Origin of the sequence: Oryzifoliimicrobium ureilyticum, assembly GCF_037199735.1 — a bacterium.
GTDB classification, from domain to species: Bacteria; Pseudomonadota; Alphaproteobacteria; order Rhizobiales; family Rhizobiaceae; genus Rhizobium; species Rhizobium ureilyticus.
Genome location: NZ_JBBBVQ010000027.1, coordinates 1 through 56560, shown reverse-complemented (window position 1 = coordinate 56560; position 56560 = coordinate 1). Strand labels below are relative to the sequence as shown.

At 55.6% G+C, this 56560-nt stretch carries 54 protein-coding genes and 1 pseudogene (1 of these 55 cut by a window edge); 37 read left to right on the top strand and 18 right to left on the bottom strand.

Features of this window, described 5'->3' with window-relative positions; all coding sequences use genetic code 11:
* The 3 genes from VQ830_RS25600 to VQ830_RS25590 all read right to left on the bottom strand — a co-directional run.
* Positions 1 to 41 carry the start of a hypothetical protein gene (locus VQ830_RS25600; protein ID WP_337270988.1) on the bottom strand. Its footprint begins 328 nt before the window's first position, so the window shows 41 of its 369 coding nt (coding positions 1-41); it begins with the start codon at positions 39 to 41; its stop codon lies off the left edge, out of view.
* A 137-nt stretch (positions 42 to 178) separates the two neighbouring features.
* Positions 179 to 661, bottom strand: coding sequence for a BON domain-containing protein (locus VQ830_RS25595; RefSeq protein ID WP_438618702.1), 483 nt, complete (start codon positions 659 to 661; stop codon positions 179 to 181).
* 58 nt (positions 662 to 719) lie between these two features.
* Positions 720 to 1214 (bottom strand): peptide deformylase, encoded by a 495-nt coding sequence (locus VQ830_RS25590; protein WP_337270987.1) that lies wholly within the window; start codon positions 1212 to 1214, stop codon positions 720 to 722.
* A gap of 200 nt (positions 1215 to 1414) precedes the next feature.
* Between VQ830_RS25590 and mgtE the strand changes: the two genes are divergently transcribed.
* Both mgtE and VQ830_RS25580 read left to right on the top strand, forming a co-directional pair.
* Positions 1415 to 2827, top strand: a complete 1413-nt coding sequence (gene mgtE / locus VQ830_RS25585; RefSeq protein WP_438618700.1) for a magnesium transporter — start codon at positions 1415 to 1417, stop codon at positions 2825 to 2827.
* A gap of 60 nt (positions 2828 to 2887) precedes the next feature.
* Positions 2888 to 3280, top strand: coding sequence for a MerR family transcriptional regulator (locus tag VQ830_RS25580; RefSeq protein WP_337270985.1), 393 nt, complete (start codon positions 2888 to 2890; stop codon positions 3278 to 3280).
* 148 nt (positions 3281 to 3428) lie between these two features.
* On the opposite strand, the gene VQ830_RS25575 is transcribed toward VQ830_RS25580, so the two are convergent.
* Both VQ830_RS25575 and VQ830_RS25570 read right to left on the bottom strand, forming a co-directional pair.
* Entirely contained in the window at positions 3429 to 4415 is a 987-nt protein-coding gene (locus VQ830_RS25575; protein ID WP_337270984.1) for a heparan-alpha-glucosaminide N-acetyltransferase, read from the bottom strand.
* Entirely contained in the window at positions 4416 to 5177 is a 762-nt protein-coding gene (locus VQ830_RS25570; RefSeq protein WP_337270983.1) for a DUF599 domain-containing protein, read from the bottom strand.
* Positions 5178 to 5367: 190 nt separating this feature from the next.
* Between VQ830_RS25570 and VQ830_RS25565 the strand changes: the two genes are divergently transcribed.
* Both VQ830_RS25565 and VQ830_RS25560 read left to right on the top strand, forming a co-directional pair.
* Positions 5368 to 6774 (top strand): L-serine ammonia-lyase, encoded by a 1407-nt coding sequence (locus tag VQ830_RS25565; protein WP_337270982.1) that lies wholly within the window; start codon positions 5368 to 5370, stop codon positions 6772 to 6774.
* 59 nt (positions 6775 to 6833) lie between these two features.
* The gene (locus VQ830_RS25560) at positions 6834 to 7271 is read left to right on the top strand and encodes a DUF1489 family protein (RefSeq protein ID WP_337270981.1); all 438 of its coding nucleotides are present in this window, start codon (positions 6834 to 6836) and stop codon (positions 7269 to 7271) included.
* An 11-nt stretch (positions 7272 to 7282) separates the two neighbouring features.
* On the opposite strand, the gene VQ830_RS25555 is transcribed toward VQ830_RS25560, so the two are convergent.
* The 3 genes and pseudogenes from VQ830_RS25555 to VQ830_RS25540 form a co-directional block, all read right to left on the bottom strand.
* Positions 7283 to 7561 carry a hypothetical protein gene (locus tag VQ830_RS25555; protein ID WP_337270980.1) on the bottom strand — a complete coding sequence of 93 codons (279 nt, stop codon included), beginning with the start codon at positions 7559 to 7561 and terminating at the stop codon, positions 7283 to 7285.
* Between the two features lie 137 nt (positions 7562 to 7698).
* Positions 7699 to 9286: pseudogene (locus VQ830_RS25545) on the bottom strand (serine hydrolase).
* Positions 9287 to 9439: 153 nt separating this feature from the next.
* Entirely contained in the window at positions 9440 to 10168 is a 729-nt protein-coding gene (locus VQ830_RS25540) for a hypothetical protein (RefSeq protein ID WP_337270978.1), read from the bottom strand.
* Positions 10169 to 10374: 206 nt separating this feature from the next.
* On the opposite strand from VQ830_RS25540, the gene VQ830_RS25535 reads away from it, so the two are divergent.
* The 14 genes from VQ830_RS25535 (at position 10375) to VQ830_RS25470 (ending at position 23320) form a co-directional block, all read left to right on the top strand.
* Complete coding sequence (locus VQ830_RS25535) at positions 10375 to 11253, top strand: VOC family protein (RefSeq protein WP_337270977.1); 879 nt, start codon at positions 10375 to 10377, stop codon at positions 11251 to 11253.
* Positions 11250 to 12092, top strand: coding sequence for a 3-deoxy-8-phosphooctulonate synthase (kdsA, locus tag VQ830_RS25530; RefSeq protein ID WP_337270976.1), 843 nt, complete (start codon positions 11250 to 11252; stop codon positions 12090 to 12092). The genes VQ830_RS25535 and kdsA overlap by 4 nt, the downstream gene beginning before the upstream one ends.
* A gap of 139 nt (positions 12093 to 12231) precedes the next feature.
* Positions 12232 to 13506, top strand: a complete 1275-nt coding sequence (gene eno / locus VQ830_RS25525) for a phosphopyruvate hydratase (protein WP_337270975.1) — start codon at positions 12232 to 12234, stop codon at positions 13504 to 13506.
* A 144-nt stretch (positions 13507 to 13650) separates the two neighbouring features.
* Entirely contained in the window at positions 13651 to 13974 is a 324-nt protein-coding gene (locus VQ830_RS25520) for an FtsB family cell division protein (RefSeq protein WP_337270974.1), read from the top strand.
* A 142-nt stretch (positions 13975 to 14116) separates the two neighbouring features.
* Positions 14117 to 15163 carry a pyruvate dehydrogenase (acetyl-transferring) E1 component subunit alpha gene (gene pdhA / locus VQ830_RS25515; protein WP_337270973.1) on the top strand — a complete coding sequence of 349 codons (1047 nt, stop codon included), beginning with the start codon at positions 14117 to 14119 and terminating at the stop codon, positions 15161 to 15163.
* Positions 15164 to 15178: 15 nt separating this feature from the next.
* Positions 15179 to 16585 (top strand): pyruvate dehydrogenase complex E1 component subunit beta, encoded by a 1407-nt coding sequence (locus tag VQ830_RS25510; protein ID WP_337270972.1) that lies wholly within the window; start codon positions 15179 to 15181, stop codon positions 16583 to 16585.
* Positions 16586 to 16602: 17 nt separating this feature from the next.
* Positions 16603 to 17985, top strand: a complete 1383-nt coding sequence (locus tag VQ830_RS25505) for a pyruvate dehydrogenase complex dihydrolipoamide acetyltransferase (protein ID WP_337270971.1) — start codon at positions 16603 to 16605, stop codon at positions 17983 to 17985.
* Positions 17986 to 18052: 67 nt separating this feature from the next.
* Complete coding sequence (locus VQ830_RS25500) at positions 18053 to 18694, top strand: SGNH/GDSL hydrolase family protein (RefSeq protein WP_337270998.1); 642 nt, start codon at positions 18053 to 18055, stop codon at positions 18692 to 18694.
* A gap of 1 nt (position 18695) precedes the next feature.
* The gene (locus VQ830_RS25495; protein WP_337270970.1) at positions 18696 to 19301 is read left to right on the top strand and encodes a GNAT family N-acetyltransferase; all 606 of its coding nucleotides are present in this window, start codon (positions 18696 to 18698) and stop codon (positions 19299 to 19301) included.
* Positions 19294 to 20757 carry a dihydrolipoyl dehydrogenase gene (gene lpdA, locus VQ830_RS25490; RefSeq protein ID WP_337270969.1) on the top strand — a complete coding sequence of 488 codons (1464 nt, stop codon included), beginning with the start codon at positions 19294 to 19296 and terminating at the stop codon, positions 20755 to 20757. The genes VQ830_RS25495 and lpdA overlap by 8 nt, the downstream gene beginning before the upstream one ends.
* A 56-nt stretch (positions 20758 to 20813) precedes the next feature.
* Positions 20814 to 21062, top strand: coding sequence for a GlsB/YeaQ/YmgE family stress response membrane protein (locus VQ830_RS25485; RefSeq protein ID WP_337270968.1), 249 nt, complete (start codon positions 20814 to 20816; stop codon positions 21060 to 21062).
* Positions 21063 to 21230: 168 nt separating this feature from the next.
* Positions 21231 to 22214: a lipoyl synthase gene (gene lipA / locus VQ830_RS25480; protein WP_337270967.1), complete on the top strand. Its 984-nt coding sequence runs from the start codon at positions 21231 to 21233 to the stop codon at positions 22212 to 22214.
* 119 nt (positions 22215 to 22333) lie between these two features.
* Positions 22334 to 22858: a P-loop NTPase family protein gene (locus tag VQ830_RS25475; RefSeq protein ID WP_337270997.1), complete on the top strand. Its 525-nt coding sequence runs from the start codon at positions 22334 to 22336 to the stop codon at positions 22856 to 22858.
* A gap of 15 nt (positions 22859 to 22873) precedes the next feature.
* Positions 22874 to 23320 (top strand): type II toxin-antitoxin system RatA family toxin, encoded by a 447-nt coding sequence (locus VQ830_RS25470; protein ID WP_337270966.1) that lies wholly within the window; start codon positions 22874 to 22876, stop codon positions 23318 to 23320.
* Between the two features lie 31 nt (positions 23321 to 23351).
* Here VQ830_RS25470 and VQ830_RS25465 read toward each other — a convergent pair whose 3' ends face one another.
* Together VQ830_RS25465 and VQ830_RS25460 are read right to left on the bottom strand one after the other, a co-directional pair.
* Entirely contained in the window at positions 23352 to 23846 is a 495-nt protein-coding gene (locus tag VQ830_RS25465) for a CinA family protein (RefSeq protein ID WP_337270965.1), read from the bottom strand.
* On the bottom strand, positions 23843 to 25060 hold the full coding sequence (locus VQ830_RS25460) for a bifunctional 2-C-methyl-D-erythritol 4-phosphate cytidylyltransferase/2-C-methyl-D-erythritol 2,4-cyclodiphosphate synthase (RefSeq protein WP_337270996.1): 1218 nt from the start codon (positions 25058 to 25060) through the stop codon (positions 23843 to 23845). Before VQ830_RS25460 ends, VQ830_RS25465 begins: the two co-directional genes overlap by 4 nt.
* Positions 25061 to 25269: 209 nt before the next feature.
* Between VQ830_RS25460 and dusB the strand changes: the two genes are divergently transcribed.
* The 7 genes from dusB to hflX all read left to right on the top strand — a co-directional run bounded on the left by dusB (position 25270) and on the right by hflX (position 34699).
* Positions 25270 to 26292 (top strand): tRNA dihydrouridine synthase DusB, encoded by a 1023-nt coding sequence (gene dusB, locus VQ830_RS25455; protein WP_337270964.1) that lies wholly within the window; start codon positions 25270 to 25272, stop codon positions 26290 to 26292.
* Positions 26289 to 27437, top strand: a complete 1149-nt coding sequence (locus tag VQ830_RS25450) for a two-component system sensor histidine kinase NtrB (protein ID WP_337270963.1) — start codon at positions 26289 to 26291, stop codon at positions 27435 to 27437. The genes dusB and VQ830_RS25450 overlap by 4 nt, the downstream gene beginning before the upstream one ends.
* Entirely contained in the window at positions 27434 to 28885 is a 1452-nt protein-coding gene (gene ntrC / locus VQ830_RS25445) for a nitrogen regulation protein NR(I) (RefSeq protein WP_337270962.1), read from the top strand. Before VQ830_RS25450 ends, ntrC begins: the two co-directional genes overlap by 4 nt.
* A 150-nt stretch (positions 28886 to 29035) precedes the next feature.
* Entirely contained in the window at positions 29036 to 31330 is a 2295-nt protein-coding gene (locus VQ830_RS25440; RefSeq protein ID WP_337270961.1) for a sensor histidine kinase NtrY-like, read from the top strand.
* Positions 31320 to 32684 (top strand): nitrogen assimilation response regulator NtrX, encoded by a 1365-nt coding sequence (gene ntrX, locus VQ830_RS25435; RefSeq protein WP_337270960.1) that lies wholly within the window; start codon positions 31320 to 31322, stop codon positions 32682 to 32684. The genes VQ830_RS25440 and ntrX overlap by 11 nt, the downstream gene beginning before the upstream one ends.
* Before the next feature lie 363 nt (positions 32685 to 33047).
* Positions 33048 to 33290 (top strand): RNA chaperone Hfq, encoded by a 243-nt coding sequence (hfq, locus tag VQ830_RS25430; RefSeq protein WP_105382128.1) that lies wholly within the window; start codon positions 33048 to 33050, stop codon positions 33288 to 33290.
* Between the two features lie 77 nt (positions 33291 to 33367).
* Positions 33368 to 34699, top strand: a complete 1332-nt coding sequence (gene hflX / locus VQ830_RS25425; RefSeq protein WP_337270959.1) for a GTPase HflX — start codon at positions 33368 to 33370, stop codon at positions 34697 to 34699.
* A gap of 173 nt (positions 34700 to 34872) precedes the next feature.
* Here the strand turns inward: hflX and VQ830_RS25420 are convergent, their stop codons facing one another.
* Genes VQ830_RS25420 through VQ830_RS25410 form a run of 3 tightly spaced genes read right to left on the bottom strand, consistent with a single transcriptional unit; the run spans position 34873 to position 37510 of the window.
* Positions 34873 to 36066 carry an FAD-dependent oxidoreductase gene (locus VQ830_RS25420; protein WP_337270958.1) on the bottom strand — a complete coding sequence of 398 codons (1194 nt, stop codon included), beginning with the start codon at positions 36064 to 36066 and terminating at the stop codon, positions 34873 to 34875.
* A gap of 30 nt (positions 36067 to 36096) precedes the next feature.
* On the bottom strand, positions 36097 to 36921 hold the full coding sequence (gene mazG / locus VQ830_RS25415; protein WP_337270957.1) for a nucleoside triphosphate pyrophosphohydrolase: 825 nt from the start codon (positions 36919 to 36921) through the stop codon (positions 36097 to 36099).
* A gap of 7 nt (positions 36922 to 36928) precedes the next feature.
* A complete protein-coding gene (locus VQ830_RS25410) occupies positions 36929 to 37510 on the bottom strand; it encodes a nucleoside deaminase (protein ID WP_337270956.1) in 582 nt (193 codons plus the stop codon).
* 219 nt (positions 37511 to 37729) lie between these two features.
* On the opposite strand from VQ830_RS25410, the gene cysG reads away from it, so the two are divergent.
* Genes cysG through VQ830_RS25385 form a run of 5 tightly spaced genes read left to right on the top strand, consistent with a single transcriptional unit; the run spans position 37730 to position 42945 of the window.
* A complete protein-coding gene (cysG, locus tag VQ830_RS25405; protein ID WP_438618688.1) occupies positions 37730 to 39172 on the top strand; it encodes a siroheme synthase CysG in 1443 nt (480 codons plus the stop codon).
* Positions 39172 to 39486: a DUF2849 domain-containing protein gene (locus VQ830_RS25400; protein WP_337270954.1), complete on the top strand. Its 315-nt coding sequence runs from the start codon at positions 39172 to 39174 to the stop codon at positions 39484 to 39486. The genes cysG and VQ830_RS25400 overlap by 1 nt, the downstream gene beginning before the upstream one ends.
* Positions 39487 to 39493: 7 nt before the next feature.
* Positions 39494 to 41164, top strand: a complete 1671-nt coding sequence (locus VQ830_RS25395; protein ID WP_337270953.1) for a nitrite/sulfite reductase — start codon at positions 39494 to 39496, stop codon at positions 41162 to 41164.
* A gap of 9 nt (positions 41165 to 41173) precedes the next feature.
* Positions 41174 to 41686, top strand: a complete 513-nt coding sequence (locus tag VQ830_RS25390) for a DUF934 domain-containing protein (RefSeq protein WP_337270952.1) — start codon at positions 41174 to 41176, stop codon at positions 41684 to 41686.
* A 47-nt stretch (positions 41687 to 41733) separates the two neighbouring features.
* Positions 41734 to 42945, top strand: a complete 1212-nt coding sequence (locus tag VQ830_RS25385) for a UbiH/UbiF family hydroxylase (RefSeq protein ID WP_337270951.1) — start codon at positions 41734 to 41736, stop codon at positions 42943 to 42945.
* 123 nt (positions 42946 to 43068) lie between these two features.
* Here VQ830_RS25385 and VQ830_RS25380 read toward each other — a convergent pair whose 3' ends face one another.
* From VQ830_RS25380 to VQ830_RS25365, 4 genes are all read right to left on the bottom strand, one after another.
* Positions 43069 to 43818: a cytochrome c biogenesis CcdA family protein gene (locus tag VQ830_RS25380; RefSeq protein WP_337270950.1), complete on the bottom strand. Its 750-nt coding sequence runs from the start codon at positions 43816 to 43818 to the stop codon at positions 43069 to 43071.
* A 314-nt stretch (positions 43819 to 44132) separates the two neighbouring features.
* Complete coding sequence (locus VQ830_RS25375) at positions 44133 to 45044, bottom strand: dihydrodipicolinate synthase family protein (RefSeq protein WP_337270949.1); 912 nt, start codon at positions 45042 to 45044, stop codon at positions 44133 to 44135.
* Positions 45045 to 45081: 37 nt separating this feature from the next.
* A complete protein-coding gene (locus tag VQ830_RS25370) occupies positions 45082 to 45960 on the bottom strand; it encodes an SMP-30/gluconolactonase/LRE family protein (protein ID WP_337270948.1) in 879 nt (292 codons plus the stop codon).
* Between the two features lie 79 nt (positions 45961 to 46039).
* Complete coding sequence (locus VQ830_RS25365; protein WP_337270947.1) at positions 46040 to 46762, bottom strand: FadR/GntR family transcriptional regulator; 723 nt, start codon at positions 46760 to 46762, stop codon at positions 46040 to 46042.
* A gap of 254 nt (positions 46763 to 47016) precedes the next feature.
* Between VQ830_RS25365 and VQ830_RS25360 the strand changes: the two genes are divergently transcribed.
* The 7 genes from VQ830_RS25360 to VQ830_RS25330 all read left to right on the top strand — a co-directional run bounded on the left by VQ830_RS25360 (position 47017) and on the right by VQ830_RS25330 (position 55792).
* The gene (locus VQ830_RS25360) at positions 47017 to 48966 is read left to right on the top strand and encodes an ABC transporter substrate-binding protein (protein WP_337270946.1); all 1950 of its coding nucleotides are present in this window, start codon (positions 47017 to 47019) and stop codon (positions 48964 to 48966) included.
* Positions 48967 to 49073: 107 nt separating this feature from the next.
* A complete protein-coding gene (locus tag VQ830_RS25355) occupies positions 49074 to 50060 on the top strand; it encodes an ABC transporter permease (protein WP_337270945.1) in 987 nt (328 codons plus the stop codon).
* Between the two features lie 9 nt (positions 50061 to 50069).
* On the top strand, positions 50070 to 51191 hold the full coding sequence (locus VQ830_RS25350) for an ABC transporter permease (RefSeq protein ID WP_337270944.1): 1122 nt from the start codon (positions 50070 to 50072) through the stop codon (positions 51189 to 51191).
* A 7-nt stretch (positions 51192 to 51198) separates the two neighbouring features.
* Positions 51199 to 52923, top strand: coding sequence for an ABC transporter ATP-binding protein (locus tag VQ830_RS25345; protein WP_337270943.1), 1725 nt, complete (start codon positions 51199 to 51201; stop codon positions 52921 to 52923).
* Entirely contained in the window at positions 52920 to 54107 is a 1188-nt protein-coding gene (locus VQ830_RS25340; RefSeq protein ID WP_337270942.1) for a galactarate dehydratase, read from the top strand. Before VQ830_RS25345 ends, VQ830_RS25340 begins: the two co-directional genes overlap by 4 nt.
* On the top strand, positions 54100 to 54960 hold the full coding sequence (locus tag VQ830_RS25335) for an aldose epimerase family protein (RefSeq protein WP_337270941.1): 861 nt from the start codon (positions 54100 to 54102) through the stop codon (positions 54958 to 54960). The genes VQ830_RS25340 and VQ830_RS25335 overlap by 8 nt, the downstream gene beginning before the upstream one ends.
* Positions 54961 to 55003: 43 nt before the next feature.
* The gene (locus VQ830_RS25330) at positions 55004 to 55792 is read left to right on the top strand and encodes an NAD-dependent epimerase/dehydratase family protein (protein WP_337270940.1); all 789 of its coding nucleotides are present in this window, start codon (positions 55004 to 55006) and stop codon (positions 55790 to 55792) included.
* A 57-nt stretch (positions 55793 to 55849) separates the two neighbouring features.
* Here the strand turns inward: VQ830_RS25330 and VQ830_RS25325 are convergent, their stop codons facing one another.
* Positions 55850 to 56188: a hypothetical protein gene (locus VQ830_RS25325; protein WP_337270939.1), complete on the bottom strand. Its 339-nt coding sequence runs from the start codon at positions 56186 to 56188 to the stop codon at positions 55850 to 55852.
* Between the last annotated feature and the right edge of the window lie 372 nt (positions 56189 to 56560).

The following is a 56560-nucleotide window of genomic DNA, read 5'->3' as shown; positions in this document are numbered from 1 at the left end:
GCTGCTGCAATGAAGGTCAAAGCTAGTGGGGCGGCACGCATGTGATATCTCCTCATTCACAAATTCCCCTGGCGCCTGCCTAATGCACGCCCGAATTGAGGCGACAATCTGGCAGAAACGCGTCGCCCCAGTCTCGTTTGTTCACAGTTTGATCACGCTCGCGTTAGCCGGCCAACAATTAATCTTCGTTAGGAATGTGAGCGTCTACCCCGATTGTCTCAAGGCGGTTTCGAACGTGCTTTACTCCCTTTGTTCCGAGCGCTACAAGTTCGGCTTTGCGCGATATGGCCAATGTATCGACAGATCCTTCAAGGGTAATGGTATGGCCGTCCGCGTGAACATCGATACTGTCGATGTCCAGATCCTCTACCTCTTCCAGCCGCTCTGTCACACGGGCCTCAAGGTCGTCCGCGTCTTCTCGATTTATCGCCTCGGGGGTCAGCGAATCGCGCAAACCTGGTTCACGGCCTTGTTCATCGACGGTTTCCGTTCTAAATCCCGGATTGGACTCCGCATCGAAATTAACGCCGTTTCCATAGGGTTTGTTATTGGCTGAGCCGTCTCGCGATGTGCCCTCGTCTGCATAGGGCCATCCTTCCGAAACATCCCGCTCTTCATAATCACGATAGTCTTCTTCACGCGTCGTTTTGCCGTTCATCATTTTAATCTCCCTGCGTTTCGAGTTTCTAACGTCCGGGAGGAAGATTGGTTCGAAGCGGTTAGCGGTGAGACTTCTCCCACTTGCGGATGAGCCTTTCGCGTTTCAAGCGAGAAAGACGTTGAAGCCAGAATATTCCGTCAAGTTGATCGATTTCGTGCTGAAGGCATGTCGCGAGAAAGCCGTCGGCGTCAGATTCGTGGTGCGTACCATCGAGATCGTAATAAGCAACGCGGATTGATCTTGGTCGTGAAATCTCTTCCACCGCACCCGGCATAGATACGCTGCCTTCTTCATGGACTGCGATCTCGGGAGATGCGGATAACACCTTCGGATTGACGTAGAATTGCGGCTCCTTCTGTCGATCCAACTCGATGACGACAATACGTTTGGGGACGCCGACATGTGCAGCGGTCATGCCAACGCCGGGTGCGGCCCGCATGGTTTCCAGCAAGTCTTCCGCTAAACGCTTCAAACGCGCATCGAATTCCGTCACGGGCTCGGATGGCAGTTTCAGGCGTGGGTCGGGGAAGCGGAGAATGGAAAGAAGAGGCATCTGTTTCCCCTGAGTGACAGCTGCCTGCATTTAAAGACGCCTAAGGTTTTTGTCATCATCTCCTCTCGGCGTTTCGCTTTAACCTGTGTCTACGTGGCCCTTTGACGCCCATTTCGGCATTTTCGGATGTCAGAGCTTTTATTGCCTTTAAGATTGCCGCTTCTAAATCTTCAAGGGCGGTCAATGGGGTAGGGAGCATAATGGTGACGACGCAAACGAGGCGCACTTTCGAGAGGTCGTCTTCAGAGAATTTCGCCATCTACGATCAGGACGGCAACATTCGCAGCGACTTTATGGCGCTGGTTTTGGACGCGGTCGAAGGCAAGGATCAGCATCTCGTCCAATCGCGTGTCGCTAGCCTTCATGAAACCGAACTCGGGCATCTCCTCGAGTCCATTGAGCCAGCTCAGCGCTCCCCCTTGATTGAACTCCTCGGCGATCAGTTCGATATGACCGCTTTAACGCACATCGATGACGCGATCCGCCGTGAAATCATCGAGGTCATGCCTAACCGCCAGATCGCTGCGGGAATTGGCCGCCTTGAATCGGATGATGCGGTTTACATTCTCGAGGATCTGCGTCGTGAGGACAGAGACGATATCTTATCGCAGCTCCCCTTCACAGAGCGTGTCAGGCTCCGGCGGTCGCTGGAATATCCTGAAAGCTCCGCAGGTCGGCGGATGCAGACCGAGTTCGTTGCGGTGCCGCCGTTTTGGACCGTGGGGCAAACCATCGACTATATTCAGGAAGATGACAGGCTGCCTGACAGCTTTACCCAGGTGTTCGTTGTCGATCCGACGTTCAAACTTCTCGGCAGCGTCGACCTCGATCAGATTCTACGTGCCAAGCGCCCGCTCAAGATCCAGGAGATTATGCGCGATACCGCCCACCCGATCCCAGCACAAATGGACCAGGAGGAAGCAGCGCATCTCTTTGAGCAATATGACCTTCTATCTGCCGCCGTGCTGGACGAGAACGGTCGCCTTGTCGGCGTGCTGACGATCGACGATGTCGTCGATGTCATTAACGAGGAGGCTGATGAGGACATCAAGCGGCTCGGCGGCGTGGGCAATGAAGAACTGTCCGACAACATCTTTTCAACGGTGCGCTCTCGTATCCTTTGGCTCCTGGTCAACTTGGGAACTGCCTTGATATCGGCCAATGTCATCAGGCTATTCGACCAATCGATCGAAAAGATGATTGCGCTTGCCGTCCTGATGCCGATCGTAGCGTCCATGGGCGGAAATGCGGGAACGCAGACTATGACCGTTACGGTGCGCGCTTTAGCAACCGGGGATCTCGATATCTATAATGCGGCCAGAATCATCCGGCGCGAAGCTGGTGTCGGCATTATCAATGGCGGGCTTCTCGCCGTTGTAATGGGAGCAATCGCCAGCGTCTGGTTCGGAGACCCGCAACTCGGTTATCTGATCGGGGCTGCAATGATCATCAATCTCTTTGCGGCTGCGCTCGCTGGTATTCTTCTGCCGCTATCGCTCGACAAGTTGGGGGCAGATCCAGCGATTGCCTCGTCTGTCTTTGTCACGACGGTTACTGATTGTGTCGGCTTCTTCGCCTTTCTTGGTCTGGCGACTTGGTGGTTCAATCTGTGAAATCGCTAATAATTGACTTTTACGTAAAAGTTCTTCACAGTGCTGGCGGATGGAGATGCCATGCAGGTGAATAAATTTTACACGATTACGGAGCTAACGCGCGAGTTCGGGGTATCGACCAGAACACTGCGCTTCTACGAAGATGAGGGCCTCATTCATCCTGAGCGCCGCGGCAGGACAAGGCTCTTCCGCCCTGCAGATAGACGGCTCATCCAGGAAATCCTGCGCGGTCGAAGAATCGGCTTCACGATCGCGGAAATCCGGGAAATCATACAGGTTTACAAAGAGCCGCCAGGCGAGATGGGACAGTTGAAGCTTCTGATGAAGCGCGTCGATGAAAAGCGCGAGGAATTGCGTCGCAAGCGCAAGGACATCGACGATACGCTCATCGAACTTGATAATGTTGAGGAAGCGTGCCTTGGGCGCCTTGCAGACCTTGGCGTTGGAACGTGATCTCACCTTACTATCTGTTTCAAATTCACTTCGGCAGACTTCTCGCCAACTCATAGAGATAGCAAAACGGGCAACACGCTTTTGCTTTGACAGCGGCGCCTGATCAGGGGTCCGGCAAGCTTCGTGCCGGGACTTCAATCATGGATTGTCATTGCCGAGACGCGGCACTGCATTCTCCCGCAAGTGATAAAATTCGTTCGTCATCCTGCTTGATCGCGCCCGACTGGAAAGGTGTGAACAGGTTCTGCCCCTGAAGCTTGTCCAGAGTGCATTGGCAAAAGCTGCGGCATAGCGCTTCGCCTTCCTGCGCCCTGCAGGAAACGTTGCAGCTGTTTAAGTAGGATTGGATAGGATCGGCTTTAGGTGGCGGTAAGACGAAAGTCATGCTCCAGGCGATCGCAATCAGGATCGGCTGATGTAAAAGGTAAAAGATCAAACTGTGCCGACCCAGCCGCGCAAGCAGGCTGGTGCCTGTTCCAACTGCCGCCAGCTTTTCTGCCAATCTGCGTTTCAGTCCGATCCGGGCGAGCGTCAGGCCGATAAGAAACGGCAGAAGCCAAGGAAACAGAGGAACGAAATCGTTCGAACGAACGGGCGCTTCGGCTAGGCCCGTCCAAGCCAGATAGCGTGGATCGAAAACGTCCGAACGCCATAAGTGCCAGTCTGTAAAGGTATCTGCGCTCCACACGCCAAGAAACGCGAGCGTTATTAAAATCGTGAGCGCGAGCGGAAGTCGTAGGAAGACAAGGCCCACCAATGTAGCAGCCGCAATGCAATGCAGGATGCCGAAGAATATCCACTCACCCGGCGTGAAGAAGAAGGTCGCAACGGAGATCAGCATGGCTGAACCGGCAACCAGCGCCAACCGCTTCCAATAAGCGTTCCAGCGCGGCGCAGGTGTGCTCGCCAGAACGAGGCTCACGCCGACCAGAAACAGGAACGTCGACGCGATCGCACGCGCATAGAGCTTCAGCAACCCCGTTTCGGCCGTTCCAGGGGCAAGATAGCCCATGAACTCGAGATCCCAGGAGAAGTGGTAGCTTGCCATCGCAATCAGCGCGACACCGCGCAAGGTGTCGATCAGGCCAATACGCGGCGGTCTCGTAGACAAGTCGTTCTGAGCCGAAACGGCCATTTACAGATCCTTCGTGAGGTCGTTTGCCGATGTCGGCAGGATGGGACGCTGGCCCGAGCGATTGCCGGGCGTGGGCGCGGACGCATCCATGATGGCAAGGCGAGCCGATGAGAAAAACTGTCGCCGTGTCAAAACTGCGATGACAATGGTGGTGGTCAACATGAAGACATAAGGATTGACGAACCAGCCGAGATAGCCGATCGACAAAAATATTGCGCGCAGCCCCTCGTTGAAGTGACTGCCAGCAATGACATTCATCCTAATCACACGTTCGGCGGCTCGTTCGGCGGCGTAAGGATCCTCACTTGCGTCGCCTGTCATTGGAATGGCGCCGAACAAGATCGTGCAGTAGTTGAAAAGCCTGTAAGACCATCCGAACTTGAAAAAGGCATAGCCGAACAACACCGCAAGCCCACCGACTTTGAGCTCGAAGCCTGCGTGTCCGCCGTAAAAGATGAAGGGTAAATCCGCAAAGACCGCGTTGACCTTTTCTGTTGCTCCTAAAAGCGCAAAACAGCTTCCCATGGCAAACATTGACGTCGAGGCGAAAAACGCAGTGCCATTTTGAAGCCCGGACATAATCTGTGTGTCGATCATCTTTAGATCGCGCCGCAATGAATTATATATCCATTCACGCCGACGCTCGATCATCGCGTGGGTCAAGCTTGTCCTGCCGAAGAAACTTGCGCCGGACAACAAGCGGCTGTAACCAAACCACAGAAGGCCGAAGAAACACAGAGCGATATAGTCGGTCGTTGTCATGATGGATTACTGATTCAGCTCCTTGCTTGGCGGCGTCACTCTACAGATGGAGAAAACAGCTGCAATGATTGTCTCGTCAATCTCTTGCGGTTTTCCCATGTCGCTAGCGCGAAAGGCGATGTCGGGCGGTCGACTCATCTTGTCGTTCTCTTCACGTAGCCTTGGATGATCTATTTTTGAGGGAGCTCTGATGTTTCTGTCCGTCTTCGACGTTTTCAAAATCGGCGTGGGCCCGTCGAGCTCCCATACGATGGGTCCGATGTCAGCTGCCAACCGGTTTCTTGACCTCATTTTGTCCGATGAGTGGCCAAGACCCGCGGTCGGGGCTCAGATCACTACGATCCGCGTCAGCCTCCACGGCTCTTTGGCCCACACCGGAATTGGGCACGGAACGGGCAGGGCGGTGATCTTGGGTCTCATGGGGGAAAATCCGGATCAGGTCGATCCCGATTTGATGGACACCATCATCGCCAAGGTCGAGCGTTCGCAGCGTATTACGCCTGCTGGCCACCCCGCCTATAATTTCAATCCTGTCACCGATCTCGTTTTCGATAAGCAACATCCTCTTCCGGGTCATGCCAACGGAATGATTTTCACGGCCCTTGACCGCGACGAGCGCATCCTCCTCAAACGCGTCTACTATTCCGTCGGCGGCGGTTTCGTTGTGACCGATACCGAACTTGATCAGATGCGTGCCTACAAGAAAACTGCTGCCGCTGCGGTGAAAGTTCCCTATCCATTTTCAACGGCAAAACAAATGTTGGAAATGGCGGCGCGCTCGGGGCTCTCGATCGCGCAAATGAAACGTGTCAACGAAGAAGCCCACATGTCGCCTGAGGCGTTGAATGAAGGGCTTGATCGGATCTGGGACGCCATGCGTGCCTGCATAGAGCGGGGGCTCAAAGTCGAAGGTATCATGCCGGGCGGATTGAAAGTTCGCCGGCGCGCCAAGCAGATACACGAGAAGCTCGAGGCAGAATGGCGCAGCAACAGACCCAACCCTCTCTTGGCGAATGACTGGCTGAGCGTCTACGCTATGGCGGTCAACGAGGAGAACGCCGCAGGCGGGCGCGTCGTCACCGCGCCCACCAATGGCGCTGCCGGCGTTATTCCCGCGACAATTCGCTACTACGAACATTTTCATGAGGATTGGGATCAGGAAGGCATCCGGACCTATCTTCTGACGGCGGCCGCCATTGGCGGAATTATAAAATTCAATGCTTCGATATCGGGCGCTGAAGTCGGATGCCAGGGTGAAGTCGGTTCGGCCGCCGCGATGGCCGCCGCCGGACTTGCGGCCGTGATGGGCGGTTCGCCGGAGCAAATTGAAAATGCTGCGGAAATAGCGCTCGAACATCATCTCGGGATGACGTGCGACCCCGTCGCAGGGCTTGTGCAGGTCCCCTGCATCGAGCGCAATGCCCTCGGCGCCGTCAAGGCTGTTACGGCCGCATCCCTTGCGGTGAAAGGGGATGGCAGTCATTTCGTACCGCTCGATGCCTGTATCGAGACCATGCGACAGACGGGCTACGACATGAGCGAAAAATATAAGGAAACATCGACGGGGGGCCTAGCTGTCAACGTCGTCGAGTGCTGATCGGCCTGTTTTCGGTTTCCGCTCTTGACGCTTTTGTGGAAAAGGATTTCAAGAGCAGCATGCCTCTACACATGATCAAATTGTGCGTTGGTGCCGATTCTGTCGATGATCTTCGCGAGTGGGTTGCCGAGCGCTGTTTTCAGGCCATCGGTGCCGGTTTGGAGCCACACTCCTACCACATCACTCGGATGGTGCCGAAGCGCGTCGATGAGTTGCTCGATGGCGGCTCACTCTATTGGGTCATCAAAGGGCAGGTGCAAGCAAGACAAAAGTTGCTCGGCATCGAGACATTCACAGACAACGAAGGGATTTCGCGCTGTAAGCTGCTTTTAGCGCCGGAGGTTGTCGAGACAGTCGTGCAGCCAAAGCGTGCTTTTCAAGGATGGCGTTACTATCCCCAGGAAGATGTTCCGCGCGACCTTTCGTCTCTTGATGCTGGAATTGCCGAAATGCCCGCAGACCTTCGCCGCGAGCTTGCCGAACTCGGATTGCTGTAAGACCTCCTTCTTCAGCGAATGCGAAGGACAACAGGTGCTGGCTTGCCGGAGCAGGTCACGTGCAGGTGGATATCGACTTGCGGTTGAGAATAACGCCAAGCGCGCGCGCCGTGGCAGAGCAGCAACCCAATGAGATCTTTGGTTTTGGCGGTGCCCGCTTTTTGCCGTTGCAGACCGATTTCTGCGATGCGCATGGCCGCCTCATGCAGCGGGTGCAATGCCCCCAACGGCCTTCTGGCCTGTTTCTGCCGGTCGACCGGAAAGGTCGGGCTATTTTCGTTGTTTCCCATCTTCGTCTCCTACGCACTACAAATTACGAGACTGCTTGGTGATGGCCGCATCAAAGCGGCCTTTGACGCGCACATGCATCTAAGATGCAAAAAAGAACGCGCTAACTTTCGAATGTCCTCAGCTCCATCACCATCCGCTATTGAGCCGAAGCCCAGCATTTGATCCCGGAGCGCTTAAGCGCCTTACACGCGGTTGATGCCTCACGTTCGCCAGCAAAGCCGCCGAAACGGGCCCGATAGCTCCCGGAATAGGCAACCGCGAAAGGTTTGGCGGAAGCAAGCGCGCTGCCGCCCTTGACGCGCGCTGCGTTCAGCATCTCCATCGCTGCGTCATGATTTGCGGCAACGCCGATCTGCACAACCCAACCTTTTGGCTCGTCCGCGGATTTGGTCGACGCGGTAGTCAAATCGTCGATGTTCGAATCGCGCTCGGCCACGGCGGTTGGCTCGGGAGATGCGGCAGGTTTTACGATTTGCGCCTTCACTCTCGTCGGAGCGGGTAGGGGCTGGCTGAGAAGCGGGTTGTCAGAAGAGGTCGAACCTGTTTCAGCAAAAGCGGTGGTTGCAGAGGCGGTTTCCAGCCGGGGCTCAGGTTGAGGTGCGCTAGCCGGCAGACTGACCTTCGCAGTTGCCTGGGNTCGTCGGAGCGGGTAGGGGCTGGCTGAGAAGCGGGTTGTCAGAAGAGGTCGAACCTGTTTCAGCAAAAGCGGTGGTTGCAGAGGCGGTTTCCAGCCGGGGCTCAGGTTGAGGTGCGCTAGCCGGCAGACTGACCTTCGCAGTTGCCTGGGGAGCAGGAAGTTCCTGCACGGGCGCCGGGACCGAGGGCCGGCGCGGGGTGACATTCTGGGCTATGAGGTCATCTTTGCCGGCGCGCGATGCTTTGGGAAGATAGGCTGCAATCAGCTTGCGCATCTGCAGATCACGCGCAGGCGTTGACGCAGCACCAAGTACGACGCCGACAATCGAGCGCCCTTCAATATGCACGGACGTCGCCAGATTGTATCCAGCGGCGCGGGTGTAACCGGTCTTGATTCCATCGACGCCAGGAACCGATCCGATCAAGCGGTTGTGCCCATTGATGGTGCGGTTCCCGAGCTTGTAGCTCGTCTGGGAGAAGAAGCCGTAATATTCGGGGAAATGCTGACGCAGAGCAATGCCAAGCCGAGCCTGATCACGCGCCGTGGTCATCTGGGCCGTATTGGGCAAGCCATTTGCATTGCGATAAGTGGTTCGAGTCATGCCTAGCGCATGCGCCTTGGCGGTCATCATCTGAGCAAAGCGCTCCTCGCTTCCGCCGATCAGTTCTGCGAGCGCCGTAGCGGCGTCATTCGCTGACAAGGTGACCAGGCCGAGCATGGCGTCGTGGACGGTGACCTGGCCGCCTGGGCGGATCCCAAGTTTCGTGGGCGGCTGCGACGACGCGTGCTGCGAAAAGGGCACGGGCGTGTCCAACGTAATGCGACCCTTCTCCAACGCTTCGAACGTCAGATAGAGCGTCATCATTTTCGTCAGTGATGCTGGATACTGCAGCCGATCGGCATTTTCGCTGTAGAGTACGTTGCCGGTCTGCGCATCAACGACGATGCCAGCATAACGTGGATTGTTCGCGTGGGCAGGATTGACCGCGCTTGCAGCGATGATGATCGCAAAGGAAAGGGCTGCACTTACTCTAGCCAGAAAATTGGCGGCATAGGATGGCGAAAGGTGGGAGACGGACGTTGACACTATCTAACTCTTCGCTTGCATTTCAATTTTAAGGTCGATTTCTGCGCGCCCTAACTCGCAGAGGCCGTTGATGCGCATCTTAGTCAGACGGGGTTACCAATCCGTTTATGCTTAATCATTTGTTTCACCTCACGGGAGGTTTTTAGCGGCTTGTTACGGTATAAGGCGTTTCGAAACATAAGTCGTGACGGCCTCGTCGATCTTCCGCCAGTCGTTGAGGTGCAGACTCGAGAAGCGGTACAGAACGCTCATTCCCTTGCCGATCGCGACATCGCGCTGGCAATCGGCGCTCGTCGATTTCTCTAGCGATTCAGGCAAAGTGCAACGCACGACATAATCGGGTTGACCGGGCCGCGAGGCTGTCAGGAGCACTTCGTCTTGATAGCCCGCTTCTTTCTTTAGGGTGTGGAGTGTGAGACCCGCTACGAATAGCTTGGAAGGGCCTTCCGTGACATGCTTGTAAATTGGCTCAAGCCGCCCGGACATGTCGCGAGACATGATGGCCTGGGATAATTGAACGAAGATGAGACCGGTGGACTGCCGCATGTCATCAAAGCGGAGGCGATTTTCTTGCGAATAACCTGCCATCTCCGGCCATGTCAGGCCAAGGTTGATTCGGTCTGCAGATCCCGCTTTGCGTTGCGTTGGAAATCTAATGCTGTTTGCCGGAAGGAGCATCTTGTCCTGGCCGATCGCTATCAGGAAGGGCTTCGGGCTGTCACTATTACCTGCAAGGGCAATACGCCCGCCAAGCCAGCGCCCGCCAATACAGATCGAGAGTGTGAGCGTAGCAAGGATTGCCATGCCAAGCAGCAAGCGGGTGACGACAGCCGCATCGATAAGCGGCCTTCCTTCAACTGATGGAGAGGATACGGAATGCACGGGATCGATCTTTCCGATTTGGACCGCCGCTGGAAGAACATGAGTCGCCGGTGTACGCGTCGGCAGGATCGTGCAGGGATGGTTAATAATTAGTTGATTGAGTTCAATCTGGGCTGTAACGGCACCACGATCTCTTCCCCTCTTGAGTTGCTCGATCTTACGTTCAACAGTGACATCTAGTTTTCTGCAGGAGGAGCGTTGCACTTATGGCCTATCCACTCGATCACCTTGTGCTTCCGGTCGCGAATCTGAGTCAGGCGCGCGATCGCCTAAGCTGCCTCGGCTTTACGGTGGCTGCCGGGGGTCAGCATCCTTTTGGCACTGCAAATGCCTGCGTATTCCTCGCCGACGGCACATATCTTGAACCGTTGGCCGTTTTCGATCCATCGCTGTATGAGGAGGCGATGAAAGCTTTGAATAGCTTTATTCGCCGTGATGAGAGCTACCGGACAAGATGTGGCGAGGACGGTTTTTCGGCAGTGGTGCTCGCGACTGACAATGCTCTAGAGGATCACGAAAACTTCGAGATGCTGGGTTTGAGTGGTGGTCGGCCGGTGGAATTTTCAAGGCCCATCGTCTTACCGGACGGACGTCATGTTCAGGGCGCGTTCCGTCTGGCATTTGCTGCCGATCTTCGCTCACCGGAAATATTCTTTTTTACCTGCCAAAGGCTCGTCGCCTTTCCGTCAGACCGGCGATCGCTGGAAACCCATCTCAATGGGGTGATAGGCATGAGAACAGTTGTCTTATGTTCGCAGACGCCTAAAAGCTTCGCTCCAGTCTTGTCGGCCGCGACAAACATTTCCTCGACGCGTCGAACCGCTTTTGGGCTTTCCATCAATTTACCCAATGTGGAGTTGGCCGTGATGACGCCGGATGGAGTGGAGGGACTATTCGATTATGCGCCAGCGGTGCCGAAAGGGGCTTTGCAAGCGGTTGCGATCGTCTTCCGCTCGTCCAATCTGGCCGTGACAGAGTCGCATTTGGCTGCTAACGGGATCACATATACGCGAAAGCAAGAGCGCATTTTGGTAAAGCCAGCGCCAGGACAGGGCGCCGTCTTTGCCTTCGAGGAGACGGAATGAGTCATACGAATTCGGAAATCGTCGTTGGAGAAGGAACTGCCAAGGTTACTTTCTCGAACAAGGGGCGGCTGGCTCTTATCGCGGGCCCTTGTCAGATGGAAAGCCGAGACCACGCATTTATGATGGCCGGCGCTCTGAAAGAGCTGACAGACAAGTTGAAGATCGACCTTGTCTATAAATCGTCGTTCGATAAGGCCAATCGTACATCCTTGTCCGGTCAGCGTGGCATGGGCCTCGAAAAGTCGATGGAAGTATTCGCCGACCTCAAGAAAGAGTTTGGCTTCCCGGTTCTGACCGATATCCATACGGAAGAGCAATGCGCAACGGTCGCAGAGGTCGTTGACGTTCTTCAAATTCCGGCATTCCTCAGCCGGCAAACCGATCTTCTGGTGGCGGCAGCTAAGACCGGACGGGTGATCAATGTCAAAAAGGGCCAGTTTCTGGCACCTTGGGACATGAAGAATGTTCTTGCCAAGCTCAACGATAGCGGCAATGCGAACATTCTGCTGTGCGAGCGCGGTGCGTCCTTCGGCTACAATACTCTCGTCTCGGACATGCGCTCGCTACCCATCATGGCAGGCATGGGCGCCCCCGTTATCTTTGATGCGACCCATTCGGTTCAGCAGCCTGGAGGGCAGGGCGGCTCGACCGGCGGTCAGCGTGAATTTGTGGAAACGCTGGCGCGCGCTGCCGTCGCGGTAGGGGTAGCAGGCGTTTTCATTGAGACTCACGAAGATCCCGATCACGCACCGTCTGACGGTCCGAATATGGTGCATCTGAAAGATATGCCGCGGCTTCTCGAAAAGCTATTGGCTTTCGATGCGATTGCGAAAGGCTGACATCAAGTTGTCATGACCGAAAAACAATAAGGGACGAAGCTTTGCTGCGACGGGTGGTTTGGTGAAAAAGATCCTTACGCCGATCACCATCATGCTCTAAAGAATTAAACCGATTTAATTCACGTGGAATGGAGAACTCATGACTGTCATTACCGATATCATTGCCCGCGAAATTTTGGACAGCCGCGGCAATCCGACCGTCGAGGTAGACGTTTATCTCGAAGACGGTAGCATGGGCCGTGCGGCTGTTCCATCGGGCGCTTCGACCGGTGCACATGAAGCTGTCGAGCTTCGCGACGGCGGCAAGCGCTATCTCGGTAAGGGCGTTGAAAAGGCCGTGGAAGCGGCAAATACAGAGATCTTTGACGCGATCGGCGGCATAGATGCTGAAAACCAGATCCAGATCGATAATCTTCTGATCGAGTTGGACGGTACGCCCAACAAGTCGCGCCTTGGCGCGAACGCGATCCTTGGCGTGTCGCTGGCTGTGGCAAAGGCGGCGGCAGAGGCTGCGGGCCTTCCTCTTTACCGCTATGTCGGCGGCGCTGGCGCTCACCTTTTGCCAGTCCCGATGATGAATATTATCAACGGTGGCGCACACGCCGATAACCCGATCGACTTCCAGGAATTCATGATTCTGCCCGTCGGTGCCGAGTCGATCCGTGACGCCGTGCGCATGGGCTCCGAAATCTTCCATACGCTGAAGAAGGAACTTGGCGCACAAGGTCACAACACCAATGTTGGTGACGAGGGCGGATTTGCGCCAGGCCTCAAGAGTGCGCCTGAGGCACTCGACTTCATTATGAAGTCTGTTGAAAAGGCCGGCTTCAAAACAGGCGAAGACATCTATCTCGGTCTTGACTGCGCATCGACCGAATTCTTCAAAGACGGCAAATACGTCATGGAAGGCGAAGGCCGCACGCTCGAATCGGAAGCCATGGCCGAATATCTTGCACAGCTTGCTGCAAAATATCCGATCATCTCGATTGAAGACGGCATGGCCGAGGATGATTGGGAAGGCTGGAAGATCCTCACCGACAAGATTGGCAAGACATGCCAGCTGGTAGGTGACGACCTTTTCGTGACCAATTCTGCTCGCTTGCGCGATGGCATCAAGATGGGCGTTGCCAACTCGATCCTCGTCAAGGTCAATCAGATCGGTTCGCTCACCGAAACGCTCGATGCTGTGAACACGGCGCACAAGGCTGCCTACACGGCGGTCATGTCCCACCGTTCCGGCGAAACCGAAGATTCCACAATTGCCGATCTTGCCGTCGCAACCAATTGCGGTCAGATCAAAACCGGATCCCTGTCCCGTTCGGACCGGTTGGCCAAGTACAATCAGTTGATCCGTATCGAAGAAGGCTTGGGTCCTCAGGCGCGCTATGCAGGTCGCTCGATCCTGAAGATCTAATCGGTCTTTAAAACTTGAGTATTGAAGGGCCCGCGCCGGAAATGGCGTGGGCTTTTTCGTTGCCGATACGACATAGTCAACGGACGGTTAATCTCTCGGCGCTAGTGTCAGTTCATATGATTTTATGCGTGACCGAGTGAGCATATGTGGACCAAGTATCATCGCGAACGAAAAATTGGGCGGCTCGTACTTCCCGCGATGACGGTCGCTTTTCTCTCCTATTTCGGTTATCATGCGATCCACGGTGATTACGGTCTGCGTGCGACGGAAAAATTTGAGCGCCAGCGCATTGTGCGTTTGAAAGAACTGGCGCTCCTCAAGTCAAAGCGCGAGCAGCTTGAGCGGCAGGTGTCCCTCTTAAGCGATGGATCGCTCGATAAAGATATGCTGGACGAGAAAGCCCGCTTCCAGCTTAACTTTTCGCGGCCAGATGAAATCGTAATTTACAATTCCGCTAAAATTAACTGAAATCAGGTTAATCGGCAAAAGCCATTTGAAATCAGATAATTAGGTGGTAATATGAGCCATGCAATTATAGCATTGCTGCATAGGCCTTTCTTCCCTATGGTACGCGCCAATCGAAAGACCGACAACTTACAGGGAGGGTTGAATGGCGCCGCGCAAAAACGCAGCTCTTTCCAGCCGTAAAACAGCCGGTAAAAGCACCGGAAAGCCTACGAATGGTGGTGCAATCGCTGATTTCGATCGCGATACCGAGCTAAAAGCCTATCGTGAAATGCTTCTCATTCGCCGTTTCGAAGAAAAGGCCGGCCAGCTTTATGGCATGGGCTTCATCGGCGGCTTCTGTCACCTTTACATCGGCCAGGAGGCTGTCGTCGTCGGCATGCAAATGGCTTTGAAGGATGGCGACCAGGTCATCACCGGCTATCGTGATCACGGCCACATGCTTGCAACCGGCATGACGGCACGCGGTGTTATGGCGGAGCTGACGGGGCGTCGCGGCGGCTATTCCAAGGGGAAGGGCGGCTCGATGCACATGTTCTCGAAGGAAAAGAACTTCTATGGCGGCCACGGCATTGTTGGCGCCCAGGTTTCCCTCGGAACAGGCCTTGCCTTCGCAAACCGCTATCGCGGTAATGATGCGGTGTCGCTCGCCTATTTCGGCGACGGAGCCGCCAATCAGGGGCAGGTCTACGAAAGCTTCAATATGGCTCAGCTGTGGAAGCTGCCGGTCATCTACGTCATCGAAAACAATCGCTACGCCATGGGTACGTCAACGGCGCGCGCTACGGCACAGGGCGACTTTTCGCAGCGCGGCGCGTCCTTCGGTATTCCCGGCATGCAGGTTGATGGGATGGATGTTCGTGCCGTCAAGGCAGCCGCTGACGAGGCGGTCGCTTATTGCCGGGCCGGCAAGGGGCCGATGATTCTTGAGATGCTGACCTATCGCTATCGCGGTCACTCCATGTCCGACCCAGCGAAGTATCGCACGAAGGATGAAGTGCAGAAAATGCGCTCGGAGCATGATCCGATCGAGCAGGTCCGCCTTCGTCTCGTTGAGAAAGGCTGGGCTTCCGAAGACGATCTGAAGTCCATCGATAAGGATGTGCGCGACATCGTTGCCGACAGCGCCGATTTTGCACAGTCCGATCCGGAGCCGGATCTATCCGAGCTCTACACAGACATTCTGCTCTAATCGGGGAGGGAAACAATGCCAGTAGATATCCTTATGCCCGCCCTCTCTCCGACGATGGAAGAAGGTACGCTTTCCAAGTGGCTGAAGAAGGAAGGTGACAAGGTCACCTCCGGCGACATTATTGCCGAAATCGAGACCGACAAGGCGACCATGGAAGTGGAAGCCGTCGATGAAGGCGTTATCGGCAAGCTGCTCGTTCCGGCCGGCACTGAAAACGTCAAGGTAAATGCGAAGATCGCTGTCCTCCTGCAGGACGGCGAAAGCATGGATGATGTTTCCGCCTCGAAGGAAGCAGCGCCTGATGACAATGCGTCGAGTTCTTCTGCACCAAAAATTCCTGAAGGCGAACGTCCAACGGAAGCAAAGTCTGCCAGCGCGCCGGTAGCAGCTGCGCCAAAGGTCGATGTTGCCTCTGATCCCGATATTCCATCGGGAACTGAAATGGTCTCGACGACCGTTCGCGAAGCGCTTCGCGATGCCATGGCCGAAGAAATGCGCCGAGACGAAACGGTATTCGTCATGGGCGAGGAAGTTGCGGAATATCAGGGCGCCTACAAAGTAACGCAGGGGCTCCTTCAGGAGTTCGGCGCTCGCCGCGTTGTCGATACGCCGATCACCGAGCATGGCTTTGCCGGACTTGGTGTCGGTGCTGCGATGGCTGGTCTGCGTCCAATCGTCGAATTCATGACCTTCAACTTCGCAATGCAGGCGATCGATCAGATTATCAACTCGGCTGCCAAGACGCTCTATATGTCCGGCGGGCAGATGGGTGCACCAATGGTATTCCGTGGTCCGAACGGTGCAGCTGCCCGCGTGGCGGCTCAGCACAGTCAGGATTATGCGGCATGGTATAGCAGCATCCCCGGTCTGAAGGTTGTGATGCCTTACACGGCGGCAGACGCCAAAGGTCTTCTCAAGGCGGCAATTCGCGATCCGAACCCGGTCATCTTTCTTGAAAACGAGATCTTGTACGGTCAGCACTTCGATGTGCCGAAGCTCGACGACTTCGTTCTGCCGATCGGTAAGGCTCGAATCCACCGTAAGGGCAAGGATGTGACGCTTGTATCCTTTGGCATCGGGATGACCTATGCGACCAAGGCGGCGGCTGAACTTGAGAGTGCTGGTATCGATGTTGAAGTGATCGATCTACGCACGATTCGTCCCATGGATCTGCCGACGGTGATCGAGTCCGTGAAGAAGACGGGTCGTCTCGTGACCGTTGAGGAGGGATATCCTCAGTCATCGGTCGGTGACTTCATCGCAAACCGTGTTCAGCAGGAAGCGTTCGATTATCTTGACGCGCCGATCATTACGATCGCTGGGAAAGATGTGCCGATGCCCTATGCGGCGAACCTCGAAAAGCTCGCTCTGCCGAATGTCGGCGAAGTTGTCCAGGCGGTCAAAGCCGTCTGCTACAAGTAATCTGAGGGAGGCTTTCGATGCCTATTAACATCACGATGCCTGCCCTGTCTCCGACGATGGAGGAAGGCACGCTTTCCAAGTGGTTGGTTAAGGAAGGTGATGCCGTCAAGTCTGGCGACGTCATCGCTGAAATCGAAACCGATAAGGCGACCATGGAAGTGGAAGCCGTCGATGAAGGCACTGTCGCGCAGATTTTGGTGGCCGCTGGCACCGAAGGCGTCAAGGTCAATGCGGTGATTGCCGTACTGGCTGGCGAGGGCGAAGATGTGTCCGCTGCTTCCAAGGCAAGCCAAGAGGCCGCGCCAGCAGCCTCGAAGTCAAGTGAACGAGCCGAGCAAAACATTAAAGCCGACGATGTCGTAACAGGCGAAGCTGCAAATTCGCAGCAGAGAGTGGCGGAGGAAAAGGCGGCCTCTGCGCCTGCAGCCGCGACCAAATCGGCATCGACGCCGTCTGGCGATCGTGTGTTTTCGTCACCGCTTGCACGTCGTCTTGCAAAGGAAGCAGGTCTCGACCTGTCGTCGGTAAAGGGAACCGGACCGCACGGGCGTATCGTTAAGAGCGACGTGGAAGCTGCCGCTGCTGGTGGTGCAAAATCACCCGCTGCCCCTGCTGCACAGGCCGGCGCGACAGCTCCCGCATCGTCTCTCGCCAAGCCCGCATCGGACGATGCGGTTCTGAAACTGTTCGACGAAGGCTCTTACGAGCTCGTGCCGCATGACAACATGCGCAAGACGATTGCTCGTCGACTGGTCGAGTCGAAGCAGACGATCCCGCACTTCTACGTCAGCGTCGATTGCAACCTCGATGCGCTTCTGGCACTTCGCAGCCAGCTGAACGACGCAGCACCGAAGTCGAAAGACGGTGCTCCGGCATACAAGCTCTCCGTCAATGACATGGTCATCAAGGCCATGGCGCTGGCTTTGCGTGACGTGCCGGACGCTAATGTTTCCTGGACGGAAAGCGCTATGGTGCGGCATAAGCACGCCGATGTTGGCGTCGCAGTCTCAATTCCTGGTGGCTTGATTACCCCGATCGTGCGAAAGGCCGAGCAGAAGACCCTTTCCGTTATCTCGAACGAGATGAAGGATTTGGGTAAGCGCGCCAAAGAGCGCAAGCTCAAGCCCGAGGAGTACCAGGGCGGTACGACATCGGTGTCCAATATGGGCATGATGGGTGTGAAGCAGTTTGCTGCCGTGATCAATCCGCCGCATGCGACGATTTTGGCTGTTGGTGCTGGTGAGCAACGTCCCATCGTCAAGAACGGCGAGTTGGCGGTGGCCACGGTCATGACTGTGACATTGTCAACGGATCATCGCTGCGTTGATGGTGCTTTGGGTGCAGAACTGATTGCTGCCTTCAAGGGTTACATCGAAAATCCGATGGGCATGCTGGTCTAAAATGGAGAAGGGGTGGGGAATGCCTCACGCGTTCCCCAAACTTCCCGAAGCGGAGGCTGAGACCGATATGACGAAGACGATCCTTTGCTACGGCGATTCGCTGACATGGGGTTACGATGCCGTCACAATCGGTCGACATCCCTTCGAAGATCGATGGCCGAGTGTTTTGCAGGAGGCTCTTACTGGCGAAGCGCGCGTCATTGCCGAGGGCTTGAACGGAAGGACAACGGCATTCGACGATCACCTTGCAGATTGTGATCGAAATGGCGCAAGGGTCCTGCCAACGATCCTCCAGACCCATGCGCCTGTCGATCTCGTCATTCTGCTTCTCGGCACAAATGACATGAAGCCGGTTGTTTGCGGTTCTGCTTTTGCCGCATGCCAGGGCATTGCGCGCCTTGTCCGTTTGATCCGCAGCCATGCTTGGCCGTTCGATTTCGACGTTCCGGACATTTTGATTGTTTCCCCACCGGCGATCTGCGCCACTGCAAATGCAGCCTTTGCGGCAGCCTTTCCTGGCGGAATTGAAGAATCGCGGAAGCTTCCAACGCTTTATCGCGATCTGGCTGACGAACTTGGGTGTGGTTTCTTCGACGCCAATTCGGTGGCTAAGACGACGCCGATCGATGGCATCCATCTCGATGCGGCCAATACGCGCGCCTTGGGCCAGGGGCTGGAACCAGTCGCGCGTATGATGTTGGGGATTTAAGATGTCCGGCTTCGTCACGTTGCGCGCTGCCTCGCGTGACGATGCCGCAGAGCTTGCCATCCTTTGCGATATCGCCGCGCATGGGTTGACAAGCTTCATCTGGCTGGCGGATGCCCGTCGCGAGGGTTTCGATACTCCGATGGAGTGCGGACGGATGCGGATGCGTCTTGATCACGCCAGAGGTGGTTGGCGGAGCGCTGTGGTTGCCGAAGCTTACGGCGAGGTAGCAGGCGTAGCGGTTGGATATCAGCTGGACGAAAATCTGGATGACGTCTCGCTTTCACATCCATCGCTCTTGCCGGTCATGGAATTGCAAAAGATGGCGGCGGCGCACTGGTTCATTGCGAGCCTCGGCGTCTACCATCATATGCGCGGTATCGGAATTGGAAGGCGTCTTTTGGATGATCAGATCCAGAAAGCGGGAACAAGGCCGGTCAGCCTGGTGACTGCGAGCGACAATGATGTCGCCCTGAGGCTGTATCGGGAAAGAGGTTTTTCGGAACGGGCGCGACGTGATGCCGCCCGGCTTTTCGAAACGAGTAAAGATTACGCCTGGGTCTTGTTGACTCGGCAAGAGAAAGAACAAAGGCAGGAAACGCATGGCTGAATCCTACGACGTCATCATCATTGGTTCTGGTCCGGGTGGCTATGTTGCTGCCATTAGAGCAGCGCAGTTAGGCCTCAAGACAGCCGTGGTGGAGCGCGAACATTTGGGCGGCATTTGCCTGAACTGGGGCTGCATTCCGACCAAGGCCTTGCTTCGTTCTGCTGACGTCCTGGATAATGCCAATCATATGAAGGATTACGGTCTTGTGCTCGAGGGCACTGTCAAGCCGGATGCGAAGGCGGTCGTTGCACGTTCACGCGCCGTCTCACAGCGCCTGAATATGGGTGTTGGCTTCCTCATGAAGAAAAACAAGATCGACGTGATCTGGGGTGAAGCGAAAGTCACCAAATCCCCTAAAGCGGGTGCGCCTGGCGAAATTGTAGTAGGTAAGTCCAGCAAGCCGGTCGTCCAGCCTCAACCGCCGCAACCTAAAAATGCGCTTGGGGAAGGCACTTACAAGGCAAAGCATATTGTTGTCGCAACTGGCGCACGCCCGCGTGCATTGCCTGGGATCGAGCCCGACGGCAAGCTGATTTGGACGTATTTTGAAGCCATGAAGCCGGAGGCTCTGCCAAAATCGCTACTCGTCATGGGCTCCGGTGCGATCGGGATCGAATTTGCAAGCTTCTATCGCTCGATGGGCGTCGATGTAACTGTGGTCGAGGTCATGCCGACAATCATGCCGGTCGAAGATGCCGAGATCTCCGGCATTGCGCGCAAGCAGCTTGAAAAGCGTGGTCTGAAGATCATGACCAAAGCGAAGATCAGCAAGGTTGAAAAAGGCTCCGACAGCGTCACCGCGCATGTGGAAACCGAAGACGGTAAAGTTCAGAAGATCACGGCCGATCGGATGATTTCTGCCGTTGGCGTGCAGGGCAATATCGAAAATCTCGGGCTTGAAGCACTGGGTGTAAAGACCGACCGCGGCTGCGTCGTCGCGGACGGGTACGGCAGGAGCAGTGTCGATGGCATTTACGCCATTGGCGACGTTGCAGGGCCACCGATGCTTGCGCACAAAGCCGAGCACGAAGGGGTTATCTGCGTCGAAAAAATTGCAGGCGTGCCGAACGTACATGCCATCGACAAGAGCAAAGTGCCTGGATGCACCTATTGCAATCCGCAGGTGGCATCGATTGGCCTGACCGAGGCGAAAGCCAAGGAAATGGGCCGCGACATACGTGTCGGACGCTTCCCATTTTCCGCGAACGGCAAAGCCATCGCACTTGGCGAGGATCAAGGTCTCTGCAAGGTCATCTTCGATAAGAAGACCGGAGAACTGATTGGCGCGCATCTGGTTGGTGCTGAAGTCACAGAGCTGATCCAAGGCTTCGTCGTTGCTATGAACCTTGAAACCACCGAAGAAGAACTGATGCATACGATCTTCCCGCATCCGACAGTGTCGGAAACGATGAAGGAAGCCGTTCTCGATGCTTATGGCCGCGTATTGAACGCTTGATAATCGTCCTGGCCGCTCTTCATTCACAAGTGGAAAACAGGAAAGGAAATCCATACATGGAAACGCAGGCACTAGTCGTCTTTCTGCTTATCGGCCTCGTGGCCGGCTTTCTGGCAAGCCTTGTCGTTGGAGGCGGCGGATTGATCCGGTGCCTGCTGTCGGGCGTCATCGGTGCCTTTGTCGGAGGGTTTCTCTTCAGGGCGCTCGGCATTTCGCTCGGGATAGACAATGCGCTGATCGTGCAGATCATCCATGCAACGGTGGGCGCTATCATCGTCGTTCTGATTGCACGAGCGATTGCTTAGCGCTCAGGGTCACGCTAACGACAGTTGAAAATGCGGTGGATTTTGAAGATCTGCTGAAATCACTCTTAGAAAGGCTGAGCCGGATTGACTTGCTCAGCCTTCAAAACGAAACGAAAGTCGTCGGATATGCCGACGCGGCTGCAGGGTGCGGCGAAAGGCTGATGGGCAATGGTTACCATTCTCGACACGATCAATCCGGATGCAAAGCGGGTACGCCATCCCGAAAAGGCGCATCGTCCAGATACGGAAGTTCTGCGTAAGCCAGATTGGATCCGCGTCAAGGCGCCGACGTCGAAGGGCTATGCAGAGACACGCGCAATCGTCCGCGAGCATAAGCTTGTTACCGTTTGTGAAGAGGCTGGCTGCCCGAACATTGGCGAGTGCTGGGACAAGAAGCACGCGACCTTCATGATCATGGGTGAGATCTGCACGCGCGCCTGCGCCTTCTGCAATGTATCGACCGGACGCCCCAATGCCCTTGATATGGCCGAACCAGAAAATGTGGCGCGGGCAGTGAAGGAGATGGGATTGACCCATGTGGTCATTACCTCCGTCGACCGCGACGATCTTGATGACGGCGGTGCCGAGCATTTTGAAAAGGTCATCTGGGCTATCCGCGCAGCATCACCATCCACGACCATTGAAATTCTGACACCAGACTTCTTACGCAAGCCAGGTGCACTTGAACGCGTGGTGGCCGCCAAGCCCGATGTGTTCAACCACAATCTTGAGACGGTGGCATCGAACTATCTGACGGTACGTCCAGGCGCTCGCTACTTCCATTCGATCCGGCTTCTGCAACAGGTAAAGGAACTCGACCCTTCGATCTTCACGAAGTCGGGCATCATGGTCGGTTTGGGCGAAGAACGAAATGAAGTGTTGCAATTGATGGACGATCTCAGAACAGCTGATGTCGACTTCCTGACCATCGGGCAATACCTGCAGCCGACCCGCAAGCACCACAAAGTCGAACGTTTTGTGACGCCTGAAGAATTCAAATCCTACGAGACAGTCGCTTACACCAAGGGTTTTTTGATGGTATCGGCCAGTCCCTTGACACGTTCATCTCATCACGCAGGCGACGACTTTGCGCGCTTGCGCGCTGCGCGTGAAAAGAAGCTCCTGACTGAACAGCTTGCCTTGACAGCCTGAAATTTGTGATATGGAAAACGGGCGCGCTTGAATCCTTCCCGGATACACCGCGCTTGTTTTTGAACATGTGCAGCGCCTTGAGGGAGGGGACAGTGACCTCATTACAGGCGGCCGCTCGGATGTTGAAAAACGCTGAGCGCGTCATGGTGATCGGCTGTTCAGGTGGTGGCAAGACCACGCTGTCAATGCGTCTATCTGATTTGCTTGCGCTCCCTTATATCTCGATGGACCGGGAGTTCTTCTGGCTTTCCGGCTGGCAAAAGCGAGGCAAGGCCGAAGAGCTTTCTCTCATTGCGCGCGCCGTCGGTCGCGAACGCTGGCTGATGGACGGAAACGGACCGTCGAGCTTCCACCTCAGGTTACCGAGAGCTGATCTTGTCATCTGGGTGAGGATGTCGCGTTTAGTTTGTGTTAAAGGCGCCCTTTTAAGAGCCATAACCCATCTTGGCCGGACACGGCAGGAAATGGCGCCAGGATGCAAAGAGCGAATCGATTTCGAATTTCTTCGTTTCATCTGGAACTTCGAGCGCAGGTCCGTCCCGGTCGTCGAGCAGAAGCTTGCGGAATTCGGCGGCCATGTTCCGGTTTTTCAGGTAAAAAGCCGAGACGAAATGAAGCAGCTCCTTGATCTTGTCGCGACATGATCTTAACTGCCGATCATGCCGCAATTTCAAACTCAACGCACCGTCGCGCATTCCCCCGATCAGATGTTCGAGCTTGTCGCTGACGTGGAACGATATCCAGAGTTCCTACCGCTTTGTGACGCCCTCACGATCCGCAGCCGTAAGGAGCGGGATGGCAAGACACTGCTCGTGGCCGATATGACCGTCGGCTATAAGGCGATCCGTGAGACCTTCACGACGCAGGTTCTTCTCAACAAAGCCGAACATGCCATCGATGTGAAATACATCGACGGACCCTTTCGCTACCTGGATAATCGCTGGCGATTTACGCCGGGCGATAACGGGGGATGTGTCGTCGATTTCTTTATCGATTATGAGTTCAAGAGTCGCATATTGGGTGCTGTCATGGGCTCGATGTTTGATCGAGCGTTTCGCATGTTCACCGACGCGTTCGAAACGCGCGCCAACAAGATTTACGCATGATATAGCGCTGACACCGTGAGGCCGGTGTCTTTTAGGCTAAATCCAAGATCATGTCCAAAGCGGTTGCGACTGTCGCCATTCTGACCTTATCGCGGCCGATATCGCCATAAAGCATTTCTCTATGGGCGAGGCGCCCGTCTTGCGACGCAACTGCAAGATGAACAAGCCCAACGGGCTTTTCGGCAGAGCCGCCACCCGGGCCGGCTATTCCGGTGACTGCGATTGCGATCTGCGCTTTTGAGTGGGAAAGTGCGCCTTTTGCCATTTCACAGGCGGTCTGCTCCGACACGGCTCCGAAACGTTTTAGCGTCTCAGCCTGCACCCCCAGCATGTCCATTTTCGCGTCGTTGCTGTAGGTCACGAAACCACGGTCAACCACGGCCGAGGATCCTGAAACCTCGGTCAGCGCAGCGGCAATAAGGCCTCCGGTGCAGGATTCGGCGGTAGCCGTCATCATTTCCTTTTTGATGAGGAGGCGGATCACCCATTCCGCTTTGTCGATGACTTCCTGTGGGAAGAGGTTCATAGCGATGTCCTTTCGTAAACCACAGTCGCCGTCGCAATTGCTGCGATGCCTTCCCGTCGACCGATAAATCCAATTTTTTCATTGGTGGTTGCTTTGACGGAGCAGCGCTCAAGGCTGATTCCAAGAAACTTCGATAGTTTCTGGCGCATTGCTTCCCGATGCGGCCCGACTTTCGGTGCTTCTGCAATCAGCGACACGTCTGCATTCATGATTGTTCCGCCATGGCCGCGAACGATCGAAGCTGCGTGCTCGATGAAAATACGGGATGCGGCGCCCTTCCACTGCGGATCGGATGGCGGGAAGTGATCGCCAATATCGCCGGCGCCACAGGTCGCCAGCAATGCGTCGGTCAAGGCGTGCAATGCCACGTCCGCATCAGAGTGACCTTTAAGCTTTTGATCGTGAGGAATGAAGATTCCGCACAACGTCACGCCGTCGCCAGGTTCAAGCTGGTGAACATCATATCCGTTCCCGGTGCGCACGTCGGGCAGCGCATTCGTAAAACGCTGTTGCGCCATGTTGATATCCTCTGGAAGAGTGAGTTTCACATTGCCGACAGAGCCTTCGACCATCTTGACTTTTATCCCTTTCCATTCCGCAATCGACGCGTCATCCGTGAAGGCAAAGAGCCCGCTGATGGCCGCTTCTTCATGGCATCGAAGGATTGTGTCGAGGCTGAAGGCCTGCGGCGTTTGCGCGGCGAAAAGCCCGCTTCGCGATATGGTTTCGTCGACGATGCCGCTTTCATGCGAGCGCTTGAGCGTGTCCGCAACAGGAACGGTTGGCAGCACGGCTTGCTCACCCCGTTCTAAAGCAGCTGCGAGGCGATTAAGAAGAGCATGATCAAAAAAAGGTCGAACAGCGTCGTGGATCAAAACATGCTCTATGCCTTTTTCCTTGAAATAACGAAGACCCGCCAAAACCGACTCTTGTCGCGTTTTTCCGCCGTGGATCTTTGCGACAGGCCAAGTCCCGCTAGTCTGAGCTACCGCGTCGGCAAACAGTTGCTCGTCGTCGGGGTGGATAACGCAGAGAAGAGCGGGATGCGCTGGCCATGTCATGAAATGTTCGAGCGTGCGCGTTATGACCGCCTTGCCACCCAAAGAGCGATACTGTTTAGGACCGTTTTCGGGATTGCCAGCTCTTTCTCCGCGGCCGGCAGCAACCACGACAACACCAATGGATAAAGGTTGCTTTAAATGCATAGGCAGAATAAATCCCTCGCGTGCCGAAAAGGAGCTGTTCGGCAGTTCAACCAAATATCGCTAATATATCCGGCTGTTGAAAGCTCTAACTGTTGCTTTCCTGGGCGGTTTAGCGGCTCGAGACATGCCTTTCCAGTATTTGCCTATAAAATGTCAATTCTAGCATTGCCCTCTTGGCAAAGAGGTTGAGTTATGGCTAAAAATAATGCATTCGCAGCGTGTGCCCGAAAGATAATCAGTTGACCCAGGTGGATCTCGCCTCATCTCTCGCCGTCGGACCGCAATTGCTGCGAAACCGTGTTGTTCTGGCTCCCATGTCAGGCGTAACAGATATGCCCTTCCGGCAATTGGCATGGAAGTTTGGAGCTGGATTAGTGGTAACGGAAATGGTGGCAAGCCGCGAGCTTGTCGCCAACACCGCCGAATCATGGTCTCGCCTGAAGGGCGCGGGTTTCCGACCACATATGGTTCAATTGGCCGGTCGAGATCCCAGCTGGATGGCGCAAGCCGCGAAGATCTCCCGTGACAACGGAGCGGACATCATTGACATCAACATGGGATGCCCGGCCAAAAAGGTCATCGGTGGCTATGCAGGATCGGCTTTGATGCGCGAGCCTGACCATGCCCTGCGCATCATCGAAGCTACGGTTGCTGCTGTTGATGTTCCCGTTACGGTCAAGATGCGGCTTGGGTGGGATGAAAACTCCATCAATGCACCCATGATGGCCAAGCGTGCACAGGATGCTGGCGTTCGGATGATCACAGTGCACGGGCGCACGCGCATGCAGTTTTATGAAGGGCGGGCGGATTGGGACGCCATCAAAGCGGTCCGAGAGTCCATTACCATCCCACTTGTCGCCAACGGCGATGTTGAGACTGTCGATGATGCACATGAGATCCTCTCAAGATCTGGTGCCGATGCCGTGATGATCGGCCGATCCAGTCAAGGCAGGCCATGGCATGCAGGCGTGATTGCAGGTGCTGCAGAGCCTTCCGGGCCAGAAATCGCCAAGATCGCCGTCGAGCATTATCGGATGATGATCGATTTTTATGGAGAGCACGTGGGCGTTCGCCACGCGCGGAAACATCTTGCTTGGTACCTGGAGCGTTTTGCTCCAAGTCTTTGTGCCATCGAACGCAGTTCAATTCTCACCGCCAAGAATGCCGCAGAAGTAACCGCACGGTTTTCGGATGCCATGGACAGCGGCTTGAAGCGCTTTGGTACGCTGGAGGCGGCATGACAAATCAGAACGAAACCGGTTTGGAGATCGGCAATGCCATGGCCATGTCGGTTCTGAATGCTATTCAAAACCCTGTGGTGATGGTCGATGAAGAAGGATATGTGGCCTTTGCGAACTGGGAGGCGGAATCGTTCTTCGGAGCTAGCGCTTCGCATTTGGCCCGGCACAAGATTGCGAGCTTGATTCCGTTTGGGAGCCCGCTTCTAGCGCTGATCGACCAAGTGCGTGAGCGCCGGGCGGCCGTCAACGAATATCGCGTCGATCTGTCTTCCCCACGCCTCGGTCAGGAAAAGCTCGTCGATATCTACGTTGCTCCCGTTATCAATACGACGGGTTCCGTTGTGATCGTGATCCAAGAGCGATCCATGGCGGACAAGATCGACCGGCAATTGACACATCGTGCTGCGGCACGCTCGGTGACGGGCCTTGCCGCAATGCTGGCTCATGAAATCAAAAATCCTCTCTCGGGTATTCGAGGCGCCGCTCAGCTTTTGGAGCAATCCGCCGTCGATGAAGACCGTGCCCTGACGCGGTTGATCTGCGACGAGACGGACAGGATCGTATCGCTCGTTGACCGAATGGAAGTTTTCTCCGACGAGCGGCCTGTCGACCGCACGCCTGTGAATATTCATTCCGTGCTCGACCACGTGAAAGCGGTCGCCAAGGCCGGCTTTGCACGCCATATCAGGATTGGCGAAAACTACGATCCTTCACTGCCGGCGGTTTATGCAAACCGCGACCAGCTGGTTCAGGTTTTCCTTAATCTGGTCAAGAATGCTGCGGAAGCCATTGGCGAAAGAAGCGATGGGGAGATCCTTCTCACCACGGCTTATCGTCCCGGTATGCGGCTTTCGATCGCCGGCACGCGAGAAAAGATCTCGCTGCCGTTGGAGTTCTGCGTTCAGGACAACGGCCCCGGCGTTCCCGCGGATATTCTTCCGCATCTTTTCGACCCTTTTATCACGACCAAGACCAATGGCAGCGGCCTTGGTCTTGCGCTCGTTGCGAAGATCATCGGCGATCACGGCGGCATAATCGAATGCGACAGCCAATCGAACCGCACTACATTTCGTGTTCTCATGCCTGCTTCCAAGGATGCGTCCAGTGAAGATGCGTCTATCAATCCCACAGGAAAGACCATATGACAGCCACGATCCTCGTTGCGGATGACGATGCGGCTATCCGCACCGTGCTCAACCAGGCACTCAGCCGCGCCGGCTATGATGTGCGTATCACCTCTAACGCGGCCACCCTATGGCGTTGGGTTTCTGCGGGTGAGGGCGACCTGGTGGTGACCGATGTCGTGATGCCTGATGAAAATGCGTTCGATCTTCTGCCGAGAATAAAGAAGGCCCGTCCGGATCTGCCAGTTTTGGTCATGAGCGCTCAGAACACGTTCATGACCGCAATCAAAGCCTCGGAGAAGGGCGCTTATGATTACCTGCCGAAACCGTTCGACCTGACTGAGCTCATCGGCATTATCGGCCGCGCGCTCGCCGAACCGAAAAAGAAGGCTGCGCGGCTCGATGATGACATGCAAGACGGCATGCCGCTTGTCGGCCGATCGGCCGCCATGCAGGAAATTTATCGCGTGCTCGCGCGCCTCATGCAAACCGATCTGACCCTGATGATCACGGGCGAGTCTGGCACCGGCAAAGAACTGGTAGCGCGTGCCTTGCATGACTACGGCAAGCGGCGCAACGGCCCGTTCGTGGCGATCAATATGGCGGCCATTCCACGCGATCTTATCGAATCGGAGCTGTTCGGACACGAGAAGGGCGCTTTCACGGGCGCGCAGACGCGCTCTACCGGTCGGTTCGAGCAGGCCGAAGGTGGAACGCTGTTCCTGGATGAAATCGGCGATATGCCGATGGACGCTCAAACGCGCCTGCTTCGTGTTCTTCAACAGGGCGAATATACCACCGTCGGCGGCCGCACGCCGATCCGCACGGATGTTCGCATCGTTGCTGCCACCAACAAGGACTTGAAGCAAGCCATTAATCAGGGTCTTTTCCGTGAAGATCTTTATTACCGCTTGAACGTCGTGCCGCTGCGCCTACCGCCTTTGCGCGATCGCGCCGAAGACATTCCAGATCTCGTTCGCCATTTTGTTCAACAGGCGGAAAAAGAAGGTCTTGGCACGAAGCGTTTCGATCACGATGCGCTCGACGTGATGAAGTCCTATGCCTGGCCTGGCAACGTTCGCGAACTTGAAAATGTCGTACGAAGGTTGATGGCGCTATATCCCCAGGATGTCATCACACGCGAAATCATTGATGCTGAATTGAGATCGGACGTTCCCGACAGTCCGATCGAAAAAGGCCCGATGCGCACGGGAACGATGTCCATTTCACAAGCGGTGGAAGAAAACATGCGAACCTACTTCGCAAGCTTCGGTGATAATCTGCCACCGCCGGGGCTCTATGACCGTGTCCTGACGGAAATGGAATATCCTCTGATTCTCGCAGCTTTGACCGCTACACGCGGCAACCAGATCAAGGCGGCGGATCTCCTCGGTCTCAACCGCAATACCCTGCGGAAAAAGATCCGGGAACTTGGCGTGTCGGTGTATCGCAGTTCGCGAAATGCTTGACATCCGCATCGTGGCCGTTGCATTTTCGCCACAATGCACCGCATAAGCTCGCGCAAGGGAGTCGCATTGTCGTTGGTCGCGGACGCTGCACGTCTGCGGCCGATTTGTTTTTACCCCGACGACTTTGTGCCGGCCGGATTGAGGGGTTGAATGTTATTCGCGCGAAAGACGGACCGCGTCGTCGAGTTGGAGCGATCTGCTTATCCTGAGGATGAGTCTGTCGTCACGGTGACGGAGCGTTCCGCACTTTTTGTCGTTGGCGTTATCATCGCGATTGCCGCGTTGATCTGCGCCACGGTGACTCTCGTCATTCTTCTCGGTCTCACGAGCGTCGCACCGACACCCGATGTTATCGAGACGATGGCGGTGATCAACACGCCGTTTGTCGTTGCGTTGCTGGCGCTTGTCGGACACGAGGTTTGGCGGCTGTTGAAGGCCCGGCGGCGCGGTCGTGCCGCAGCCAGACTGCATATTCGCATCGTCGGTTTCTTTTCGATCGTTGCCATCACGCCCGCTGTCGTCGTCGCTGTCCTGGCCGGATTTTCTCTCAATGTCGGCCTTGATCACTGGTTTGCGACGCGCACTCAGGAAATCATCAGTTCCTCCACCAACATCGCTCGAGCGTACATCAAGGAAAATGCCAGCTATCTGATGGGGCAGACGATCCAGATGGCGAGCGACTTGGAGCGAAATCGCGCTCTGTTCAGTCTCGACCGAACTGGATTCGAGGAGCTTATGACGCGTCAGGCTCGCGGACGAGGGCTGCTCGGCGCGTTCCTTGTCGAAAGCAACGGCTCGACCATTGCGCAAGCCGACGTCAAGACAGATAAACCTTTGCCGGCCATTCCCAAGGATGCTCTTGAAAGGGCTGCTGCTGGTCAGCCGAACCTCAGCCAGCCGGGCGACTCGAACCTTGTGGCTGCGATCATCAAACTGAACGGCATCCCAGGCAGCTTTCTCTATACCGTGCGCCCCGTCGATCCCAACGTGTTGAGCACGATGGCCTTGATGGAGCAGAATTCCGATCAGTACAGGTCGATGGAGGCCGGCCGGCTTCCGCTTCGTATTGCGTTGGCCCTCGTATACTTGGGGTTCACGCTTGTCGTTCTTCTTGCCGCTATCTGGGCGGCCATCGCTCTTGCAGACCGCATCGTCCGCCCGATCCGCGTTCTCATTACGGCCGCCGACCAGGTTGCGTCAGGAAACATGAACGTGCTCGTGCCCGTCCACTCGGTCGATGGCGACGTCGGTCGTCTCTCCCGAACGTTCAACAAGATGATTTCGGAAATTCGCACGCAGCGTGATGTCATCCTGGAAGCCAAAGACGAGGTAGACGTTCGTCGTCGTTTTATCGAGGCAGTTCTTTCAGGCGTTTCGGCATCGGTAATCGGCGTCGACACAGACCGTCGCATCACCATAGCGAACAGTTCGACTGAGGCTCTGCTTGGTATGTATCACGATGCGATGTTGGGCAAACAGCTGTCCGAGATCGCGCCGGAGATCGATCATGTTCTGAGCGAGGCGGTAAGCCGTCATCGCGGCGAATTCCGCAAGGAAATTGCCCTGATGCGCAACGGCACTGTCAAAACCTTGAGCGTTCAGGTGACCCGGGAAAATACGCGCGACGCACGCGAATCCTATGTGGTCACGCTCGACGATATTACCGATCTCGTCATTGCCCAGCGATCCACGGCCTGGGGCGACGTTGCAAGACGTATTGCGCACGAAATCAAGAACCCGCTGACGCCAATTCAGCTTTCTGCAGAGCGCATACAGCGCCGCTACGGCAAGCAGATCGATCCCTCCGATCGCAGTGTTTTTGATCAATGCACGGAAACAATCATCCGCCAGGTTGGCGATATCGGCCGCATGGTTGATGAATTCTCTGCATTTGCGCGCATGCCAAAGCCTACCAAGGAAAAAAGCGACCTCAGACAAATCCTGCGCGACGCGATGTTCCTACGCGAAATGGGTAATTCTCACGTCAACTTCATTCAGGAACTTGGAGACAAACCTCTCGAAGGGTCTTTCGATGCTCGCATGTTGGGACAGGCCTTTGGCAATCTCATCAAAAATGCCGTTGAAGCGATCGAAGCTGTGCCGAGTGAGGAACGTGAAGAGCGCAAGGTCAAGATCCACGCAGTGTTCGATGAGGCGCGGGATCGGTTCACGGTCGACGTCATTGACAATGGCCGAGGGCTGCCCGTGGAAAATCGCCACAGCATACTGGAGCCTTATATGACGATGCGCGAGAAGGGCACGGGACTGGGCCTGGCGATCGTCAAGAAGATTATTGAAGAACATGGCGGGCAGCTTGAACTGCACGATGCGCCAGCTGATTTCGACCGAGGCAACGGCGCGATGATCCGCGTGCATCTGCCTCGTCTTGAAATGCTTCCGGCTGCCCCAGCCTATAATGACAGGGAAAGTGTACATGGCCTCTGATATTCTTGTCGTCGATGATGAGCATGACATTCGCGAAATCGTTTCCGGCATTCTTTCGGACGAAGGCCACGAAACGCGAACCGCTCATGATAGCGACAGCGCATTGGCAGCAATCTCCGATCGCGTTCCCAAGCTGATCTTTCTCGATATCTGGATGCAGGGCAGCAAGCTGGACGGCTTGTCGCTGCTTGACGAAATCAAGGCCAGACATGCCGATGTGCCTGTTGTCATGATTTCCGGCCATGGAAATATCGAGACGGCCGTATCCGCGATAAAGCGTGGCGCGTTCGATTTCATCGAAAAGCCATTTAAGGCCGACCGTTTGATCTTGATTGCAGAACGCGCTCTCGAGACATCGAAGTTGAAGCGCGAGGTGACCGAACTGAAGCGCAAGGCAGGCGATCCCGTCGAGCTGATAGGAACGTCCGTCGCGGTATCTCAACTTCGCCAGACAATCGAAAAAGTGGCTCCGACGAACAGCCGCGTGATGATTTTAGGCGCATCCGGCACCGGCAAAGAGCTTGTCGCGCGGATGATTCATAAGAAGTCGACACGCGCCCACGGACCTTTCGTTGCGCTCAATGCTGCCAATATCACGCCAGACCGCATGGAAGTTGCGCTCTTTGGCACAGAAGGCTCGCCAGGCCAGGCACGCAAGATCGGGGCGCTTGAGGAGGCCCATCGTGGCATACTCTACCTTGATGAGGTGGGTGAAATGCCGCGTGAAACGCAGAACAAGATCCTGCGCGTACTGGTCGATCAGCAATTCGAACGCGTGGGCGGTTCCAAGCGCGTCAAGGTGGACGTTCGCATTCTGTCTTCCACCGCTTACAATCTGGAAAGCAGAATAGCCGAGGGCTGGTTCCGCGAGGACCTCTTTCACAGGCTTGCGGTGGTTCCTGTCCGCGTTCCGCCGCTTTCGGAACGTCGTGAAGATATTCCGTTTCTGGTCGATCAGTTGATGCGTCAAATTTCTGAACAGGCCGGCATTCGTCCGCGCCGGATCGGCGACGATGCCATGGCGGTCCTGCAAGCGCATGATTGGCCAGGCAATATCCGACAACTGAGGAATAACATCGAGCGGCTCATGATCGTGGCACGCTCGGACAGTCCAGATACGCCGATCACAGCGGAAATGTTGCCCACCGATATTGGCGACATGCTGCCGAAGGTATCGGCGAAGAACGATTACCACATCATGACTTTGCCGTTGCGCGAGGCTCGTGAGATGTTTGAAAAAGACTACCTCGTCGCCCAGATCAATCGTTTCGGCGGCAATATTTCCCGCACAGCCGAATTTGTCGGCATGGAGCGCTCTGCATTGCATCGGAAGCTGAAGTCGCTGGGTGTTTAAACGCCGCTAAGCTGGGCGCTCCTCGTGGCTATGATGGTGCCGCTCATGATGCAGATCTTCCTAGCTCGCTTTTCCTGAGCGTTAGTGTGGCACGCAGCCAGCTTGCAGGCGGCTAGTACAGGGGTACTAACGTCGCGGCGTTCGCTGATGTTCATCCTATGTCCCGAAACGCAGGCGATTTTGGATTTGTCCTTTGTCATCTAATTTCCGCCTGATCTTGGTCAGTAACCTTGCCGTTTTCCACATTGCGGAGAACAACTTGATTTGATACCAAACCTGTCTGGGCGAAGGGGGACATGCTTTCGTCTTGAGGAGAATCCCATTCACCGGCAGAAGGCCGGCAATAAAGAAAGAAGCGGCGCTATGGCGGAACGTTCTCAGAACCTGCAAGACCTATTTCTCAATACAGTTCGCAAACAGAAAATTTCCCTGACGATTTTTCTCATCAACGGCGTCAAGCTGACCGGCGTTGTGACATCCTTCGACAATTTTTGCGTGCTCCTGCGACGTGACGGACATTCGCAGCTAGTGTATAAGCACGCGATTTCGACCATCATGCCGGGACAGCCGATGCAGATGTTCGAAACCGAAGAGAACGCATCCTAACGGGATTAGACGTCATATCGACTCGCGATACAAAAAACGAATCACTTGTTCCCGAAGCGACTAAACTTCGCGACGACATGAGAGCCACCGTGATCGTGCCTGTCCTCAAGCAGGCACGAGCGCGCGGTTCGCAAGACGGATCTATAACAACGAGCCGTCCTCCTGAGAGCCGGTTGGAAGAGGCCGTAGGTCTCGCGCAGGCAATCGATCTTGAGGTAGTGAGCGGCCTTACTGTTCCGGTTGGCGATCCTCGCCCGGCGACATTGATCGGCACTGGTAAGATCGAGGAAATCAAGTCTCTTCTCGATGAGAAGGACTCAGGTTTGGTGATCGTCGATCATCCGCTGACGCCTGTTCAGCAGCGCAATCTCGAAAAGGAATGGAATGCAAAGGTCATAGACCGAACCGGTCTGATCCTTGAAATTTTCGGGCGTCGTGCGTCGACGAAAGAAGGAGCGCTTCAGGTTGATCTGGCGCATCTGAACTATCAGAAGGGCCGTCTTGTGCGCAGTTGGACCCACCTTGAACGCCAGCGCGGCGGCGGTGGTTTCATGGGGGGCCCGGGTGAAACCCAGATCGAAGCCGACCGTCGGCTCCTGCAGGACAGAATTGTGCGGTTGGAGCGTGAACTGGAGCAGGTCGTTCGTACCCGGCAGTTGCACCGCGCCAAACGCAAGAAGGTGCCGCATCCTATTGTCGCGCTTGTGGGATACACCAACGCGGGTAAGTCGACGCTGTTCAATCGCATCACCGGCGCGGGCGTGTTAGCTGAGGACATGCTTTTCGCCACGCTTGATCCGACATTGCGTCGTATGAAGCTGCCGCACGGCAGAACCGTAATCCTGTCAGATACCGTCGGTTTCATCTCCGACCTGCCAACCCATCTCGTAGCGGCTTTTCGCGCGACTCTGGAAGAGGTTCTTGAAGCCGATCTGATCTTGCATGTCCGCGACATGTCTGATCCTGATCACCAGGCACAAAGCAGCGATGTCATGCGCATTTTGTCTGACCTTGGAATTGATGAGGCGGAAGCCGCTCGGCGCATCGTTGAAGTCTGGAACAAGATCGACCGACTTGAGCCTGAAAATCATGACGCCATCAGACACAAGGCGTTGACCGCCGAAAACGTTGTCGCTGTATCGGCCGTCACGGGTGAGGGCGTCGATGATCTGATGGACGAGATCAGCCGGCGCCTGTCGGGCGTTCTCGTCGAGACCGTGATCACTTTGCCTGTCGACAAGCTTGCTTTGCTTCCGTGGCTTTACGGCCACTCGGTCATTGAAAGCCGCGACGATAATGAAGACGGTAGTGTCACGCTTGAGATTAAGATCGCGGAATCTGAGGCTGAAGAATTAGAGCGGAAGCTTGGACAAGGTCCAAAGCCTGTGAAGGAAGATTGGGAAACCTGATGCGTTCCATGCTCAAAGCGACCGGTTTGAGCATGGCACACGGAAACCAAGACCTGTGGCTGAGTGGTAATACCCAGAGAGTGCGATCCGCTTTTGGCCGTCATAGAGCCAAGAAGACTTAAATCAAGCGCCACCTGCTTTAGTGTCGGATCAGGTATCGCGGTAACCTAACTTTAGTTTTGATGGGTGTCCGTTAGTCCGATTCGCCGAAGCGGATCAAGAAGTTCGCCTGTTACCAGATGGCTGACAAGCTGCCTGACGCCCGGCAAAGCCGTCACAGGGCCGATAGCGATGTCTCGCATAAATGGAAGAAGGCGGCTGTCCGACTGATAAAATGGAGTGAGCAAGAGGCTGAGCATCTGGTAAAGCGTGATGTGAGGCCGGCGCTGCGCCAGATGCGCTGCGAGTGCATCGGCAATGGAAGCCTCCCGCTTCAAAGCAAGAATAAGCGACATCGCGTCCAGAAGCGCCATGTTCGCGCCTTGTCCGAGCTGAGGACTTGTCGCGTGCCAGGCATCTCCGATTTTTATCGCGTGCTGGCCCAGGGTGGCTGAGCGTGTGTGATGGCGGTAGTGTGCATGAACAGGTTCGGCACTTTCAGCAAATTGGGCTGCCTCGGGCCAGATCTCGGAGACTTCTTCAATCCAGCGTGTGCGGCCGTCAGCGCACCACCTCTGGAAATCGCGGTTGCGTAAGCTCCAGAAGAACGTTGCCTTCGGCGGAGCGCCATCGGCCACGGTTCCGACTGGCAGAACCCCGGCCATACGGCTCGCGCGCTGATAGCGCTGCTCAAGATGTTCGGGATGAAAAGGTCCGCCTTCCGGCCAGGCAACAGTCGCCCATAAGGCCCCGTAGTTCAATTCGGTGCGCCCAGATGCGCCAACTGTTGAGCTGGCGCCCATGGCGTCGATAACCAAATCGGCAGGCGGCAGCGCTACTCCTGCCGCACTTAACAAGCGAGGTTTTGTCTGAGGTTCGATGGCAGTAATGCGAGAGGATGTTTCGAATTGCACACCGCATCTCACAGCTTCGGAAAACAGAAGGTTGAAGAGAGCGGCTCGTTGAACGGCCAGACCGTGCCTGCCTTTGTCGTAGCTGATCGATAGGACGGTACGCTTGGACTTCGACAGCCGGCCATACATATTGGTGATCCTGGCGCCGCGCTCTTGAATATGTTTTTTCAGCCCCATGGCGGCGAGAACCGCAAGGCCCGTGGGCTGCAGCACGAAGCCGGAACCGACTGGCTTGGGTGCGGTCATCTGATCATAGACGACGACTTTCGCATTCTCTTTGGCGAGTAGGATGCTGAGGGCGAGACCGCCGATACCTGCGCCAGCAATCGCGACCTCAAGGGTTGAACATTTCATCAGGACACCTTCTCAGATGGTTTGGTCCGGTCAGCGTTCGTTCTTTTTGGACGCCTGCCAGATCTCTTCCATCCGCTCTAGAGAAGCCTCAGCGAGATCTTCACCATTTTTTTGAAGAGTGTCTTCTATATATTTGAAACGGCGCCTGAATTTCGCATTGGTTCCGCGCAGCGCCTGCTCAGGATCTGTCTTGACGTGACGTCCGATATTGACGACCGCAAAAATCAGGTCACCAAGCTCATCCTGCACCTTTGCTTGATTGCCGCTGCGTAGGGCTTCGCGCAATTCCCCGATCTCCTCCTCGATTTTGTCGAGAATAGGCTCGGCATTTTGCCAATCAAAGCCAACTTTGGCAGCGCGTTCCTGAAGCTTGAGCGCTTCGGTCAAGGCTGGGAAGTTTCGACCGACGCTTCCAAGATAGCATTGCTTGAAGTCGTCGGTAATACCGCGCTTTGCTCGTCTTTCTGCGCGCTCGCGCTTTTCGATCTGCTTTATGTCGTCCCACTGGCGTTTCACGGCCTCTGGCGTGTCGGCGTCAGAACGCGCGAAGACATGCGGATGACGGCGTATCATCTTGTGCGTGATAGCTTCGACGACATCTCCAAATGAAAATTCACCCAGTTCTTCGGCCATGCGCGAATGGAACACGACCTGCAATAGAAGATCGCCCAACTCTTCTCGCAAGTCGTCGAGGTCGTTCCGCTCGATAGCATCCGCCACCTCGTACGCTTCCTCCAAGGTGTAGGGGGCTATCGTTCCGAAATCCTGTTCGATATCCCACGGACAACCCGTGTTCGGATCCCGCAGAGCGGCCATAATCTCAATCAGCCGTTTGATGTCTTTGGAAGGAAGCATCTGGACCTCAATTCAGCGGAATATGGTTTTGGCCTTTGGATGCCTGATAGTTCTCCGAGAGCATGTCGTAGCGTAATCGGATCTCCCGCGCTTGTTCTTTCAATTTCGCCTGCTCCGCCTCTTGCTCGATAAGGTCCATAATCGCAAAGCTGTTCCAGAATGCATTTTGGCGGCGGTAGCCGCCAGCTTCGAGACCGAAAACTTCCCGTAAAATTTTCAAGTCATGCGGAATGGAAAAGCTATCGCGTGAATCTTCATGACTGAAGAAATAGTAGAAGTTATCAAAGCCTGCCCAGGTGATCGCGGACATGCACATTGTGCAGGGCTCGTGCGTTGATAGAAAAATGAGATCTTTGGTGACGGGCGGCTGTGAAAGTTCATAAAAGCGCTTTAGCGCGTGAACTTCACCATGCCAGAGGGGGTTCTCCAGTTCGTTATTCGTTTCAGCAACAACGAGCGAGAGATCCGATTTGCGGAGGATCGCCGCCCCGAACACTTTGTTGCCCATCGCAACCCCACGTTCCGTCATTGGTAGAATGTCTTGTTCGATTACGTCCAAAAGACGATGGACCATAGTCTCTGACGGCATGAGCGAGCCTCCTTTTTTGTAGCAGTCTAGCGTGCTATGCCAAGAAATGAAGTTTTGAAAACGCCGCAGGCTCGGCTGGTATTAGCTTCGGCCTCCGGGCGTCTATTCTTCTATTGGGGATGAGCCTGCAAAAGAATACGCAAGGCGTGCGTGCTTTCGAATTTATCTTTCTTCACCTGACCTGTACGAAGATGCATAGTGTCGCGACTTCGAATTGGAATGCTAATGCTCAGCGATCAAGATAAGCTTTCTGTTTTCCCCGCCTTCTTCCGGGTCGACGGTAAGGTCACGGCTGTTTTCGGCGACGGTGACGAAGCCTACGCGAAAACCCGTCTCTTGATGAATACCAAGGCAAAGATCATCGCTTATGTCGAAAGACCGGAGGCGGACTATTACGCCCATCTTCTTTCGCACGGTATCGAGGTGAAAAAGGGAGGTTTTTCTCCTGACCAGGTCGAAGGGGCTGCGCTCGTTTTTGCCGCAACAGGGGAAACGGGTAAAGATCAAACGATCGTTGCGGCCGCTCGTGCCGCTGGAGTTCCCGTCAATGCCGTCGATCAGCCAGATTTTTGCGACTTTTACACACCCGCGCTCGTCAATCGGGCGCCTCTTGCGGTGGCGATTGGAACCGAAGGCGCCGGGCCGGTTCTTGCGCAACTGATACGCTCTCAGGTTGACCGTCTTTTGTCTCCTTCGCTGGGGCGGCTTGCCTCTTTGGCTGTTGCTTATCGTGGGGCTGTGGATGAGCGCATACCGCGTGGCGCGGCGCGTCGTGTTTTTTGGCGACGTTTCTTTTCGGGTCCGGTTGCCGATGCAATGGCGTCCGGTAACGTGGCCGAGGCAAAGGCTGCTGCGGATGGTCTGCTTCACTCTGCGGGCAAAGTCGAGGGCCGCGTCTGGCTTGTTGGCGCAGGACCAGGCGCTGAAGACCTTCTGACCTTGCGCGCGCAGCGCGTCATGATGGAAGCCGATGCGATCGTCTATGATGCACTTGTGCCCCAGGCGGTTGTGGATATGGGCCGACGCGATGCCGAGCGACTGTCTGTCGGAAAGCGCAAAGGTTGCCACTCGAAATCGCAGGAGGAGATCAACGACCTTCTTGTCTATCTAGGTCGGCAAGGAAAACGCGTCGTTCGTCTCAAGTCCGGTGATCCCTTGATCTATGGAAGGGCGGGTGAAGAAATGGCTGCGCTGCGGGCTGCCGGCATCGATTATGAGATCGTCCCAGGCATAACCTCAGCCTTTGCTGCTGCTGCTGACTTCGAGCTGCCTTTGACGTTGCGCGGCGTGGCATCCTCTCTTGTCTTTACGACAGGTCACGATCTCGCCGGTGAAGTTCTACCGGATTGGGCGAGATTGGCGCTTTCGGGCGCCACCATTGCCGTCTATATGGGGCGCAGTGTTGCGGCGTCAGTTTCAGAGCGTCTCATTGCGGCGGGTCTTCCCAAAGAAACGCCTGTCGCCGTGGTTGAAAACGCAAGCCGTTCCGACAAACGGTTGCTGCATGGCGTTATCGCGGACCTTGCCGGCTTGGAAGGACGTGATGAATTGAGTGGCCCGGTGATGGTCATTATTGGCGAAGCGGTTGCTGGCGCCTCTTTTGACAAATCAGAGCCGCTTGTCGAAGCGGTGCGAAATCGCGATCTTGCAAGGAGCATGTGATGGTGGACAAAGTTCTGACTGCCAATCGATTGACAGATGGCGTCGCTGTTTGGCTGAATGCCAACGGTGAGTGGGTGACATCCTTGCAGGATGCATTGATCGCACGTCATGCTGAAGCGGTGACGGCACTTGAAGAGATTGGCAAAGCGGCTTTTGCCGACAATAAGGTCGTCGATGTTAACGTCATTGAGGTTAAGGAAACCGACGGCGTGATTTGGCCGTTACGCCTTCGCGAACGTATACGCGCGCAAGGCCCCACAATGGAATATGCCCCGGGTTATCAGCCGGCTGATCCCGCATTTATTGCAGTCTGAGGTTACGATGTATCGCTACGACGAATTTGATCATGCTTTTGTCGCCGAACGCGTCGCGCAGTTTCGCGACCAGGTCGAGCGGCGTCTTGCCGGCGAACTCTCCGAAGACGCGTTCAAGCCGCTACGCTTGATGAATGGCGTATATCTGCAGCTTCACGCCTACATGCTGCGTATTGCAATTCCCTATGGCACGCTGTCCTCGCGGCAACTGCGAAAGCTCGCGCATATCGCGCGGACGTATGACCGTGGCTATGGCCACTTTACAACGCGGCAAAACCTTCAGTTCAACTGGCCAAAGCTTGCGGATATGCCGGCTGTCATGGAGGAGCTTGCAACAGTCGAAATGCATGCGATCCAGACCTCGGGCAATTGCATCCGTAATGTGACGGCAGATCACTTTGCCGGGGCTGCCGCCGATGAGGTTGCGGACCCGCGCCCTTACGCGGAAATCCTTCGCCAATGGTCTTCCGTCCACCCCGAATTTTCGTTCCTGCCTCGCAAGTTCAAGATTGCCGTGACGGGCGCAGAACGCGATCGCGCCGCCATCCAGGTGCATGACATCGGGTTGCATCTCAAGAAGAACGAAGAGGGCAAGCTTGGCTTTGCCGTCTATGTGGGCGGCGGCCAGGGCCGAACGCCGATGATCGCAAAGATGATCCGGGATTTTCTTCCGGAAGAAGACTTGCTTTCTTACACCACAGCCATCATGCGCGTGTATAACCTCTACGGTCGCCGCGACAACAAATACAAAGCGCGGATAAAAATTCTCGTTCATGAAACGGGTGTGGAAGAGCTTGCGCGTCAGGTCGAGGCCGAATTTGCGCAGTTGAAAGATACGGAACTGAAGCTGCCCGAGGCAGACGTCGAGGCCATCCGCTCCTATTTCTCATTGCCGACCTTGCCGCAGCGTCCGGAAGGCTGGGAAAGCCTTGCGCGCTGGAAAAAGGCAGATCCTAATTTCGCGCGCTGGGTACAACAGAATGTCGCGCCGCATAAAAATCCGGATTACGGCATGGTGACGATCTCACTGAAGCCGATCGGTGGCATTCCAGGAGACGCAAGCGACGTCCAGATGGATGCTATCGCCGACATCGCCGAAGAATATGCGTTCGACGAAATTCGCGTCAGTCATGAGCAGAACCTAATCCTGCCGCATGTCGCCCTTGCTGATCTCGAGACCGTTTATCGTGCTCTTGCAGCTATTGGATTGGCAGAAGGCAATGCCGGCCTCATAACCGATATTATCGCCTGTCCTGGATTGGACTATTGTGCGCTGGCAAATGCACGATCCATTCCGCTTGCCCAGGAAATTTCGCAGCGTTTTGGCAATTCGGAACGTCAGGCGGAAATCGGCGAGTTGAAGATCAAGATTTCAGGCTGCATCAATGCTTGCGGGCACCATCACGTGGGCCATATCGGTCTTCTTGGTGTCGAGAAAAAGGGAGCTGAACTCTATCAGATCACCCTTGGCGGCTCCGGGGATGAACACACGTCGATCGGTGAAATCATTGGGCGCGGCTTCGAGCCTGAAAAAGTCACGGACGCTGTGGAAACGATCGTGAACACCTATCTGTCGATCCGCACGGATGCGTCCGAAAAGTTTCTTGATACCTATCGACGCGTTGGACCCCAGCCATTCAAAGAGGCGCTTTACGGCTCCGCGGCAGAGGCGGCTTAGGAAGAGATCATGACCAAGATTTGGAGAGAAACCGGGTTCGTCGAAAACGATCCTTGGGTTGTTGAGACGGAAGAGTTGAAAGCCAGTGAGGGGCAAAAGCCTTTGCTTGATTTGGAGACTCTGATTGCTCAAGCCGAAGAAAGCAACGAAGTTGGGTTCGGTGTTTTGATCAAGCCCGCAGACGACGTTCGCCGCCTGGAGCCATATCTTTATCGCCTTGAACTGGTCGCGCTCGCGTTTCCTGCCTTTAACGACGGGCGTGCGTTCAGTCACGCGTCTCTGCTGCGTGAGAGGCTGAACTATACGAATGAAATCCGCGCTGTCGGCGACGTCTTGATCGACCAGATCCCGCTGATGCTGCGGGTTGGCATCGACAGTTTTGCTGTGACCAACGAAACAGCCTTAAGGCGGCTATCGGAAAATCGTCTTCCGGGTATTCCTCATCATTATCAACCTTCTGCGCGTGACGCGGAGCCTGTCAAAGGCTATAGTTGGCGACGGCAGACGAAGCCGGCAGCCTGAGTTTCAATTGGATGCTGCTCGCTGCGCGATCAAACCGGAGCGATGAAATGGACCATTTCGAAGTTGCAGTTGTTGGCGGAGGTCTTGCCGGACATATAGCGGCAATATCGCTGGCTCGCGGTGGTCGCTCAGTCGCACTTATCGCGCCGACAGCGCCGGTTCCAGATCGGCGCACGACAGCCTTGATGGATCAGTCGGTCCGTTTTCTGGACCGTCTTTCTCTGTGGAAAGATCTGCGGCCCTCGACTGCACCCTTAGCAGCGATGCGCATCATCGACGGTACCGACCGCTTGCTGCGTGCGCCGACGACTGTTTTCCGATCTGCCGAAGTCGGCCTGGAAGCTTTTGGCTATAACTTTCCAAACGCTGTTCTTCTGGACCAGATCAGGCTTGCTGTCACGGGCGAGGGCCGCGTCTCATATTTCGATACTAGCCTCGATACGGTGGTCCTCGACGAGAGCAGGGCGACGCTGCTGCTTGCGAGCGGAACAACTGTAACGGCCGATTTCGTGGTCGGTGCTGACGGGCGCAAATCGAAGTTGCGCGAAGCAGCATTAATCGATGTACGATCCTGGTCTTATCCCCAGTCCGGGCTGGTCCTGAATTTTTCTCATAAGCGCCCGCACGAAAACATTTCGACTGAATTTCACACGGAGTATGGACCATTTACGCAGGTACCGCTTCCGGGCAATCGCTCCAGCTTAGTATGGGTTCAAAAGCCTGCCGATGCTGAACCTCGTTCCAAACTTTCATTAGCGGAACTGTCTGCTCTTGTTGAAGAGCGCATGCATTCCATTCTTGGCGCTGTCGAAGTTGAAGAGACTCCGCAGATATGGCCGTTGTCAGGGATGGTTGCACATCGATTCGGACAGGGACGCATGGCCTTGATAGGCGAAGCTGCTCATGTATTTCCGCCAATCGGTGCGCAGGGCCTCAATCTTGGCCTTCGCGATATCATGTCTCTAAGTTCGGTGCTGTGCGAAGACATCGAAAAACCCATCGCAGCAGATGCCGGCAGCAGGTTCGACCGGAAACGCCGCGCCGACGTCCTGTCTCGAACAGCGAGCGTCGATTTGTTGAATCGCTCGCTTTTGACAGATTTTCTGCCGGTTCAGATGGCGCGGGCAGCAGGTCTTCAGCTTCTTTCCGTTTTTCCGCCGCTACGCAGCATGGTGATGCGGGAGGGTGTCGAACCTGGTCGTGGTTTGCGCGCAATCCCTGAAGCATTTCGCGACCGGATCATGCGCAAAAAAGCCTGATCCTGGAACCCAAACTGCACTCTGGGATCTCGTCCCCGGGTCGATTAGTTCATTTCGATCGGCATAACACATTCACGAAGCCCTGTGCCTCAGCTTGCTCGCCCGGGGCTTGCAACCGCATGCTCAGCCAATTTTCATCAGAATGGGGAAGGTTTGCTGGAACCAGATGGCGGCGTCGCTGACGAAGCCGAAAATGAAAGCAAGCCCCGTCAGCACAAGGAAAACGCCCAGCAGTTTCTCCATCAAGCCGAGATGGTGCCGGAAGCGCGACAGAAACGACATGAAAGCACCCGAAAAGCCGGCTGCGATCCAGAACGGAATGGCAAGCCCCAAGGAATAGATTGCAAGCAACGACGCGCCTGAACCAACGGTTTCGCGCGAGGCCGCAACTCCTAGAATAGCGCCGAGCACGGGTCCGATGCACGGCGTCCAGCCAAAGGCAAAAGCGAGCCCCATGATATAAGCGCCGGTGAGAGTAGCCGGTTTTCCACCCGTTTGGAATCGCGCTTCACGCGATAGAATTCCGATGCGGAAAACGCCAAGAAAGTTCAGTCCCATGATCAGGACGACCAATCCGCCAATCTTTGCCAAGATATCGAGATGCTGGCGCAAGATAATACCGATGCTTGAGGCGCCTGCACCAAGCGCGACGAAAACGGTAGAAAAGCCGAGGGTAAACAGCAAGGCCGAGAGCATGACGTTTCGACGCAGCCCAGGGATGACAGCTGTGGTGGAACCACCGCGGAACTGTTCGACCGAGATTCCGGCCATATAGCAGAGATAGGGTGGCACAAGCGGCAAAACGCACGGCGACAAAAAGGAGAGCGTTCCGGCGATAAGGGCGGTGAGCAGGGATATGTCAGCAATCGACACGGAGGTCTCCGGTTGCAGTCATGCATGCCGGAAAGAAGCAACACCGTCCGTAAGCTTGCATGCTAAATACCAAATCACGCCAACGACGACGCAGAAGAACACAGCGCGGGCGGGCGATCTTTCTCTACAGCATCGCCGAAAGAAGCGGAATCAATTTTCGGGCATCGTGCGATGGAACGATTGAGCCCGCCGGCGTTGTTTCGATACGCGCTTCTAAAGCATGCCATCCGGTGCAGGCGGCCTCGCTCCCAATTCGTCATTGTCGAGCGGCAGCCGCACCGCCATGCCGTATTCGCAACGACCGCTGCTCGACGTCATGCCGCTTTAGCCAAGTTCCAGCTCTCCAGCATCGCCTCCAGTTCGGCGCGATCCGCGGTCGAAAGCCTTGCAAGTCCCGGCGCGCGAACAGGACCTACCTTCAGCCCAAGAAGCTCGACTGCCTCTTTGACAACGGTCACATTAGCTCCATTGCGGAACTTGGTCCGCATTCTTTCGAAGGGTTCGATCATGGCAACCACTTTGCGCGCTCTTTCAAAATCACCTGCGGAAAGTGCTGCTGAAACTTCAAGAGAGAAGCTGGGTGCGACGTTCACGAGCCCTGATGTAAAGCCTTTCGCCCCGACAGCTGCAAAGGCTGGCGCCCAGCTTTCAGCGAGACCGCAAACATAAAGCGCGCCCTTCGGATCGGAAGCGCCAATTGCTCTCGATAAGAGCATCACATCGGTGATGGCAAATTTTATCGCGACGATGTTCGGGTGTTCCGCCAGCCGCACAAGATCGTCCACACTATAGCCGACAGATCTGACATAGGCGATGAGCGGAAGTTCACTGGCTTCCGCCAAGCCACAGAAATAGTCGATTTCGCACTGAGGCGCGGCAAATGGATCGACGGGCTGATGGGACATAACCGCGCTGGCTCCAAGGGATTTTGCAGCACGCGCCATGGCTATGGCTTCTCGTTGTGAACGGCCAATTGCCGCCGTCACCGGCGCCTGTGCATCGACGCCCTTCAAAGCCGCCTCATAAACCTTCAGAATTTCATCAGGTGTCAGGGCATAGAATTCGCCCGTATTGCCAGCAGCAACGATGTTGTGGATGCCGGCCTTTGCTACACGAGCGTATACTTCCGCAGTGCTGCGGGTGTTTACCTCACCTTGCTCGTCGTAAGCGGTGACTGGGACGCCCGAAATTCCATGCAGCCGTTGGCGAAGATCCTGAAATATCATTGCGTTCTCCTGAACAAGCGAAGCGGCGAGCGGCCGATCAAAGGGCAAAGCGGGATATGGGAGCGCCAGCAACTGGCGCATCGAAAGCCATCAACGTGCCAGGCTCGGGTCCATCATGCCGATCAAGCGCAAGGCTGGTGACATAGAGCGTCTTCAGGTCGGGGCCGCCGAAACAGGGCATGCTATTGCCCCGAACCGGCATCATGTACACTTCAACGATCTCGCCGTCGGGCGACATCCGGTTAAGGCGTCCCGAACGCACGCCACAGCTCCAATAGAATCCTTCTGCGTCCACGGCCGCACCGTCGGGTCTTCCTTCTTCCGGTCCAAAGTCGTGTAACCGTTGTGCAGGTCCGATTTCACCTGTGAATTTATCAAAATCGAATGCCTGCAGGTAAAGCCCGCTGCTGTCCGAATGATACATGCGTTTATCGTCTGGCGACCAGGCGAGGCCGTTTGAGGTCAAGAGGCCGCTGAGAATCGTTTTGAAGCTGCCATCTGGAGCCACCCGGTACAGAAACCCATTGCCCGTCTGCGGAACGGCTTCATCGCGCGTGCCGACCCAAAAATGTCCGTCAGGGCCGACCTTTCCGTCATTGAGGCGGCTATCGGCGCGACCCCCGTCCGGATCACACAAAAGGTCCAAAGCGCCGGTCGTCGGATCGAAGATGTGAACGCCTGTCTGCAGGCCGGCAAGTAATTTACCGTTCTCGCAAAGACCAAGGCAGCCAACTGCGGCCGGCATGTCGAATTTTCTCAAACTGCCAGCCGGCGTAAGGCAGAAGATGGTAGGTGCGGAAATATCGACAAACCAGAGATCGCCAGTACGATCGTCCCAGACTGGAGACTCGCCGATTGCGAGCGGTACGTCGATAAGACGCTTCACAGTTGGAGTATAGAAGCTGGGAGCAGTCATCTGTTCCTCTTGTTTTGTATGGTCATGTTCATCGGCGCCTCTTCAAGAAGCTGCCGAGTTATGGATTGCGTGGTCTCAGTCAGGGCTCAACCCCCTGAAACATTCTTGCACGTGCATTCAGCACATGCGTTTTCATAAAGTCGTAAGCCGCCTTCTCATTTCGATTGAAGATTGCTTCGACGATGGCGCGATGCTCTTCCTGAACATCGCGCAGATGTTGTGGTGTACGACGAAGGCTCAGACTGCGCGTAACGGATTGTCCGATCGAAAAGTGTGGTTTGAACCAGTTGCGGACGATCGTGTGAAATTGATTGCCGGAGGCATAGGCAATTGCTTCGTGAAGAAGGAAGTCTTCTTCAGCTCCAAGATCGCCACGAACGAGACACTGTTCCAAGGCATCGAGTGCCTCTTGGATCAGTTGTCTGTCCGCCTGCTGCCAATTTCTTGCCGCAAGCTCTGCGGCAGCGGATTCCAGACCAGCGCGAAATTCGAAGAAACGCTGAACGTCAGCCAGTGAGCCTACCGGAACCTGCTGCAGCATCGAAGAGTCGGGTCTCTGGCGCACATAAGAGCCAGATCCCTTACGAGAGACGATGAGCTGATCTTGCCGCAGCCGCTCCAGTGCCTCGCGGACCACCGGGCGGGATGCTCCGAAAAGAACTGCCAGGTTCTGCTCGGAAGGCAACCGCTCATTGACGGGAAATCTGCCTTCCGCAATCATGCCAACGATCTTTTCGTAGATGATATCGCTGAAGCGTGTTTCGCTTCTTGCCAACGCGACGCTCTGACTCCCGCCGATCATTTCGTCACCTTTGATTATCGGGCATTCTCCCCCAACCCACGCATCAAGACATGCCGTTTGGGCACTATTTAGCCGTTGCGCAGTCGACTAGATATATGCAGCCTTAGAAAACCTGTAATAATCTGTCAATACTTGTAATCATCTGCAAAGCTGCCTATGGTGCCGCCATCCGCTTGGGAGGAGACCAGCGGTGGGCCGGGGTAAAGCTAAGATGCTCTGCCGGCCCAGGAAGCTGATGATCGGGAGGAGACTTCATGAGCGAGGGGCATCAATTTTCGCCGGAACTGACACGGCGCGGCTTTTTGGCCGGAGTGGGCGGAGCTGCTGCATTATCGCTGACAGGCGGTGTTGCCTTTGCAGATAATGATAAGGAAGCGCCGCAACTGGCGGCTCTGGTGAAAGACGGGAAGCTTCCGCCGCTTGCGCAGCGGCTGCCTGAAAACCCTCTCGTCGTCACGCCGCTTCAAAGAGTCGGAAAATATGGTGGCTCGCTTCGCCGTGGGCTGCGCGGGTCGTCGGACCATAACGGCATTTTGCGCATGGTCGGCAACCAAAGCCTCGTACGCTGGAATCTTGAATTTACCGCTGTCATGCCGAACCTAGCGGAAAAGTGGGATGTGAACGATTATGCGTCGGAATTCACGTTTCATCTGCGACGCGGCATTAAATGGTCTGATGGCCATCCCTTCACTGCAGATGATATTGTCTTTGCAATAGAAGACTGCGTGAAAAACACGGAGCTCTACAGCGCCACGCCAGCGCAGCTGTCTGTCGCCGGCAAAGCCGTGACGGTCAGCAAGGTTGACGATTATACAGTCAAATTTAAATTTGCCGCGGCCAACGCTCTTTATCTCGAAAATCTTGCGACGCCGCTGGGGCAGCATCCGACGCTCTTTCCCAAGCACTACTGCAGCCAGTTCATTCCAAAGTATAACAGCAATCTTGCCGCCGATGTGAAAGCGGCCGGCGTGACGAGTTGGACCGAGCTATTCCGTGCGAAATGCGGCGATATCGAAATACCGACGCGCTGGGGCAATCCCGATAAGCCTGTGCTCGATCCGTGGGTTATCAAGGAGCCCTATACGGGAGGGGCCACCAAGGTCGTCATGGTGCGCAATCCCTACTTCTGGCAGGTCGACACCGAGGGTCATCAGCTCCCCTATATCGATGAGCTGAATTTCGGGATCTCCCAGGATGTCGAATCCCTGATGCTGAATGTCATCTCGGGCAAGATCGACATTCAGGAACGCCATATCAACGTCCTCGCCAATAAGCCGACGCTTTCGCAAAACACCAAGAAGGGCGATTATCGTCTTTTGACTCTCATTCCGTCCGCGTCGCAGCAATGCCAGATCTACCTCAACATCACGCATAAAGATCCGGCAATGCGCAAGATGTTCGCCGATAAGTCATTCCGGCAAGCGCTCTCGCTTGGACTGAACCGCCAGGAAATAATCGACATTGTCTATTTCGGACAAAGCGAAGGTTATCAGGCTGGACCGCGCCCTTCGCATCCATGGTATCATGAAAAATTGGCGCGGCAGTTCACAGACTTTGATGCCGACAAGGCCAATGCGATGCTCGATGCTGCCGGCTATGACAAGAAGAACCCGCAGGGCATGCGCCTGCGTCCTGACGGCCAACCTGTCTTCTTCGCGATTGATGTCATTCCCACTCTTTATCCCGACCTCGTTGATACGCTTGAACTGGTGAAGTCGCAGTGGGCGCAGATCGGCATCGATATCAAAGTCAACACCATTGAGCGGGCGCTCTACTACACACGCGGCGATGACAACGCGCATGATGCGCAAGTTTGGCCTGGTCCGGGCGGCCTCGATCCGATGCTCGATCCCCGCGATTTCTTCGCCTTCCATCCGCAAGGCTCGCGTTATGCCATTCCCTGGGCCTTCTGGTACACATCCAACGGGCAAAAAGGCGAGGAGCCACCTGAGAGCCAGAAGAAACGCTTCAAGTTGTTCGACGAGGCAAGATCAACGGCCGACCTTGATAAGCGCGGCGCTCTGATGAAGCAGATTTTCGATATCTGCGCGGACGAGTTTGAAACAATCGGCGTCTGCCTTGCCGTCGGCACCTTTGGGATTGTTCGCAACAATCTGCAAAATGTGCCGGAAAAGGAGCCAGACAGCTGGTCCTGGCCCAATCCCGGCCCTGCCATGCCGCAGCAATTCTTCTTCAGCACTTGAGACAATGATCGTGCGTCGGCGAGCCGCCGGCGCACTTTTCAGTTTTCTGACTGACGTCCGCCACAGTGGCCGGTCTGGACGCACGGCGTGGCTATTGGAGAATATTGATGCTGTCTTTTATCGCCAAACGTCTTTTATGGATGATACCCTCGCTGTTTGCTGTCAGCTTTCTCGCGTTTGTGCTGATCCAGCTTCCGCCAGGCGACTACGTCACCACGTATGTTGCCACGCTCGCATCCTCCAATGAGATCGTCGATCAGAATACGGCCGCCCAGCTCCGTGAGCGTTTCGGTCTCGATCAACCGATGATCGTTCAATATCTGAAATGGATATGGGGCATCATTTCGCGCGGCGATTTTGGGATCTCCTTCGAATGGCAGCAGTCTGTGTCGGGGCTCATCTGGGAGAGAATGGCGCTGACGCTGGTGCTGGCGCTTGCAAGCCTCATCATGACCTGGGCCATCGCGCTGCCTATCGGAGTTTACTCTGCCGTGCGCAAGTACTCCATCGGCGACTATGCCTTCACAGCCTTCAGTTTCCTTGGCCTTTCAATCCCGTCCTTCTTGCTCGCCCTCGTGCTGATGTATGTTGCCGCGGTCGAGTTTGGCCAGGACGTGGGCGGTCTCTTTTCTTCGCAGTACGAGAATGCTCCGTGGAGCTTCGCCAAGATGGTGGATCTGCTGCAGCATCTTTGGTTACCGGTCATCATTCTGGCTGTCTCGTCAACAGCAAGCCTCATCCGCGTCATGCGCGCTAATATGCTTGATGAATTGCCGAAGCCCTATGTTACGACGGCAAGAGCAAAGGGGTTGTCAGAATTTCGGCTTTTGACCAAGTATCCGCTGCGCATCGCGCTCAATCCGTTCATATCGACCATTGCTTGGTTGTTGCCAAACCTGATCTCAGGGTCTGTTGTAGTCGCCATCGTCCTCAACTTGCCGACCGCTGCGCCGATGCTGCTCCAATCGCTTATGGCCCAGGACATGTACCTCGCCGGCGCGTTCGTTCTGCTGATTTGCGCGCTCACGCTCATCGGCTCTTTGATCAGCGACGTGCTTTTGGCGCTCGTCGATCCCCGTATCCGGCTCGAGTAGGAGGGCGTCATGACCGATTTAGCTATAGCAGTGCCCGTCCGCGCCGAGCGCGCCGCCGTCGCCTCACAATGGCAGCTGATCTGGTGGGCTTTCAAGCGACATCGTCTGGCGATGGTTGCTCTTTTCGTCACCATCGCCATGTACGTCGTTGCGCTGGTTCCCGGCTTCTTCGCCATCAACGATCCGGTTCAGCAGAATGCCCGCGCGACATTCTATCCGCCACAACGCGTTCACATCTATGACCCGAAAAGCGGAGAGTTGGGGCTCCACTATTATCCGTTGAAGTTATCACGCGATCCTGAAACGTTGGCTGCGGTCTACACGGAAGATTTGAGCCGCAAGATCCCGATCAACTTATTCGGACGCGGTTACGAATATTCGGTACTCGGCCTGTTCAGCAGCGATATCCATCTCCTTGCCCCCGGCGATAAAACGCGTCCGCTCTTCCTATTTGGCGCGGACCGCCTGGGCCGCGATGTTTTCAGCCGCGTCGTCCAGGGCGCGCAGGTGTCACTATCGATTGGCCTCGTTGGCGTGTTCATATCGCTGCTTCTAGGTGTCGTCCTCGGCGGTATCTCCGGATATTACGGCGGGCGACTCGATTTCGTCATGCAGCGCATCATCGACTTCGTGCTCTCTCTTCCGACCATCCCGATCTGGCTCGCAATGGCCGCAGCCTTACCGCAGAATTGGCCGGCCACCATGCAATATATGATGATCACGATCATCCTTTCCTTGACGGGTTGGGCACAGCTCGCACGCGTCGTCAGGGGACGTTTCCTGTCGCTGAGAACCGAAGAGTTTGTGTCCGCCGCCCGTCTCGACGGCGCAAGCGAAGGACGCATCATCTTTCGCCACATGCTGCCGAGTTTTTCGAGCCATATCATTGCGTCTGTGACCCTTGCGGTGCCGGCAATGATATTGGCTGAGACCTCGCTGTCGTTCCTGGGGCTCGGACTGCAGCCCCCGACAATTTCCTGGGGCGTTCTTCTGCGCGAGGCTCAAAACATCAGATCGATCGCGACAGCGCCGTGGCTTTTCTTCCCTGGCCTTGCCGTTGTCATCTCCGTGATGGCGCTCAATCTGCTGGGTGATGGTCTGCGTGACGCAGCCGATCCATACAATAAGTGAGGGCTTGATGTCAGACGTAGTTTCTTTGAGCCCACGCAGGCCGTTGTTGGAAGTCAAAAACCTGGTGACGGAATTTCCTTTGCGTACCGGGATCTTTAAGGCGGTCGACGATATCTCGTTTTCCATAGAAGCCGGCAAGACGCTCTGCGTCGTGGGGGAAAGTGGTTCGGGAAAGTCGGTGACGGCGCGCTCAATCCTGCAGATCATTGATACGCCAGGACGCATTGCGTCGGGCTCCATTCTGTTATCGCAGCCTGATGGCTCGACAATCGATCTGGCAAAACTCAATCCACGTGGAAAGGCGATCAGAGCGGTCCGTGGCGCAGATATCGCTATGATCTTTCAAGAGCCGATGTCATCGCTTTCGCCAGTGCACACGGTCGGCGACCAGATCATCGAGGCGCTCCAACTGCATTTGAAAATCAGCAAGAAAGAGGCGCGCAAAGAAGCGATCGATTTGCTTCGCCAAGTCGAAATTGCCGATCCTGAAAAAGCGATAGACCGGTACACGTTCCAATATTCCGGCGGTATGCGCCAGCGCGTGATGATAGCGATGGCGCTGGCGTGCAAGCCACGTCTCCTCATCGCCGACGAACCTACCACTGCGCTCGATGTCACGACGCAGGCAGAAATTCTTGACCTGATTGCGCGGCTTCAGAAATCGCATGGGATGGCGGTTCTGTTTATCACGCATGATATGGGCGTTGTCGCTCAGATTGCTGACGATGTGCTTGTGATGCACCGCGGCGTTGTGAAGGAATACGGCAGCGTCGAACAGATTTTCCATCAGCCAAAAGATGCCTATACCCGCATGCTGATCGGCTCCGTGCTGAAGCTTGAGCAGAAGGCGGAGATCCGATTGAAAAGGCCGCCGCTCGATACCAGCGCTGCTCCTATTATCGAGGTTCGCAACCTCTCCATGCAGTTTGGTACGGTCAAAGCCCTCGATGAGGTGTCTATCAAATTGCTTCCCGGCGAGACCCTCGGGATCGTTGGTGAAAGCGGCTCGGGCAAAACCACGATGGGCCGCTCTATCATGCGACTTTATGATCCAAGCGGCGGAGAAATGCTCTATCGCCGCGCCGACGGCAATGTGATCGATCTTGCGAAGATTGGAGGGCGGGAGTTAAAGGCTGCGCGGCGTGAGTTGCGGATGGTCTTTCAAGATCCCTTCGGCTCGCTCAATCCGCGAATGACGGTAGCGCAGGTCATTGGTGAGCCTCTGCTCGTCAATGGAATAGCGAAGGGCAGGGAGCTTGACGATCGCGTCTGCCACCTCATGGAACAGGTCGGTCTCGATCCTGCCGGCCGCGAGCGCTATCCCCACGCCTTTTCCGGCGGCCAGCGGCAACGCATTGGCATCGCGCGTGCGATCACCTTGAACCCGCGTATCATCGTGGCCGATGAGGCGACATCGGCGCTCGATGTTTCGGTCCGCTTTCAGGTCCTTGACCTGCTCATGCGCATCCAGGACGAACTGGGACTCTCCTATATTTTCATCAGCCATGACATCGGCGTCATTCGCTACATGTGCGACCGCGTCGGTGTGATGTATCGCGGAAGATTAGTGGAGGTCGGTGATGCCGATAAGGTCTGCAACGCGCCAGATCATCCGTACACCCAGGCCCTCTTATCTGCCATCCCGCGGCCCGATCCGCGTGACAGGGATCGCTCGCGCCGGTTCCGATACACCGAACCCAACATTGCCAAGAATGAAAGTGCAGTAAGATGAAAATCGATCGCATGCGCGTCTTCGTGACGCGCGACAAGGATCGTCCACGTGTTATCGTTGCTCTCGACACGGATGACGGCCTGACCGGATGGGGCGAATGCTACAATCATGGTCCGGATCTCGCACTACCCCCCATCCTCGACTATCTCTATGGTTTCCTGTCCGGACAGGATCCGACCCGCGTCGACTTTCTCGTCAATTTGATGATCCAACAAAGCCGCTTTCCTCCAGGAGCCATGGGCCTTTCTGCCATTTCGGGGCTTGACCATTGCCTTTGGGATCTTGCTGCAAAAGCAGCCGGCGTTCCCGTTTATAAGCTCCTCGGGGGGGAGGTACGCGATAGGATCAAGGTCTACGCCGGCGTTTATACCGCGCCGGATGTGCCCGCAGCCAAGGAAGAACTTGATCGGCTGAATGAGGAATGGGGTTTTCGTGCCTTTAAACTGAGCCCGTGGCGCATCGATATCCATGCCAACCGCTGGGGCGAAATCGTGCGCACCTCTGCGGAATATTTCCGTTCGCTGCGCGAGACGGTCCGTTCCGAATATGAAATTGCCTTTGATGCACATGCAAAGATTTTCGAGCCGAGCGCCGCCCGTCAGCTCGGGAACGCGCTCGCACCTTACGATCCTCTCTTCTATGAGGAGCCGTTGAGACCCGAAAATATCGAAATGTGGGGCGATCTAAAACAGGGGCTTCACTGCACACTGGCAACGGGAGAGTCGCTTTACAACAGGAACGAATTCCTGCGCCTTCTTCAGATAAAGGGTGCCGATCTCATACAGCCTGATATTTGTGTCGTGGGGGGTATTTCGGAAATGCGCCGTATTGCCACCCTCGCAGAGGCATATTTCGTCGGCGTTGCTCCGCATAATCCGATGGGTCCGCTTGCAACGGCGGTCAATGTGCATTTCTCGGCAGCGCAGCAGAATTTCAAAATTCTGGAGTATCGTTTGCCGGTTGGCCAATGTTACGTCTATGGCGGAACTGAGGTGGAAAAGCGCGAAGACACGACCCGTTATGTGGTCGACCCCTATCTGCCGAAGGACGGTTATCTGGAGCTCAGGCCTGACCGGCCAGGCTGGGGCGTGGAAATGGACGAGAAGGCCATGGCCGAGGATGGCTATGTTCACTGGCAACGGAGGGTGCCGAAGCGTCCTGACGGGTCATATGCCTATGCCTGACATAGCGGAGATCGCGAGCGGGCCTCTTTTGGCCCGTTTTGCGCCGACAATGGGCGGACGTATTGTCGAATTTCGTCATCGCGACGCTGGGCATATTGTCATTCCCATCCAATCGGCAACGTTCGATCCTCTGGCTTGGCCGCGAGGCGGCGCTTACCCTCTATTCCCGTATCACAATCGCCTTGTCGGAGCGGCCTTCAAGTTTCAGGGCACCCAATATCAGGTGCGCGCGCATCCGGCGCTTTCGGGTGATGCCATGCATGGTCCCACGCATCGTAAGGCATGGAACGTTGTTCGACATGAGCCGGAGCGACTTGTCATGGCGATAGACTACGACGCGGATGAAGATTGGCCATTTTCATTTCGCGCCGAGCAGGATTTTACCATTACACAACACGGTTTGCAGGTTGGTCTACGTTTAGCTAATCGCGATAAGAAGCCAATGCCAGGCGGTCTCGGTTGGCACCCCTATTTTGCCGCGAGTATTTCGCAGCCAGCACGAACAGATGCACGGTCGGCTTTTGCACTGGACGCGCGTGATCTGCCACGAAGTGAGGCTGCAGAACCGCGGACCGGCGAACAATTGCCAGCGAGAGAGGGATATACGATCCATCTTTCCGATTGGACGACGGCTGAAACATCGCTCGATTGCGGCTTGACGCTGCGCATGCGCTCTGGTGCACCGTTGCACCACCTCGCCGTGCATCGTATGGCAAATTATCTTTGTCTGGAGCCGGTCTCAAGCGCTGCAAGCGCGCTTGCTCACCGGGACGACATCAAGATTGAGATGGGACTTGAGTTCCTGCAGCCCGGACAGGCCCTGGAAGGGCAGGTCCATGTATCTGTAGGATGAAGATCTTCGTTATCACAATGCCAAGGTTTGAAAGGAAGCGCCGATGAAACGTCTTTTGATTACAGGAGCGGCAGGAGGCCTTGGAAAGGTGATGCGCGAGCGTCTTCGCCCGTTGGCGGAAATTATTCGCGTGTCGGATATTGCTCCTCTGGGTGATGCGGGTGAGCATGAAGAGTGTGTCCAATGTGATCTTGCCGATGGTGATGCCGTTCATCAGATGGTGGAGGGCTGTGATGGCATCCTTCATCTCGGTGGCATCTCTGTCGAGCGCCCCTTCGAGCAAATTCTCGGCGGTAACATCATCGGAATGTACAATCTCTACGAGGCAGCGAGGGCGCATGGCCATCCCCGCATTATCTTTGCGAGTTCGAATCATACGATCGGCTTCTACCCAAAAACGCAACGTTTGACGCCTGATATGCCGACGCGGCCCGATGGCCTTTACGGGGTTTCCAAATGTTTTGGTGAAGCCTTGGCACGCATGTATTTCGAGAAGTTCGGGCAGGAGACGGCAAGCGTCCGTATTGGCTCCTGCATGGCGGCGCCCAGCAATTATCGGATGCTGTCGACATGGCTGTCTTACGACGATTTTGCGTTGTTGATAGAGCGCATTTTCGCAGCCCCTTTCATCGATTGCCCGATCATCTGGGGCGTATCGGCCAATGATGCGTCGACCTGGGATAACAGTCACATCTCCTGGCTGGGGTGGCAACCGCGCGATAACGCCGAGACTTACCGCCGTGAAATCGAGGAAAAGGGAGTTCCCGACGGAGGCGACGCTTTGGTACGCTACCAAGGTGGGGTTTTTGTCAATGATCCCATCTACAAATGAGAAGGACCGGTGTCGCGAGACACCGGCCCATTATTGTCTAACTTTGATTGAGGTTACTTACTGCTGACCATTGCCAGTTGCCGGAGCGGCAGGGGCTGCTGGGGCAGGCGTTGAAGGTGCGGCCTGTGTGTTGGCATTACCGGCCGGAGCAGCTGGCGTCATAGGAGCCGGCTCTGATTTGGTAGTCGATGCCGTAGGCTGCGGATCAGTGTTGGGAGCTCCCGTCCACTGATAAATTGCAAAGGCAGCGATTGCGAGTACGGCGATCGTTGCCACCCATCCTACCCATGAGCGAGACTTTTCCGTATGCACGTGGGCAGTGCTCATTGATGAATTGCGAAGCTCCGCATCACGATCGATTGGGCGATTTGGGTCGTTGTTCAGATCAAAAGACATTGTATCCTCCTCTATTCGATAGCAATAAAATGAAGAACGAAGGTCTTTGTTCCAATTCCTGGACTGTGGACGAAATGCGACATGCCTTCACATCCGATCCAGATGCCATCTTGAAGTGTCGACTACTTGCGCAACGAAGGGGAAGATCATCCGATAAAGCCGCCAGAGGCTTTTCATTTGATGCTTCGGACAAGAGAGCAGAAGGTTGAGCCTAGACGCATCTTCTGTGACGCCAGCACCAATCTCGAGAATTTTGTGCGACCTGAGAGATAGGTGACAAATCGTACCGGAGACATGGGTTACACTTTCCGACTTTATCGGGAGGTGTAGATGCCGTGGAGAGAGACTTCGGTCATGGATGAGCGTCTTCGA

What these genes read in the sequence shown, in the direction of transcription:
- VQ830_RS25520 (WP_337270974.1), top strand. Translation starts at nt 13,651, where the DNA reads ATGTGGACCAAGTATCATCGCGAACGAAAAATTGGGCGGCTCGTACTT.
- VQ830_RS25395 (WP_337270953.1), top strand. Translation starts at nt 39,494, where the DNA reads ATGTATCGCTACGACGAATTTGATCATGCTTTTGTCGCCGAACGCGTC.
- mgtE (WP_438618700.1), top strand. Translation starts at nt 1,415, where the DNA reads ATGGTGACGACGCAAACGAGGCGCACTTTCGAGAGGTCGTCTTCAGAG.
- lpdA (WP_337270969.1), top strand. Translation starts at nt 19,294, where the DNA reads ATGGCTGAATCCTACGACGTCATCATCATTGGTTCTGGTCCGGGTGGC.
- cysG (WP_438618688.1), top strand. Translation starts at nt 37,730, where the DNA reads ATGCTAATGCTCAGCGATCAAGATAAGCTTTCTGTTTTCCCCGCCTTC.
- VQ830_RS25570 (WP_337270983.1), bottom strand. Translation starts at nt 5,177, where the DNA reads ATGACAACGACCGACTATATCGCTCTGTGTTTCTTCGGCCTTCTGTGG.
- VQ830_RS25595 (WP_438618702.1), bottom strand. Translation starts at nt 661, where the DNA reads ATGATGAACGGCAAAACGACGCGTGAAGAAGACTATCGTGATTATGAA.
- VQ830_RS25575 (WP_337270984.1), bottom strand. Translation starts at nt 4,415, where the DNA reads ATGGCCGTTTCGGCTCAGAACGACTTGTCTACGAGACCGCCGCGTATT.
- VQ830_RS25500 (WP_337270998.1), top strand. Translation starts at nt 18,053, where the DNA reads ATGACGAAGACGATCCTTTGCTACGGCGATTCGCTGACATGGGGTTAC.
- VQ830_RS25465 (WP_337270965.1), bottom strand. Translation starts at nt 23,846, where the DNA reads ATGAACCTCTTCCCACAGGAAGTCATCGACAAAGCGGAATGGGTGATC.
- VQ830_RS25485 (WP_337270968.1), top strand. Translation starts at nt 20,814, where the DNA reads ATGGAAACGCAGGCACTAGTCGTCTTTCTGCTTATCGGCCTCGTGGCC.
- VQ830_RS25365 (WP_337270947.1), bottom strand. Translation starts at nt 46,762, where the DNA reads ATGATCGGCGGGAGTCAGAGCGTCGCGTTGGCAAGAAGCGAAACACGC.
- VQ830_RS25495 (WP_337270970.1), top strand. Translation starts at nt 18,696, where the DNA reads ATGTCCGGCTTCGTCACGTTGCGCGCTGCCTCGCGTGACGATGCCGCA.
- VQ830_RS25535 (WP_337270977.1), top strand. Translation starts at nt 10,375, where the DNA reads ATGGCCTATCCACTCGATCACCTTGTGCTTCCGGTCGCGAATCTGAGT.
- VQ830_RS25375 (WP_337270949.1), bottom strand. Translation starts at nt 45,044, where the DNA reads ATGATATTTCAGGATCTTCGCCAACGGCTGCATGGAATTTCGGGCGTC.
- VQ830_RS25335 (WP_337270941.1), top strand. Translation starts at nt 54,100, where the DNA reads ATGCCTGACATAGCGGAGATCGCGAGCGGGCCTCTTTTGGCCCGTTTT.
- hfq (WP_105382128.1), top strand. Translation starts at nt 33,048, where the DNA reads ATGGCGGAACGTTCTCAGAACCTGCAAGACCTATTTCTCAATACAGTT.
- VQ830_RS25330 (WP_337270940.1), top strand. Translation starts at nt 55,004, where the DNA reads ATGAAACGTCTTTTGATTACAGGAGCGGCAGGAGGCCTTGGAAAGGTG.
- VQ830_RS25410 (WP_337270956.1), bottom strand. Translation starts at nt 37,510, where the DNA reads ATGCCGTCAGAGACTATGGTCCATCGTCTTTTGGACGTAATCGAACAA.
- VQ830_RS25385 (WP_337270951.1), top strand. Translation starts at nt 41,734, where the DNA reads ATGGACCATTTCGAAGTTGCAGTTGTTGGCGGAGGTCTTGCCGGACAT.
- lipA (WP_337270967.1), top strand. Translation starts at nt 21,231, where the DNA reads ATGGTTACCATTCTCGACACGATCAATCCGGATGCAAAGCGGGTACGC.
- mazG (WP_337270957.1), bottom strand. Translation starts at nt 36,921, where the DNA reads ATGCTTCCTTCCAAAGACATCAAACGGCTGATTGAGATTATGGCCGCT.
- ntrC (WP_337270962.1), top strand. Translation starts at nt 27,434, where the DNA reads ATGACAGCCACGATCCTCGTTGCGGATGACGATGCGGCTATCCGCACC.
- VQ830_RS25560 (WP_337270981.1), top strand. Translation starts at nt 6,834, where the DNA reads ATGCCTCTACACATGATCAAATTGTGCGTTGGTGCCGATTCTGTCGAT.
- VQ830_RS25590 (WP_337270987.1), bottom strand. Translation starts at nt 1,214, where the DNA reads ATGCCTCTTCTTTCCATTCTCCGCTTCCCCGACCCACGCCTGAAACTG.
- VQ830_RS25580 (WP_337270985.1), top strand. Translation starts at nt 2,888, where the DNA reads ATGCAGGTGAATAAATTTTACACGATTACGGAGCTAACGCGCGAGTTC.
- ntrX (WP_337270960.1), top strand. Translation starts at nt 31,320, where the DNA reads ATGGCCTCTGATATTCTTGTCGTCGATGATGAGCATGACATTCGCGAA.
- VQ830_RS25370 (WP_337270948.1), bottom strand. Translation starts at nt 45,960, where the DNA reads ATGACTGCTCCCAGCTTCTATACTCCAACTGTGAAGCGTCTTATCGAC.
- VQ830_RS25475 (WP_337270997.1), top strand. Translation starts at nt 22,334, where the DNA reads ATGTTGAAAAACGCTGAGCGCGTCATGGTGATCGGCTGTTCAGGTGGT.
- VQ830_RS25565 (WP_337270982.1), top strand. Translation starts at nt 5,368, where the DNA reads ATGTTTCTGTCCGTCTTCGACGTTTTCAAAATCGGCGTGGGCCCGTCG.
- VQ830_RS25470 (WP_337270966.1), top strand. Translation starts at nt 22,874, where the DNA reads ATGCCGCAATTTCAAACTCAACGCACCGTCGCGCATTCCCCCGATCAG.
- VQ830_RS25345 (WP_337270943.1), top strand. Translation starts at nt 51,199, where the DNA reads ATGTCAGACGTAGTTTCTTTGAGCCCACGCAGGCCGTTGTTGGAAGTC.
- VQ830_RS25360 (WP_337270946.1), top strand. Translation starts at nt 47,017, where the DNA reads ATGAGCGAGGGGCATCAATTTTCGCCGGAACTGACACGGCGCGGCTTT.
- VQ830_RS25325 (WP_337270939.1), bottom strand. Translation starts at nt 56,188, where the DNA reads ATGTCTTTTGATCTGAACAACGACCCAAATCGCCCAATCGATCGTGAT.
- VQ830_RS25390 (WP_337270952.1), top strand. Translation starts at nt 41,174, where the DNA reads ATGACCAAGATTTGGAGAGAAACCGGGTTCGTCGAAAACGATCCTTGG.
- VQ830_RS25350 (WP_337270944.1), top strand. Translation starts at nt 50,070, where the DNA reads ATGACCGATTTAGCTATAGCAGTGCCCGTCCGCGCCGAGCGCGCCGCC.
- hflX (WP_337270959.1), top strand. Translation starts at nt 33,368, where the DNA reads ATGAGAGCCACCGTGATCGTGCCTGTCCTCAAGCAGGCACGAGCGCGC.
- eno (WP_337270975.1), top strand. Translation starts at nt 12,232, where the DNA reads ATGACTGTCATTACCGATATCATTGCCCGCGAAATTTTGGACAGCCGC.
- VQ830_RS25510 (WP_337270972.1), top strand. Translation starts at nt 15,179, where the DNA reads ATGCCAGTAGATATCCTTATGCCCGCCCTCTCTCCGACGATGGAAGAA.
- VQ830_RS25355 (WP_337270945.1), top strand. Translation starts at nt 49,074, where the DNA reads ATGCTGTCTTTTATCGCCAAACGTCTTTTATGGATGATACCCTCGCTG.
- VQ830_RS25400 (WP_337270954.1), top strand. Translation starts at nt 39,172, where the DNA reads ATGGTGGACAAAGTTCTGACTGCCAATCGATTGACAGATGGCGTCGCT.
- VQ830_RS25450 (WP_337270963.1), top strand. Translation starts at nt 26,289, where the DNA reads ATGACAAATCAGAACGAAACCGGTTTGGAGATCGGCAATGCCATGGCC.
- pdhA (WP_337270973.1), top strand. Translation starts at nt 14,117, where the DNA reads ATGGCGCCGCGCAAAAACGCAGCTCTTTCCAGCCGTAAAACAGCCGGT.
- VQ830_RS25555 (WP_337270980.1), bottom strand. Translation starts at nt 7,561, where the DNA reads ATGGGAAACAACGAAAATAGCCCGACCTTTCCGGTCGACCGGCAGAAA.
- VQ830_RS25440 (WP_337270961.1), top strand. Translation starts at nt 29,036, where the DNA reads ATGTTATTCGCGCGAAAGACGGACCGCGTCGTCGAGTTGGAGCGATCT.
- VQ830_RS25420 (WP_337270958.1), bottom strand. Translation starts at nt 36,066, where the DNA reads ATGAAATGTTCAACCCTTGAGGTCGCGATTGCTGGCGCAGGTATCGGC.
- kdsA (WP_337270976.1), top strand. Translation starts at nt 11,250, where the DNA reads ATGAGTCATACGAATTCGGAAATCGTCGTTGGAGAAGGAACTGCCAAG.
- VQ830_RS25505 (WP_337270971.1), top strand. Translation starts at nt 16,603, where the DNA reads ATGCCTATTAACATCACGATGCCTGCCCTGTCTCCGACGATGGAGGAA.
- VQ830_RS25340 (WP_337270942.1), top strand. Translation starts at nt 52,920, where the DNA reads ATGAAAATCGATCGCATGCGCGTCTTCGTGACGCGCGACAAGGATCGT.